The 57,671-nt window shown below is 47.8% G+C and carries 37 protein-coding genes and 1 pseudogene (1 of these 38 running past the window's edge); 10 read left to right on the forward strand and 28 right to left on the reverse strand.

All coding sequences use genetic code 11. The features are described 5' to 3' along the window. The 4 genes and pseudogenes from KWJ01_RS18050 to KWJ01_RS18065 form a co-directional block, all read right to left on the reverse strand. A pseudogene (locus tag KWJ01_RS18050) lies at positions 1–172 on the reverse strand (transketolase); the annotation flags it as partial. 313 nt (positions 173–485) lie between these two features. After that, positions 486–2,444 (reverse strand): RagB/SusD family nutrient uptake outer membrane protein, encoded by a 1,959-nt coding sequence (locus KWJ01_RS18055; protein ID WP_224998350.1) that lies wholly within the window; start codon positions 2,442–2,444, stop codon positions 486–488. Positions 2,445–2,456: 12 nt separating this feature from the next. Further along, positions 2,457–5,582: a TonB-dependent receptor gene (locus KWJ01_RS18060; protein ID WP_224998352.1), complete on the reverse strand. Its 3,126-nt coding sequence runs from the start codon at positions 5,580–5,582 to the stop codon at positions 2,457–2,459. 111 nt (positions 5,583–5,693) lie between these two features. Beyond that, a complete protein-coding gene (locus KWJ01_RS18065) occupies positions 5,694–7,877 on the reverse strand; it encodes a glycoside hydrolase family 3 N-terminal domain-containing protein (protein WP_224998354.1) in 2,184 nt (727 codons plus the stop codon). A 551-nt stretch (positions 7,878–8,428) separates the two neighbouring features. On the opposite strand from KWJ01_RS18065, the gene KWJ01_RS18070 reads away from it, so the two are divergent. From KWJ01_RS18070 to KWJ01_RS18085, 4 genes are all read left to right on the forward strand, one after another. Then, a complete protein-coding gene (locus KWJ01_RS18070) occupies positions 8,429–9,481 on the forward strand; it encodes a LacI family DNA-binding transcriptional regulator (RefSeq protein ID WP_224998356.1) in 1,053 nt (350 codons plus the stop codon). A gap of 129 nt (positions 9,482–9,610) precedes the next feature. Next, entirely contained in the window at positions 9,611–11,779 is a 2,169-nt protein-coding gene (locus KWJ01_RS18075; RefSeq protein WP_224998358.1) for an alpha-glucuronidase family glycosyl hydrolase, read from the forward strand. A 27-nt stretch (positions 11,780–11,806) separates the two neighbouring features. Then, positions 11,807–12,553 (forward strand): SDR family NAD(P)-dependent oxidoreductase, encoded by a 747-nt coding sequence (locus KWJ01_RS18080; protein WP_224998360.1) that lies wholly within the window; start codon positions 11,807–11,809, stop codon positions 12,551–12,553. Between the two features lie 14 nt (positions 12,554–12,567). Continuing rightward, complete coding sequence (locus tag KWJ01_RS18085; RefSeq protein ID WP_224998361.1) at positions 12,568–13,734, forward strand: endo-1,4-beta-xylanase; 1,167 nt, start codon at positions 12,568–12,570, stop codon at positions 13,732–13,734. Positions 13,735–13,835: 101 nt separating this feature from the next. Here the strand turns inward: KWJ01_RS18085 and uxuA are convergent, their stop codons facing one another. The 3 genes from uxuA to KWJ01_RS18100 form a co-directional block, all read right to left on the reverse strand. Then, positions 13,836–15,029, reverse strand: a complete 1,194-nt coding sequence (gene uxuA / locus KWJ01_RS18090; protein WP_224998363.1) for a mannonate dehydratase — start codon at positions 15,027–15,029, stop codon at positions 13,836–13,838. A gap of 290 nt (positions 15,030–15,319) precedes the next feature. Beyond that, the gene (locus KWJ01_RS18095; RefSeq protein WP_224998365.1) at positions 15,320–16,180 is read right to left on the reverse strand and encodes an AraC family transcriptional regulator; all 861 of its coding nucleotides are present in this window, start codon (positions 16,178–16,180) and stop codon (positions 15,320–15,322) included. A gap of 118 nt (positions 16,181–16,298) precedes the next feature. Beyond that, on the reverse strand, positions 16,299–16,673 hold the full coding sequence (locus tag KWJ01_RS18100; RefSeq protein ID WP_224998367.1) for a PH domain-containing protein: 375 nt from the start codon (positions 16,671–16,673) through the stop codon (positions 16,299–16,301). 259 nt (positions 16,674–16,932) lie between these two features. On the opposite strand from KWJ01_RS18100, the gene KWJ01_RS18105 reads away from it, so the two are divergent. Beyond that, positions 16,933–17,781: a hypothetical protein gene (locus KWJ01_RS18105; RefSeq protein ID WP_224998369.1), complete on the forward strand. Its 849-nt coding sequence runs from the start codon at positions 16,933–16,935 to the stop codon at positions 17,779–17,781. Here KWJ01_RS18105 and KWJ01_RS18110 read toward each other — a convergent pair. From KWJ01_RS18110 to KWJ01_RS18140, 7 genes are all read right to left on the reverse strand, one after another. Next, positions 17,778–19,058: a PAS domain-containing sensor histidine kinase gene (locus KWJ01_RS18110; protein WP_224998370.1), complete on the reverse strand. Its 1,281-nt coding sequence runs from the start codon at positions 19,056–19,058 to the stop codon at positions 17,778–17,780. The genes KWJ01_RS18105 and KWJ01_RS18110 overlap by 4 nt on opposite strands. Next, a complete protein-coding gene (locus KWJ01_RS18115) occupies positions 19,042–20,430 on the reverse strand; it encodes a sigma-54 dependent transcriptional regulator (protein WP_224998371.1) in 1,389 nt (462 codons plus the stop codon). The genes KWJ01_RS18110 and KWJ01_RS18115 overlap by 17 nt, the downstream gene beginning before the upstream one ends. Positions 20,431–20,701: 271 nt before the next feature. Beyond that, positions 20,702–21,874: an ABC transporter permease gene (locus tag KWJ01_RS18120; protein WP_224998372.1), complete on the reverse strand. Its 1,173-nt coding sequence runs from the start codon at positions 21,872–21,874 to the stop codon at positions 20,702–20,704. Between the two features lie 39 nt (positions 21,875–21,913). Then, complete coding sequence (locus KWJ01_RS18125; protein ID WP_224998373.1) at positions 21,914–23,149, reverse strand: ABC transporter permease; 1,236 nt, start codon at positions 23,147–23,149, stop codon at positions 21,914–21,916. After that, positions 23,130–23,822, reverse strand: a complete 693-nt coding sequence (locus KWJ01_RS18130; RefSeq protein ID WP_224998375.1) for an ABC transporter ATP-binding protein — start codon at positions 23,820–23,822, stop codon at positions 23,130–23,132. The genes KWJ01_RS18125 and KWJ01_RS18130 overlap by 20 nt, the downstream gene beginning before the upstream one ends. 55 nt (positions 23,823–23,877) lie before the next feature. Continuing rightward, on the reverse strand, positions 23,878–25,356 hold the full coding sequence (locus KWJ01_RS18135; protein WP_224998377.1) for a TolC family protein: 1,479 nt from the start codon (positions 25,354–25,356) through the stop codon (positions 23,878–23,880). A 4-nt stretch (positions 25,357–25,360) separates the two neighbouring features. After that, on the reverse strand, positions 25,361–26,608 hold the full coding sequence (locus KWJ01_RS18140; protein WP_224998379.1) for an efflux RND transporter periplasmic adaptor subunit: 1,248 nt from the start codon (positions 26,606–26,608) through the stop codon (positions 25,361–25,363). Between the two features lie 409 nt (positions 26,609–27,017). Here KWJ01_RS18140 and KWJ01_RS18145 point away from each other — a divergent pair, with 409 nt between their 5' ends. The 3 genes from KWJ01_RS18145 to KWJ01_RS18155 all read left to right on the forward strand — a co-directional run bounded on the left by KWJ01_RS18145 (position 27,018) and on the right by KWJ01_RS18155 (position 31,182). Then, entirely contained in the window at positions 27,018–27,749 is a 732-nt protein-coding gene (locus KWJ01_RS18145) for an SDR family oxidoreductase (RefSeq protein WP_224998380.1), read from the forward strand. 180 nt (positions 27,750–27,929) lie between these two features. Further along, entirely contained in the window at positions 27,930–30,443 is a 2,514-nt protein-coding gene (locus tag KWJ01_RS18150; protein ID WP_224998382.1) for an outer membrane beta-barrel family protein, read from the forward strand. Positions 30,444–30,609: 166 nt separating this feature from the next. Continuing rightward, entirely contained in the window at positions 30,610–31,182 is a 573-nt protein-coding gene (locus KWJ01_RS18155) for a TetR/AcrR family transcriptional regulator (protein ID WP_224998384.1), read from the forward strand. A 32-nt stretch (positions 31,183–31,214) separates the two neighbouring features. On the opposite strand, the gene KWJ01_RS18160 is transcribed toward KWJ01_RS18155, so the two are convergent. The 14 genes from KWJ01_RS18160 to KWJ01_RS18225 all read right to left on the reverse strand — a co-directional run bounded on the left by KWJ01_RS18160 (position 31,215) and on the right by KWJ01_RS18225 (position 55,248). After that, entirely contained in the window at positions 31,215–31,544 is a 330-nt protein-coding gene (locus tag KWJ01_RS18160) for a hypothetical protein (RefSeq protein ID WP_224998386.1), read from the reverse strand. Positions 31,545–31,586: 42 nt separating this feature from the next. After that, positions 31,587–31,808: a hypothetical protein gene (locus KWJ01_RS18165; protein WP_224998387.1), complete on the reverse strand. Its 222-nt coding sequence runs from the start codon at positions 31,806–31,808 to the stop codon at positions 31,587–31,589. Between the two features lie 70 nt (positions 31,809–31,878). After that, positions 31,879–36,462: a T9SS type A sorting domain-containing protein gene (locus tag KWJ01_RS18170; RefSeq protein WP_224998389.1), complete on the reverse strand. Its 4,584-nt coding sequence runs from the start codon at positions 36,460–36,462 to the stop codon at positions 31,879–31,881. Between the two features lie 413 nt (positions 36,463–36,875). Next, a complete protein-coding gene (locus KWJ01_RS18175) occupies positions 36,876–37,262 on the reverse strand; it encodes a hypothetical protein (RefSeq protein ID WP_224998391.1) in 387 nt (128 codons plus the stop codon). A 161-nt stretch (positions 37,263–37,423) separates the two neighbouring features. After that, the gene (locus tag KWJ01_RS18180) at positions 37,424–38,467 is read right to left on the reverse strand and encodes a trypsin-like peptidase domain-containing protein (protein ID WP_224998392.1); all 1,044 of its coding nucleotides are present in this window, start codon (positions 38,465–38,467) and stop codon (positions 37,424–37,426) included. Beyond that, positions 38,460–39,146 carry a hypothetical protein gene (locus tag KWJ01_RS18185; RefSeq protein WP_224998394.1) on the reverse strand — a complete coding sequence of 229 codons (687 nt, stop codon included), beginning with the start codon at positions 39,144–39,146 and terminating at the stop codon, positions 38,460–38,462. The genes KWJ01_RS18180 and KWJ01_RS18185 overlap by 8 nt, the downstream gene beginning before the upstream one ends. 24 nt (positions 39,147–39,170) lie before the next feature. Then, complete coding sequence (locus tag KWJ01_RS18190) at positions 39,171–40,805, reverse strand: hypothetical protein (protein ID WP_224998396.1); 1,635 nt, start codon at positions 40,803–40,805, stop codon at positions 39,171–39,173. A gap of 3 nt (positions 40,806–40,808) precedes the next feature. Further along, the gene (locus KWJ01_RS18195) at positions 40,809–42,062 is read right to left on the reverse strand and encodes a hypothetical protein (protein ID WP_224998397.1); all 1,254 of its coding nucleotides are present in this window, start codon (positions 42,060–42,062) and stop codon (positions 40,809–40,811) included. Further along, on the reverse strand, positions 42,052–45,486 hold the full coding sequence (locus KWJ01_RS18200; RefSeq protein ID WP_224998399.1) for a hypothetical protein: 3,435 nt from the start codon (positions 45,484–45,486) through the stop codon (positions 42,052–42,054). Before KWJ01_RS18200 ends, KWJ01_RS18195 begins: the two co-directional genes overlap by 11 nt. Before the next feature lie 14 nt (positions 45,487–45,500). Next, entirely contained in the window at positions 45,501–46,937 is a 1,437-nt protein-coding gene (locus KWJ01_RS18205; RefSeq protein ID WP_224998400.1) for a hypothetical protein, read from the reverse strand. A gap of 92 nt (positions 46,938–47,029) precedes the next feature. After that, a complete protein-coding gene (locus KWJ01_RS18210) occupies positions 47,030–47,428 on the reverse strand; it encodes a hypothetical protein (protein ID WP_224998402.1) in 399 nt (132 codons plus the stop codon). A 1-nt stretch (position 47,429) separates the two neighbouring features. Further along, entirely contained in the window at positions 47,430–48,701 is a 1,272-nt protein-coding gene (locus tag KWJ01_RS18215; RefSeq protein ID WP_224998403.1) for a hypothetical protein, read from the reverse strand. A gap of 438 nt (positions 48,702–49,139) precedes the next feature. Further along, the gene (locus KWJ01_RS18220; RefSeq protein WP_224998404.1) at positions 49,140–54,167 is read right to left on the reverse strand and encodes a C25 family cysteine peptidase; all 5,028 of its coding nucleotides are present in this window, start codon (positions 54,165–54,167) and stop codon (positions 49,140–49,142) included. After that, a complete protein-coding gene (locus KWJ01_RS18225) occupies positions 54,160–55,248 on the reverse strand; it encodes a PorV/PorQ family protein (protein ID WP_224998405.1) in 1,089 nt (362 codons plus the stop codon). Before KWJ01_RS18225 ends, KWJ01_RS18220 begins: the two co-directional genes overlap by 8 nt. Before the next feature lie 241 nt (positions 55,249–55,489). Here KWJ01_RS18225 and KWJ01_RS18230 point away from each other — a divergent pair, with 241 nt between their 5' ends. Then, positions 55,490–55,837: a PadR family transcriptional regulator gene (locus tag KWJ01_RS18230; protein ID WP_224998406.1), complete on the forward strand. Its 348-nt coding sequence runs from the start codon at positions 55,490–55,492 to the stop codon at positions 55,835–55,837. Next, positions 55,834–57,671, forward strand: partial view of a PspC domain-containing protein gene (locus KWJ01_RS18235; protein WP_224998407.1) — the 5' portion only. 625 nt of this gene lie beyond the right edge of the window; the window shows 1,838 of its 2,463 coding nt (coding positions 1–1,838); it begins with the start codon at positions 55,834–55,836; its stop codon lies beyond the right edge, outside the window. Before KWJ01_RS18230 ends, KWJ01_RS18235 begins: the two co-directional genes overlap by 4 nt.

The following is a 57,671-nucleotide window of genomic DNA, read 5'->3' on the forward strand; positions in this document are numbered from 1 at the left end:
CACCATCCATGCTGAACCGGGGGTTGTGGGTAAGCTCCCTAAAGTAAAGGGCTACTAAAAAATCTGTACAACCCAATGAGCCGCCAGGGTGCCCCGACTGCGCACTATGCACCATCCGCACAATATCACGGCGAACCTGCTTGCTGATGCCTTCTAGCTCTTCTATACTCATATTAAAGAATACTTTCAGGTTTAAAAATTCTTAAAATAGTTTTAGTGTTCAAGATAGTTCTTCAGCAGAAAGCTTTCCACTACTTTCTCACAAAAGATCTAAACTATTTTAATATCTCTATGGAGGCAGCTGCTCCGAACCTTCATCAGGATGCTGAACAGTTAAGAAATGGCTCCAAAAACAGAAGCCTGCTCTTTCGTTGCAGCTGTTTGTTTTATTTGGGCAATCAACAAAACAACTACAATTGTGAAAGAACAGGCTCTGTAAACCAACCAACAAAATCAAAAGAAGAAAATGACTTATATCAGACTAATCAATATCCCGGGTTTTGATAAGCCTGTTTTTCTGCAGGGGTCATCTCCATACGATCCAGCTGTCCCTGCGGAATAGGACGCAGGTAGTGATATGGCTGAATGTTACGCGTAATTGTCTGAGGCGTGTGGTCACCGTAGTTGCTTCCGGCAATTTCATAGGTAGAAGCAAATTCTTCCCATCTTTGGGTACGCACCAAGTCAAACCAGCGGTAACCTTCGCCATAGTATTCACGGGAACGTTCTGCCAGAATGTAATCAATGTCAATCACTTCGGGCGTAGCCGCGATCATTTCAGCACTATTGTCTTCAATTCTGGCGGTGTTGCCATTGTTATCCCAGCGCCACTTGCCGGCACGTGCACGAATCACATTGATCAATTCCCTGGCACTGTAACCAGCCTGTGTATTAGCACCCTTCACAGCTGCTTCGGCTGCTACAAAGTAGAGTTCAGAGAATTTTGCAATATTAAATGGACGGGTGCTGGCACCATTTGGCTGTCCTAAACTTGTATTGGGGTCATGATCGGTACGGTAAGTGCCAAGCTTCCACAGACCGGGGTATACAATCCTGCTGATGCCGCGTGGTGAGATCACAAAATCGGATCTGCCAGGTAACTCACCTGCGCCGATGTTGCTTTTACCTGCTCCGGCAGGATAATTGATTGGTGTTGCAGGCTCCTCATCCAGGAATGTTAGTATGGCACCACCTGGTTCTACCGGCAAACTGTTTGCGTTATACACAACGGGTTCATTAACTCCCGCTTTAGGCCAGTTACCACGGTAAACGGTGGTGAAGGTACCGTCGTAGCGGGAATCATTCGTTTTATCAGCAAAGGTGTTTTCGATTGCTCCTATGGTTGGAGCCATACGTGTCCAGGGACGTCCCAGGGCTTGTGCTGCTTCACGCTGAACTGAGCTTATGGTGTTATTCCAGTTAGGATCTGTAGCGCTTCTGATTACGGTGTAATTCCAGGTCATCATCCAGACAGCAAAGTTTTCAGGGGCTGCTCCGTTGCTCCAGCTAAGGCTGGATGCGTTATAGAACTCGCTTGTTTCCGTATGGTCAGCGTACAGCAGGATCTCATTATTGCGATCATTAGAACCTACGTTAACATCATAATATGTTTCCTGTAAACCAAAAGGTCCTGGGTTTTCAATGGCGCTGATAGCAACATCATACGCTTGTTGAAAATACCACTGGGCATCATGGCCGTCAGGGTCGGTTCTGGGAGTCTCCGGATACGTAGGAATATTCTCTGGATTTTCAAGCCACCATCCGTAGGTCAGGTAGGCTTTTGCCAGGTAGAGGCGAGCTAGTGTTTGCGTGGCACCACCGGTAACCCGTCCCATTGCCGGCAAGTTCTCAACTGCTATCCGCAGATCAGGAAATATCGCTCTGGTATACACCTCCGGCACCGTGTTGCGCACAGAGGTTCTTACAGGATTGGAATTGAATTGTAATTCTCCAGCGCCTAAATCCAGGGGCACCCCACCAAAGGTTTGGACCAGCTGAAAGTAATCGAAGGCGCGGAAGAACCTTGCTTCGGCAATCAGCGCGTCAGAAATACCTTCTACTTCTTCGGCATTTTCAATAATACCGCTGGCAGTGTTGATGTTGGAGAAAGCAGCTCCCCACAACACATCGGCACGGCTGTCCTGGGGTGTAATTTCTCCCTGGCCAGAAATGTCCATTACCTTGAAGTTCTGGTCTGCACTCTGTGCATAGGTGGCCTCATCGGTACCGGTAAGGGTGGTATTATAGTAATAGGCTTGTCCGTATATGTAGCGCAAGTGGGCATACATAGAGTTTACGCCACCCAGCACGCCTCTTTCGGTTTGGAAAAAGCCGGGCTCATAGATACTGCGCGGTTGTTCCTCCAGAATGTCCTCGCAGGACCCCAGGAACAGCGTTGTCATCAGGGCTGTTCCAACAAATGTTTTTATATTAAAACGTATCATTATTATCTGTTTTTAAAATGTCACATTGAAACCAACCAGATAATTACGCGTTGCAGGTGCGTTAGTACCCAGCGTCAGCAAACGCCTCTGGTAAGCAGTGGTCACTGCCGCATTTTCGTCGCCAAATGAGTTGGTTTCCGGGTCCATACCAGATTCTCTGTGGTAGGGCGAGAACATTACAAAAGGATTTTGTGCACTGATGTAAAGGCGCAGATTACCCACACCGGCTTTTTCCATCCAATTGCCTTTGTTAAAGTTATAGCCCAGGGAAATGGTACGTATCTTCAGGTAAGAGGCATCGAAATAACCCAGGGTGCTGCCATATTTAGGATTGTCGCTGCTGGCAATACCACCGGGGGCTGGATAGTTGGCATCTGTATTCTCTGGCGTCCAGTAGTCTACACGTACGTTATTCCTGCGTCCGCTCATCATGTTGAGGTAGCCAGAGGATGAATAAAGGGTGCTGATGAGAATACCCCCGCTTTTGAAGGCACCTACCGTACTCAGGTCGAATCCTTTATAGCCCAGGCGCATGTTAAAGCCACCCTGGAAATCAGGATCTACGTGCAGCACCTGACGATCTTCCGGACCAATTTGCCTCACAGGCCTTCCTTCATCATCGTACTCGCCGGTATATCTCACTTTGATCATACCAACATTTCCACCTGGCTCCAGGATATCCCTATACGGATCGTTCTCCTGCCAGAGCCCTATTTTCTCATAGTCGTAGATAACATTGATGGGCTCACCTACAAAAAACCAGTTACCTTCATCTCTTGGCTGGCCTGAAGCCAGCGCGACAAGCCTGTTGCGGTTGGCATAGAGGTTCAAACCGGCTTCCAGTGTCCAGCCGTTGAGGTCGTCCAAAATCAGGCCGTTCAATGAAAGTTCAACCCCTTTATTCTGGGTTTCTCCGATGTTTGACATTACATTTTCCGCACCCGATGTAGGTGGCAGATCAAGGCTTAGCAGAATATCTTCGGTATTGGTTACATAATACTCGATGGTACCAGAGAGGCGATTGTTAAGCATAGCGAAGTCCAGACCATAGTTCCAGGTTTTGGAGAATTCCCAACCTAAATTGGGGTTAGCAAGCTGGGAAACATAGAAACCTGTAACATAGTCATCAGGACCAAAATTGTAAGGCCTGGTGTTCAGGAGCCCAAGTGTCTGGTAAGGATCAACCGCCTGGTTAGAGGTTCTACCATAACCTACGCGTAATTTCATCATGTCTATCAGGCCTATGTTTTCCATGAAGGATTCTTCAGCGATATTCCATCCTGCTGAAATGGCTGGATAGGTATGCCATTTATAACCGGGGGCCAGCCTTGAAGAACCATCTGAGCGTACGGTAGCGCTTATCATATAACGATCGTCGAAGGAGTACATAACACGCCCCATCCATGACAGCAGGCCGCTCCTGTTGTACCATTGGTCGTCAGGGTCTACAGTAATTTCTTCTTCGGCTCTGCCCAGGTTATAGAACTGGAAATCGCTGGAGGGAATATCCCTTGCAGTCATGCGGGATCTGTTCATCTGGTTTTCTGAAGCAGAGTACAAGCCCACAAAATTCACCATATGTTTATCGGCAAACACACGGTCATAGGTCAGCAGGTTTTCAATCAGCCAGTCGGTTGTAAGCTGATTACTAACTGAGGCAGAGGAAGGATTCAGCTCGTTTACAGCGTTGATTCCCCTTCCGGTGAAGGCACCGCCGTTACTCTGGCGGTAGTTCAAACCAAGGTTGGCGCGATATTTTAAACCCTCAATGCCAGGTATTTTTACTTCCCCGTATATGGTGTTGTACGAACCAAATGCCCTGGTTTCGCTTAACCATTCATCGCTGATACGATCCAGGATATCTCTTGAATACACCCACTGATCATCAGAAGGCATCTGGATGATTCTTTTCCAGGTGCCATCCTCGTTATACGGGTTGGCAAGGGGCGACATGCTTAAAATATTATACAAGCCCACATTGGAGCCTTCCGAAATGTTGAAGTTGTTGTAGGTATTAAAACCAACGCGAACATTGTTACCGATGCCCTGGTCAAGAGAACCACGTATTGAATAACGGGTATATTGCTGGGTAGGAATAACACCTTCGTCCTCAAAATAGCCTATGTTAAAGTTGTATCGGCCATTCTCGGTACCTCCGGCAACGCCTACGTCGTGGCTGGTGATCATACCATTCTGGTACAACAGGTCTTGCCAGTCAGTATTCACATCTGCGGACTCATCCACCCCTAACTGATCTCTAAATTGAGTACCTGCCTGGCGGAGTGCAAAAAACTCAGGTCCGTTCATCATGGGGTATGGAGCAAACACTTTTTTCAGGCCATGGAAACCATTGTAGGTTACCTGTGGCTTCTGGCCACTTTGCCCGCTTTTAGTAGTTACCAGTATAACACCGTTAGCACCGCGAGATCCATAAATAGCAGTTGCAGAAGCATCCTTTAAAATATCTATACTCTTGATGTCGTTAGGGTTAATTTCGCCGATAGACCCGGGGAAAGGTATGCCATCCAGCACCACCAGCGGATCGTTGCTGGCATTCAGTGAGCGAGTACCACGAATCCGGATTTGTGTGGTAGCGCCTGGCTGAGAAGAGGTTTGGGAGAACTCAACGCCCGGTAAGCGTCCCTGCAGGGCCTGCGAAATGTTAGCCGCAGGCACCTCACGAATAGCATCTCCCTTGATCGAAACTACTGAACCTGTTACAGCTTCTTCACGCTGGGTGCCATAACCTACCACCACAACCTCGCTTAAGCTTTCTATATCTTCTGCAAGGCTAACATTGATGGTGGTTTGATTACCAACCGTTACTTCTTCATTGTTATACCCAATAAAGGAGAACACCAGTACACTGGAGGGGGTAAGGCCCTGCAGCCTGTAATTACCATCAAAATCGGTAACAGTTCCTGTTGTGGTATTTTTTACACGAACGTTTACACCCGGTAGTGGCTCACCATCGAGTGTAGAGGTTACTTTACCGCTCACGGTTAAATTACCGCCCTGCCCGAACACCTGACTACTCATCAGCAGAATCACCAGCATGGCCATCAGACCTCTCATGGCATCAGGTATGTATCTCCGATCGATCACTGATCTGGAGCCTTGTGTAGATTTACAATTCATAAATGTTTGTTTTTGAGAGTTTAAGACTTGTTGTGTGGTTGGTTTTCATAGGGTGCATTACATTCTGATTAACATGGTCTATGATTTGGTAATAGTATATTCCTACTTGCGTTAGCGGAGCTGAAAGACTCCTGTTGCCGGTTTTGACATACCCAGTTGTTCACTCCTGCTCCCCGGCGACGAACCTCCAATGTGCACCCTGAAGCTGCCACGCTCCAGCAGCTTTTCGCCCTTTTCGTTGTAGAGCGACATCATGTCGGGTGTGATGGTAAAGCTTACTTTCCCGGAGGCGCCGGGGGCAAGCTGCAAACGTTTGAAACCTACCAGCGAATAAAGCGGCGCCCTTACGCTAGACTCCTCATCGGTTAAATAGAGCTGTACCACCTCCTCTCCGGCCCTTTTGCCGGTATTGGTAATAGTGGCCTCTACTGTAACCGACTGGTTCTTCCTGATTTTTGCCGCCGATAGCTCCAGGTCTGAATAGGTAAAGCTGGCATAGCTTAGCCCGTAGCCAAAAGGATACATGGGTTCCTCCTTCATATAGCGGTAGGTTCGGCCCTCCATGCTGTAGTCTTCGTAGGGAGGCAGCTGAACCAGCGATTTAGGGAAGGTAATTGGCAGCTTGCCTGAAGGTGATGCTTTGCCGAACACAACATCTGCCACTGCATTTCCGCCCTCTTCTCCCGGGTACCAGGCCAACACCACAGCATCTGCTAGTTCGTGCACCTCTGCCAGGTTCATGGGACTGCCGCCGGTAATAATGGCAATCAGGGGCTTTTCATGGCCTTCTCTTAATTTCTTCAGAAATTCTATCTGGTTGGGAGGCAGGTTGTAATCCAGGCGGTCGCCATAATGGGCAGAGGCAATAGATTCTCCTTCTTCGCCCTCCAGCATGCCGGTAAGCCCCAGCACTACAATGGTGGCACTGGCATTTTTGGCATCGCCCGTGGTCCAGTCAATAGGATTTACATTTTCTACATTCAGGAGCACGCCGGGCTTGTACTGCAGCTGACTACCCTTTTCTATGCCTGCCGCCAGTCCTTCCAGAATGGTAACCATTTGTGGGTTTACACCATAGTAGTTGCCCAGCAGCGCATCTATGGATGCAGCATTGGGACCTGTTACAAAATAGAGCGGGAGGTCGTTCTCAAGTGGCAGAACACCATTATTTTTAAGGAGCACCATTGATTTGGTGGCTGCTTCACGCGCAAGGCTGCGGTGTTCAGCACTGTTGATTACATCGGCAGAAATGGTGTTGTAGGGGTTCATTGCTGCCGGATCGAACATGCCCAGCTTAAACTTGGTACGCAGCAGTACGGCCAGCCGGGCGTCTATTTCTGCTTCGGTAACCAGGCCCTGTTTTACAGCCTCTACCAGGTAAGGGTAAACGCTGCCGCAGTTTAGGTTTACACCGCTTTTCAGGGCCAGGGCTGCTGCCTCTACTTCGTTTGCCACCACTTTGTGGCCTTCATAAAAATCTACCAGCGCCCAGCAATCGGAAACCACATGGCCGGTAAAACCCCATTCCCGGCGCAACACCTGGTTCAGCAGAAAGTTGTTGGCACAGCATGGCTCACCATTGGTACTGTTGTAGGCACACATAACAGACTCTACATTGGCTTCCTGCACCAGCGCCTTAAATGCGGGCAGGTAAGTTTCGCGCATGTCTTTGAGGGAGGCCTGTGCATTGAACTCATGCCTGAGCCTTTCCGGTCCGCTGTGTACGGCAAAATGTTTGGCACAGGCTGCAACCTTCAGGTAGTCGGGATTATCGCCCTGCAGTCCTTTTACAAAAGCAACGCCCATCCTGGAGGTCAGGAAAGGATCTTCGCCATAGGTCTCCTGCCCCCTGCCCCAGCGCGGATCTCTGAAGATGTTGATGTTGGGGGTCCAGAAGGTTAAACCAGCATATTTCAGGTGATAATCTTTGGCTACGGATGCATTGTGCATGGCCCTGGCTTCATCTGAAATGGCAGCTGCAACTTGTTGCAATAAGTGATCATCAAAAGTGGCACCCAGGCCAATTGCCTGGGGAAAAACTGTTGCAACACCAGAACGGCCAACTCCGTGCAGGGCTTCATTCCACCAATTGTAGGCAGGAATGGACAGGCGCGGTATAGCAGGGCTGTTATACATCATCTGCTGAGCTTTTTCTTCCAGGCTAAGCGTAGCAATCAGGTCATTCACCCGCTGGTCCAGGGGTCTGGTTGCATCCAGGTAAACCGGGAGCTCCTGCGCCTGAACACTGCTAAGCGACACCAGAAAAAGACAGAGCAGAAAGTATATTATTCTCATATGCAAACGTTTGTTCCCGTCTATTTAAATTCTTCTCAGCAAATGTTTAAGTCACTCTATACTATATTTAGTATTTTTAACTGATCGGAATCAGGCTTAAAAGTTGGAGCAGGCATTTACGCCAGCCTGATATTGGTAAAAAGTACTCAGCAAAGGGTTCTGGCAATGGTGCCAGGTGGAAGCAGAATAAAAGATCAAAGCGCACCTGCGCCAAGGTCATTATGCTTAGCTGCCTCTATTGACTTTATAAACATCAAAATAAATTTCATGAATTGCAACCGATTGCAACAACATTTCATATAAATGGAAAGGTGTAAACTTTACAGTTAATTATAAAACCATTGGCGGTTGCGCCTGTCTATTGCAATATTTCTATCAAAGCAGATGATCTGCTGTTAATATTTATAATTATTTGAAATTTTCGCACGTTTAAAAATAATTTATGCCTTATGCCCACATTGGGTTAACAAGCTAAATTTATCATGCAAATACAAGGAACTGTTTTTTTTATTGAAACCGATTGCATTAATTTGTTGGAATAACGACCTGCTATGGATAAAGAAATCACTATTTATGATATAGCGAAAGGAGTTGGCCTATCGCCTGCAACCGTTAGCAGGGCTTTAAACGACCATCCTGCTGTAAATAAAAACACCAAGAAGAAAGTCTTCGAGGCTGCCACGCAGATGGGCTACCGCTTCAATATGTTTGCCAGCAACCTGCGCACACAGCGCACCAACACCATTGGCGTTATTGTGCCGCGGCTCAACAGTCCGTTTATGTCGTCGGTAATTGCAGGCATGGAAAAAATTGCAAACGAAGCAGGTTATAACTTAATCATAAGCCAGTCGCTTGAAACCGTGCAGAAGGAAATATCGAATGCAAAAGCAATGTTCAACAGCCGTGTTGACGGCCTGCTGGTGTCGCTGGCTTACGATACAGACAACATAGATCACTTTACTCCCTTTATAGATAAAGGAATTCCTGTGTTGTTTTTTGACCGTACTGCCGAGCATAAAAAGTGCATAGGCATTGTGATCGATAACATGCAGGCTGCACATAAGGCTACCACACACCTGATTGAGCAGGGCTGCACCAACATTGTGCACATTACCGGTAACCTTAAGAGAAATGTATATGCCGACAGGCTCAAAGGCTTCAAGTATGCCCTGATCGACAGCAACCTGCCTTATAAAGAAAGCTCTGTGATGACGTGCAGCCTTACTGAAGAAGCCGGCATAGAAGCTGCTAAAAAAATCCTGAAGATGGACCCCATGCCAGATGGCATTTTCGTGGCAAACGATACCTGTGCGGTAAGCATCACTAAAACACTTAAACAGGCCGGCGTTTCCATTCCTCATGATATTGCCGTTATTGGTTTTAATAATGATCCTATTTCAAGGGTGATCGAGCCCAATTTAACTACTATTCATTATCCGGGCTACGAGATGGGTGAAGTGGCCGTTAGAAACCTGATCAATTGCCTGGACGAGGTGTCTGACATTGTTTCTACAAACACCATTACCCTGCGGGCAGAGTTGATCATCCGGGAATCGTCTTTGAAAGGCGCTTCGAAAGCAGAACGGCTGCTTTCGGCCTCCTAACAGGGCAGGCTTTTGTCTCCTGGAGGGATTTAAAACTGCCCCCTGATCTGCTGGCATGGCTCTGGCATGGCAACAGGCAAAGTAGTAGTGCTGCGCCCACAGATACGGATCTGTATAAAAATGTAATTTATGATAAAGCTAAGCCGACTCTTTTTTGCACCCCTCCTACTGCTTTTACTGGCAACCGGCTTTCCTTGCCGGGCCGAAGACGGGTACAGACTCTGGCTGCGGTATGATCAGATTCAGGATGCAGGCAGCTTAAAAAACTACCGGCAATCCATCAAAGAAATTGTACTGCAGGCTAACTCTCCAGTTACAGAGGCTGCGGGACAGGAATTGAGCCGGGGACTAGGAGGCCTGTTAGGCACTGCCGTACCAATAACACAAAAGCTTAGCCAGCAAGGGGCAGTTGTTGCAGGTACTCCTGCTAACTCCCCTCTGATTGCCTCACTTAAACTAGGGGATAAATTAAGCAGCCTGGGAGATGAAGGTTACCTGCTCTTGAGCACCAGGCTGCAGGGCAAAAATGTTACTGTGATAGCTGCCAACACAGATACCGGGGTACTGTATGGTGCTTTTCATTTGCTGCGGCTCCTGCAAACCCAACAGGATATAAAGAACCTTTCACTTAGCAGCTCACCTAAGGTGCAGCATCGCATCCTTAACCACTGGGATAACCTGGATCGCACCGTAGAGCGTGGTTATGCAGGTTTTTCGCTCTGGGACTGGCACAAATTACCCGATTATAAAGATCCGCGTTATGTGGATTACGCACGTGCCAATGCATCAATAGGCATAAACGGAACCGTACTTACCAATGTAAATGCCAATGCACTGGTGCTTACCGAAGACTACCTCAAAAAAGTAGCTGCCCTGGCCGATGTTTTCAGGCCATGGGGTTTAAAAGTGTACCTAACCGCCCGTTTTAGCGCTCCTGTTGAAATTGGGGGCTTAGAAACCGCAGATCCCCTTGACCCTAAGGTACAGGCCTGGTGGACAGATAAGGTGAGCGAAATTTACCGTCATGTTCCTGATTTTGGAGGTTTTCTGGTGAAGGCTAATTCCGAAGGCCAGCCTGGCCCCCAAAACTATGGCAGAACCCATGCCGATGGTGCCAACATGATGGCCGATGCACTGGCCCCACATGGCGGCATTGTGATGTGGCGTGCATTTGTATATGATAACGAAGTGCCGGACGATCGCCACAAGCAGGCCTATAATGAATTTAAACCGCTGGATGGCACCTTCCGTAAAAATGTAATGGTGCAGGTAAAAAACGGTGCTATTGATTTTCAGCCACGGGAACCCTTCCATCCCCTTTTTGGCGCCATGCCGCAAACACCGCTGATGATGGAGTTTCAGATCACCCAGGAGTACCTGGGGCTGGCCACCAACCTGGCATACCTGGCGCCACTCTTCAAAGAAACGCTTGATTCAGATACATACGCCAAAGGCGAAGGATCTACCGTAGCCAAAGTAGTGGATGGCAGCCTGCACAACCACCAGCTAACAGGCATGGCAGGGGTTTCCAACATTGGAAACGACCGTAACTGGACGGGTCATCCCCTTGGACAGGCCAACTGGTACTCCTTTGGCCGCCTGGCCTGGGATCACAGCCTGTCTTCAGCAAAGATACTGGATGAATGGACACGCATGACCTTCTCTAACCAGCAACAGGTAATCGGGCCTGTAAAAGAGGTAATGCTGGATTCACGCGAGGCTGTGGTAAATTACATGACGCCCCTGGGGTTGCACCACATCATGGGCTGGAGCCACCACTGGGGCCCTGCGCCCTGGATCAAAGACAAACATAGGGCAGACTGGACCTCGGTTTACTACCACCGTGCCGATGAGCAGGGCATTGGCTTTGACCGCACCGCTACCGGCAGCAATGCTGTAGCGCAATACTTTCCTCCTGTGGCGGAAAAATTCGGCTCACTCGAGAAGTGTCCCGAAAAATTCCTGCTCTGGTTCCATCATGTGCCATGGAACTACCGCCTGCAGTCTGGCAGAATCCTTTGGGATGAACTTGCGTTGAAGTATCAGAGTGGTGTAGACAGTGTACGCCAGATGCAGAAAACCTGGAATACCCTGGAGGGAGAGATAGACCCGGAGCGATTTGCCCATGTAAAGGCATTTCTGGCTATACAGGAAAAAGAAGCCAGGTGGTGGCGCGATGCCTGCCTGCTGTACTTCCAGACTTTCTCAAAAAGGCCACTACCAGAAGGTGTGGAAAAACCCGAGCACACTCTGGAGTTTTACATGAAACAGGATGCGAAGTTTGTACCTGGCATCTGATAATTAAACAATCTAAAGCGTAAAGTCTTGAATTCCGATCAAAAAGTAGCCATAGTAACCGGAGGTGCCTCTGGATTGGGATATGCCATAGCGGAAAAATTTGTTAAGAATAACATCCGCACCATTATTGTGGGCCGCAACGAACAAAAACTGCAGGCTGCCAAAGAGCAGTTTGGCGAAAACTGTTCCTATGAAAGCTTTGACCTCACCAGCCTGGAGCAGATACCTGCCTTTGTGGAACGTATCCACGACCGCTATGGCAGGATTGATATCCTGGTGAACAATGCAGGCATAAACCAGAAGAAGCCATTCACAGAAGTTACCGATCAGGATTTTGAACGTATTATCCTTACCAATCTCACTGCGGTTTTCAGCCTAAGCCGAGAGGTAGCAAAAGTAATGCTGGCACAAAAAAGCGGTGCTATTGTAAACATCAGCTCCATGGCCTCACAATATGGCATCCCTAAAGTGGTGGCCTATACTGCTTCAAAATCTGCCATCGAGGGCATAACCCGCTCCATGGCTGTAGACCTGTCGCCCGGTGGCATCAGGGTTAACTGCGTGGCTCCCGGCTTCATTGCAACCGATATGTCGGCCAAGGCATTAGACAGTGACCCTGAACGTAAAAATAAAGTACTCTCCAGAACCCCAATGGGTAAACTGGGGGTACCCGCCGATGTGGCAGAAGCCGTTTACTACCTTGCCAGCGATGCTGCCAGTTATGTTACTGGCACCATTCTAAAAGTTGACGGCGGCAACGCAATTGGTTTTTAATCTACTGAAACAGCATGAATTTACTGTACAAAAAAAGCTTTTTACCAGCACTGGCCGTTGCCCTGCTGGCAGCCTCCTGTGCCGGTTCCGGTCCGGAAAAAACGCCTGAGCAGAACACTGCAGGCAACAGCCAGCCTACTACACTCAAAGAGGCTTTCAAGGATGATTTTTATATAGGTGCAGCCCTGAATGCCGGCCAGGTAATGGGTCGTGATGAAAAGGCGGCGGAGCTGGTAAAAGAACAGTTCAACACCATCAGCCCGGAAAATGTACTGAAGTGGGGACCCATCAATCCAAGGCCGGGTGTATACAACTTTGAACCTGCCGATGCCTATGTTGAATTTGGCGAAAAGAATAATATGTTCACGGTAGGACATACGCTGGTGTGGCATTCGCAGGCACCAGACTGGATTTTTGAAGGCGCAAACGGACAGCCCGCCAGCAGAGATACCCTGCTGCAGCGAATGGAAAACCATATCAAAACAATTGCGGGACGTTATGAAGGCCGGATTGATGGTTGGGATGTAGTAAATGAGGCCCTGGAAGATGATGGCAGTATGCGTAAGAGCAAGTGGCTTACCCTTGCAGGCGAAGACTTCATTGAAAAAGCTTTTCAGTATGCCAGAGTTGCCGATCCTGAAGCCGAGCTCTATTACAACGACTACAGCCTCTGGAAGCCTGAAAAGCGCGATGGGGCCGTTCGCCTGGTAAAAGGCCTGCTGGACAAAGGCATAAAGGTAGATGGTATTGGCATGCAGGGACACTATGGCATTGATTATCCCACTATTGACCAGATTGAAGCCAGCATAGAAGCCTTTGCTGCTTTAGGGGTAAAAGTAATGGTAACAGAGCTAGATATTGACCTGCTGCCGAACCCAACCGGCAGACAGGGCGCCGACATTGTACACACCGTTGAGGCGCGTGAAGGCTTTAACCCTTATGCAGAGGGCTTGCCTGATTCTGTACAGCAGAAATTAAGCAAGCGCTATGCCGATATATTCGCCCTCTTCCATAAGCACCGCGACAAGATTAGCCGCGTTACCTTCTGGGGCGTGGCAGATCATCATTCCTGGCTCAACAACTGGCCAATGCCCGGCCGTACCAGCTACCCCATGGTATTTGACCGCAACTATCAGCCTAAGCCTGCTTTCGAGGCAATTGTAGAAGCTGCCAGTAAATAGTTCATCTCTCCCCCGCATATAAATCAATAAAAGCGCCCCTGCAACAAGGGCGCTTTTTATTTTTGATTTCCTGCTTCTATAAAAAAGTATAAAGCAGCATTCTAGTCCAGCGAAAGAGCCTTGCGAATGCCTAATTCCAGCCCTCTCAACTCGGCAAGGCCGCGTAGCCTGCCAATGGCAGAATAGCCCGGAATGCTTTTTCTGCGCAGGTCGTGCAGCATCTGGTGGCCATGGTCGGGGCGCATGGGCATGCGCAGATCCTTCCTGCCAGCTTTTTTCCGCTTTTGCTGCTCTTCCAGCAGGGCTTTCATTACCGCATACATGTCTACATCGCCAGTCAGGTGTTCCGATTCCACAAAGCTGCCGTCTTCGTCGCGGCGGGTAGCCCTAAGGTGAATAAAGTTAATGCGGCCAGCCAGGCGCCGGGCCATTCCCGGCAGGTCGTTATCTGCACGCACACCAAATGAGCCGGTACAAAAGCAAAGTCCGTTGTTAGGGCTGTCTACTGCCTGTAAAATATACTCTGCATCTGCTTCGGTAGATACTACCCGGGGCAGACCCAGGATCGGGAACGGCGGATCATCGGGGTGTATAGCCATGAGAATACCTGCTTCTTCGGCAACAGGAATGATCTGCGACAGGAAGTATGCCAGGTTTTCTTTAAGGCCTGCAGCATCCAGCCCTTTGTAAGTATCCAGCACTGCCCGCAGCTGGTCCAAATTGGTATAATCTACCCCTACACCCGGAAAACCTGCTACAATGGTGGTTGTGAGCCGCTGGATCTGCTCTTTCGACAGCTTCTCAACAATCTGCTTTGCTTTTTGCTGCTGGGCGGGTGTATAGTTAGCTTCTGCTCCCTCCCTCTTCAGGATGTAGAGTTCAAAAGCGGCAAATTCATTGATATCGAAGCGTAGAGCCGTAGCCCTGTCGGGCATTACATAAGCATGATCAGTCCTGGTGGCATCCAGCCCCGGCATAAAGTTATAGCAAACGGTATCGATACCACATTGCCCCAGGTTACGCAGGCTTTGCTTGTAGTTCTCGATGTATTCCTGGTAGCGGCCTGTTCTGGTTTTGATATCCTCATGCACGGGCACACTTTCAGCCACCGACCAGCTCATGCCCACATGTTCAATCTCCTGCTTTCTGGCCAGGATTTCCTCTACCGTCCAAACTACACCGGGAGGCAGGTGGTGGAGGGCTGTAACTATTCCCGTAGCCCCGGCCTGTTTACAATCCCAAAGACTAACAGGATCGTGAGGGCCATACCAACGCCAGGTTTGCTCTAAACTCATAAGCTATGTTATTAAAAATGCTATTAAGAAAAATATATTCTGATTAGTGATAATCGGCCACGCCAGTTTAGTAAAACATATTACTGTACTGGTGGAAACAGCGAACAATATCAGGACTGCAGTTTGCTGTAGATCAGAGTGCTGCAACTGCTATACAAAAATATTAAACGTGCCTGTTTTTTCATGCATGTGCAGGCACTGATGCTGCAGTTTTTGACATGAAAATTCAGAACTGGCTTTACCTAAACCCACACCACTTATCCCCGCCAACAAAACACAGCCAGCAAGATTTATGACGCTACATTTCTGGCTGCGAAAATTTTCCGATAGGTAGAAGGTGTTGTTTGCTTTACCTTGCGAAACTGTTTGTTGAAGTTAGCAAGCGTATTATAACCGCTTTCGTAGCAGATGTTGATCACACTCATATCGGTATCGATCAAGAGTTTACAGGCATAGCCTACCCTTACCTCATTCAGAAAATCGATATAGGTTTTCTTGGTGCTCTTTTTAAAGTAACTGCAAAAGGCCTGCACACTCATGCCTGCAATGCCTGCCACCTCTGCAAGGGTAACCCGCTGCCGAAAAGACTCTATGGTATAGCGGAAAACATTATCAATGCGCTCCTTATCCTTTGGATTGGCCAGCTTAACCTCCTGGGTAGAAAGGGTAACGTACTCTTTCTTTTCATTGATCAGCTGCAGGCATTCAAACAACTTAATAAATCGCTTAAATCCCTTCAGGTGCTCCAGGTCCCTGATGCGCTGCTTCAGCAGGTATTTAGTTTCACCATACAGCTGCAGCCCCTGTAATGAAATCTCAAACAGCTCTTTAATTTCCCTGAACTCGGGAAGGCTAATAAACTCCTGCCCCCACAGATCTTCCCTGAACTGCACCACCACTGCACTGGTGATCATATTTTCACGCCTTTTCTGAAAGGTATGCGGTACATTTTTACCAATAAAAAAGATGTCATCTGGCTGAAATTCTCCGGCATAATTTCCAATAAAACTTAAGCCATCGCCGCGGGTAAACAGGATGAGCTCAAGCTCTACATGCTGATGCCAGGGCACCTCAAAATTCGGGGTTTGAAATGTTTTGGTGACAAAAGAAGTATCTTCAGTAAAGGGTAGTTTTTCTATCAGTGGTTTCATGCAGCAAAGGGCTAAACCCGTTCTATAAATTTGCTAAAAAATAGCTGCTTTTTCAAGTAAAAAAACAAATAGCTGCCGGTCTGAATAAAAGCTGCCCTGCTCCTGCTTTACTTCATCCCTACAGTACATGCCGGCTTAATACCTGGTAAACTTCCTTCAGGTCGTTGTCTTTCCTGAATTCCTTCACCAGTGGCTGATCCATGCCCCTGATCCAGATTTTCAGCTCGGAGTCTACCTCAAAAGTACCCGCAGTTTCAATTGAATAAAAAGCTATGCTGCGGTAGGGAATACAGAGGTACTCTGCCTTTCTGCCGGTAAACCCCTGCTGATCTACCACAATCAGTCTTTTATCGGTGAATACAAAGAAGTCCCGAACGCTTTGGTAAGCATACTGCAGGATTTCTCCCTCAATAAGCATATGCCCGAATTTGCGCATGATCTCATCGGGATTCATTTTACTGCTGGTTCCAAGAATTGCATTGAATAAGCCCATTGGTTCCTGATGTTTTGGTTTGTAACATCTAACGTAGCCCTGCCCCTACAGGGTTTTGTGTTATGTTGAATCTGCATAAACTTTACGTATCAGACAAGAGATAAAAAAACACCTATCAAGCCACAATATCAAGAACACAGCCGGCGGATAGCCACTGCTATAAACACGGCTAAAGCCCTGGTGTAAATAGCAGGCAGCTCCTGTTTGAATCCGGGCGAATGATGTTAGTTTTGTAGTTCACCCTAAAACTACACTGCCCATGCTTGATGATTTTCTGCACATCGACGACGGACATACCCTTATAACTGCTGCCACGGTTGGTGTTGGCCTGGAGGACTGGATTAGCCTGGAAACAGAAACAGCCAGCACAGAAGCAGGCCTGCAGCTGATGCGGCAGTACCAGCTGGATGTAGTGCCCATTGTAGCCCCCGATGGTAATGCTTACGAATACTACAGCACCCTACAGCCCCGACAATACACAGAAGCCCGGAAATTTCCGATCAGCTATAAGGACACCCTGCCCTCCAATACACATATCAAGGATGTGATCAGGTCTTTTATCCTCAACAAAAGAAGCTTTTACTTTTTACGAAACCGGGGCGAGATCTGCGGCATCATTACCCTGGCCGATCTCAACAACAGGCAGGTAAAAACCTACCTCTATGGTCTGCTGTGCGACCTGGAGACCGACATCAGCCTGTTTGTAAAAAAGAGTATACCGGAGCAGGATGTGGTAGATTACCTGGAGGAGGCCGCCTCAGCCGGCTCCGACCATAAACGCCGTAAAGGTGCTGAAGTGCTAAGCCGCTACTACCGCGATGCGGAAGATGATATGCGGATACATATTACAGAATACCTCTACCTCTCCCATTACTTTTACCTGATTGAAGACAAAGGGCTGTTCGACAGACCCCTGAAGTACAACCAGCAGCACTGGAAGGATATCTCCCGTGGTATTAACCAAATCAGGAACATAGTGGCTCATCCGGCACAGCCGCTTATTCAGCATCCGGGCGAACTGCAGCAGGTATGGGAGCAGCTGGAGTCTATCTATGATCTCGATTTTCGCCTGCGCCACTGGAGCAGCACCCAGCTAAAACAGGTTTAGCGCCAGCCTATCCAGAATTCGGTAAGGCCACTGGGAAGGGTTTGCAGGGAAAAGGGAAAGCCGTGGTTGCGCAATATTTCGCGCACCAGCATAAGGCCAATGCCCTGCCCCTGCGGCTTGGTGCTGTAAAAAGGTGTAAAGAGCTTTTTCTGCACCTCTGCCGGAATGCCGGGACCATCATTTAACACCCGCAGCCCTTCAGCCTCCAGCTTAAGCAGTACGCACCCTCCTTTACCGGCAGATTCCAGGGCATTCTTGATTACGTTTACCAGCACCTGCTCAAACTGCTCCCTGTCCATCAGCACGCGCACTGCCTGCTCCGGAACCTCCAGGGACAGCTCCACGCCCCACTTTTGCGCCTGCGATTCCATAAAGCGCTGCATATACTGCAACAGCTCCGCCACTGAAACAAGCTCTTTTTTAGGAGCCGGTATTTTTACCACATCGGCAAAATTGCCCATAAAACGCGACAGGCGGAGGTTGCGGTTCATGGCCACACTAATAGCTTCCTTATAGTCCTCGTCGATGGTATCGAGGCTGGCCATGCTCTGCAGGATGGAATTGACTGCCCCAATGGAATTGTTTACCTCATGCGACATCATCCTGATGACCTTATCGTAAGCGCCTTTTTCGGTGCGAAGGATTTCTTCGGTAAGCTCCTCCAGCATGATAAACTGCCGTTCAAAGCCCCGATCGATAAAGCGGGATTTAATGCAACGATAAAACCGGTTACCGCGTGCCTGGATTACCTGTGCCTGATCGGGTGGCAGGGCTGTAAGTTCCTTACCGAAGGGAGCATCCAGTTCGGCAAGCGTAAGGCCCTGTAGCTTATGGGGCGACTGACGCAGGATACGCTCTGCAGCAGCATTGAGGGAGTACACCCGGCCATCCAGATCAAGCAGCAAAATGCCTGCCGGCGAAGCATTGATGAGTTTTTGCAGGAGGTAGTGCTGTTCGGTGAGGTGCATTCGTTCCATCCGCAGTTGTTCAATCATCTGGTTATATACATCAATAAGGGCATCAAGCTCGCGCTGGCCCACCTTATTGAACTGAACTGAAAAATCTTTTTGCTTGAGGCTTTCGGCACCTGATGCCATGAGCTGTACCGGAACAATAAAAGCCCGGTACATGCGCCATGCAATATAGAGTGAGAAAAAAATAAGCAGTTCTGCTGCCAGAAACCAGAGTGGTTTATCCCGGAGCAGCAGTACACTAAGCACTATAAAAACGCAATGCAGGCCTCCTACATAGAGAAAATACTTAATGGGTAGCCTCATAGGGGATGTTATATTTCTCCAGCCGGCGATAGAGGGCGCCCCGACTCAGGCCCAGGGACTGTGCCACCTTACTCATATTTTCCTTGTGCAGTACCATGGCCCTCATAATCATGGCTTTTTCCATCTCCTCCAGGGGCATCAGGGGCAGCTCTTTTATTTGGGGCTGCTGTGCAGCAGGTGGCTGGGTGGCCGAGCGCATCAGGGCTTTGAAATCTTCCAACTGCAGCTCCTGGTGCGGGCTTAGCAGCACAGCTCGCTCCACTACATTTTTAAGTTCGCGAATGTTGCCCGGCAGCGGCTGATCACGCAGCCAGCGCAGTGCCTCACGTGATGCCTCCAACTCGGGCCGCTGGTAGATCTCACGCAGGTTGCGGATAAAGTAGTTTACCAGAAGGGGAATATCGCCAGGCCGCTCGCGCAGGGCTGGCAGCTTTACGGTAATAAGATTGATACGGTAGTAGAGATCTTCCCGGAACTGTCCTTTGGCTACCATCTCTTCCAGGTTGCGGTTGGTGGCACAGATTACGCGCACATCCACTGTACGGGTTTTGCTATCGCCTAGCACCTCGTAGGTACGATCCTGCAGCACACGCAGTAACTTCACCTGGCTGTTGGCATCCAGGTCGCCTATTTCATCCAGGAAAATGGTGCCGCCATTTGCCAGCTCAAAACGCCCTACCCTATCGTTTTTGGCATCGGTAAAGGCCCCACGCTTGTGGCCAAACATTTCGCTCTCGAAGAGCGAGGCAGAAATACCGCCCAGGTTTACTTTTACAAAAGCTTTGTTGTAGCGGTGGCTGTTGAGGTGAACCGCTTCGGCAATCATTTCCTTACCCGTACCGCTTTCGCCCATGATAAGGATGGATGCATCGGTAGCACTTACTTTGCCTACCGTTTCCAGTACATGCAGAAATCCCCTATCCTCCCCTACAATGGCATCAAAGTCATATTTTTTATTCAGCGCTGCACGGCTGAGGCCTGTTGGCTCATCTTCTTTTTTCTGGCGCGCAAGCGTAAGCACGGTTTTTACTGATTGCAGCAGGTGCTCGTTCTGCCAGGGCTTGTTTATAAAGTCGGCAGCCCCCAGCTTCATGCCTTCTACGGCAAGCGGCACAGAGCCCCAGGCTGTAATAAGAATGACGGGCAGCTGTGGGTAACGCTGCTTTACCTCCTTCAGAAATGCCAGCCCCTCTTCACCACTGGTTTCAATACTGAAGTTCATATCTGAGATCACCAGCTGAGGTTCTTTTTGTGCCAGCTTTGCCAGCGCCTCATCGGGATGAGCTGCTGTTTGCACAAAATATCCTCCCTGCTTGAGCAGCAGGCTTAAGGATGCCCTGATGGCCTCATCGTCGTCTACCAGAAGGATCATATAGGGTAAATATCAAAAATTTATAGAACAAAAAGCACAGTTGCCTGCAATTCATTTAGTGGTTTGGCGGCTAAAGCAGCCTAAGGTAGCCAGCACTACAGAAAGCCCCAGGCACAACATCAGGGTAAGAAAGAAGATCAATAGATTTTTCATGGCTTTGGTTGAGGTGATTCGGGAAGAAAGCTATACGATCATTTAGCTGTAACATCAGTACTTAATCACATTTTCAATGGCCCGGCACTTTTCCCGGACCATTGAAAATGGGCAGTCATCAATCATAATGCAGGGCAATGGCAGGCTCAATCTGCGCGGCCTGTTTGCTTGGGAACCACGCACAAAGTGCTACCAGCAGGTAAATCAGCAAAAGCGCAGCCGCATTGGCAATCAGGTAAATGTAGGTCTCTACATTCATAACGCCCAGGAGTGGAAACTGCAGTGCAAGCAAAACACCAAGGGAAACACCCAAGGTTGCCATTACCAGCACTTCGCCCAGCATTTGCCTGCGCACAGCAGTGGCCGTGGCTCCTAACGCCCTGCGTATACCAATTTCAGAATAGCGCTTGTTAATGTTGTAGTAGAGTACGCCAAACAAGCCAAGGGCTACGTTGAAAATCAAAAACCCACACACCACTGCCAGTGCAATGGCCGGTATTACTTTTATTTTCGCTTTTGATGCCCTGGCTTCTGTTAAGGGCACCAGGTCTATACTCCAGCTACCGCCTATTTCCTGAAGCTGGTCAATAAGATTCTGTTGCCAGGCCGGGTGTGCTCCTGCCTTAATTTCGAGCAGTATGTTACCCGCAATGTCGGCGGTATCTTTATCGTTGTACATTACAAAATAGCTGCTTTCCGGTGCAGTCAGGTTACCATCCTGCCTGAAATGCTTTACAACACCAGTTACCTGGTATTCTGTACCTCCATCGGATTTGATTCTCTTGCCTAAGGCACTTTCGCCCGGAAAAAGCTTATCCCGTAAATGTTCGTTGATCACCACAGGCTTAGGAATACGCACATCACCTTTCTGAAACCAGCTACCTTCTGCCATCTCAAGATCCAGGGTTTCCAGGTAAGCAGGCTCTACTCTGTAGTTGTACGACCTCACTTGCTGCTCTTCTGTTCCAATACTTCCATCCATGATATTGAATGAAAAAGGGGTGTTTACATCAGTAAAGCTATAATTGCTGATCTCAGGAAATCCTTTCAGCACCTGATCAATCTGCTGCATTTTGGGAAATGATTCAGGGTTGCCTTCTCCCTGGCGGTTTATCCGCACATCATAAACATCTGTATGATCGAAACCCTGCGGACTGAAGTAGTTGATTAAACCCTCGGTGATGAGGGTGCCGGTGGCAAACAGCACCAGGAAAGAAAAGAAGATTTCTGTAAGCAACAGAAAGTTACTTCCCTTACGGCGCCACATTATTTTAAAGAGTTGGGTAAGCATAATTTATGTATTGAAAAATTTAGGGATGAGAACAGGCCATTATTTTGTTTTCAGAGCCTCTGCCGGGTGCAGCCTTGACATACGCCATGCCGGATAAACCCCGGACAACAAACCAAATAAAATGGTAAAAATCAGTCCGGCCCACAACACTTCCATATTGATGCTAAGCTCCATATGGTCAATGATGCTGGCACTGTTGATAGCCTGCAGGGCCACCCAGGCAACAACAAAGGCCAGTACACCACTTAAGAGAGTTAGTACCAGGTTTTCCACAATAAACTGAATGATCAGCGCAAAGGAGGAAGCCCCAAATGCTTTGCGTACACCAATTTCAGAAGCCCGCTCCATAATGCGGCTTATGTTAATATTCATCAGGTTAACCGTAGGCAGCAGCATAAAAAGAAAGGCAAGTACAAATAAAACAGTATACAGGGTATTGATTCCTGAATCATCAGCATCGCCCAGAATCATGCGGCTAAAGGCAGCCAGGTATGGATCGGCATTGGTAGAGAAAGATTCGTACTGGCTGGGATCCGGATTTTCTATCTGGCTCACCAGTGCCTTGTACTCCTGCTGCATGGCCTGCACGCTGGCTTTATCTTTAGCAACGAGCGTAGCCATGTATTCGCCGGTAAAACTCTTGTCTATGCCGTACTTTTTATCCAGTGTGATAGGCACATAAAGGGTTCCATAAGAGTGAATGCGTGTAACGGGTGTATCTTCTATCACGCCTATAACCTTAAAGCGATCCTCTCCCACCTTTAGCTCTTTACCCACTGCAGAGGCTTGCCCAAACAGATCTTCTTTTAAGGAGCGGGCAATTACAACCACTGGCTGGCGCTGCGCCACCTCTTCTGCGGTATAAGACCGGCCTTCCGTAAACTTATGCTGCATTACCTGCCAGAAGTTAGCATCGGTAAATTTGCGGTCCATGCTTACTTTTTGACCGTCGATGAAAGTGCTGACTGCAAAGGCTATGGAATAAAACGACATGTTTTCAGGTGTCTGCAGTTTGCTCACGTACTCCTCCAGGTAGTGGATGCTATTGGTAGAGCTGATGGTAAAACCAGCTTTCCCCTTCATCCGCATATTTACAATGAGCAGGCTACGCTCCTGGTTTACCTCAGGCCCCTGCACCCCTACCAGATGCTCCCAGAAGGAGGCAACAATCATAAGAATGGCCAGGGTAAGTGTAATGCCAAACATACTGATGAAGGTGTAAAACCTGCGGCGGTTCAGTACCTTCAGGGCCATTTTAAGATAATTGCGTAGCATAGCTTTCAGTGTTTACAGGTTGACCATCGAAGAAACGGAGCAGGCGCTGGGTACGCAGGGCCTGGGCCTCATCGTGCGTTACCATTACAATGGTGGTACCATCCTGCTGGTTGAGTTGTAGAAGAATGTTCATCACCTCATCACCCATTACTGAATCGAGGTTACCGGTGGGCTCGTCGGCCAGTATTACCTCCGGCCTGCCTACAATGGCCCTGGCAATGGCTACCCGCTGGCGCTGACCGCCCGAGAGCTGGTTGGGGTAGTGTTTGGTGCGGGCACTTAAGCCTACTTTCTCCAGTGCTTCCATGGCTCTTTTTTTGCGCTCCGAAGCAGAAACATTGCGGTAGATCAGGGGCAGCTCTACATTATCGATCACGTTGAGGTCGGTAATCAGGTGATAGCTCTGGAAGATGAACCCAAGCTTTTCGTTGCGGATCTTTGCCAGTTTCTGATCTGGCAGGTTACTCACGGTCTGGCCATCCAGTTTAATGGTACCACCGGAGGGTGCATCCAGAAGGCCCATAATGTTGAGCAGGGTACTTTTACCGCAGCCAGAAGGACCCATGATGGATAGGAACTCACCTTTGGCTACTGCCAGGTTAACATTGCGCAGCGCCAGCGTTTGAATGCTGCTGGTGCGGTACACTTTTTCGATGTTGCTAAGTAGTATCATATCTTTGGTATTTGGAATTCAGTATTGGGTACCAGGTATTTTATTTGAAAATCTGTTAATCAAAACTATCAGTTTCACTTGCAGTAATAGGCTCCTGTCGTTCAAAATCGTAGAGGGTGAGCAGGCGCAGGCGGTAGTAGGTTTCCCAGTAGCCGCGGAGGGCCTGCAGGTAGTTGCGGCGGGCGCTGTCTTTTTCGGTTTGGGCAATGTTTAGCTCTGTAATGCTGATGCGGCCCATGGCAAAGCTCTCGCCTGCAATTCCGTATCTTTCACTGGCCAGTTCGGCGGCTTCTTTCGAAACCTCCACCTGGGTCCTTAGAGATTCTATCAGGGCTACCTGGGTGCGGATCTGCTGCTCAAAAACCTGCTGATCTTGTTTAACGGTGTACTCAGTGAGTTTCTGGTTGGCTTCTGCCGTCATTACCCTGGCTTTGTTACGGCCCCAGTCTACTACGGGAATGGTAAAGCCTACAGTGATCATCTGCTGGTCTACCGGGTTGTGGTACACCTCATTCCAGTGATCGGCGCGGTTTACCAGGCCTACGGAGGCAAACAAGTCTGCATTAAGGCCTCCTTCGCTTTTGGCTTTGTTCATGTCCCGGCGTGCCTCCAGCAGGCGAACCTGAAAATTAAGCCAGGTTTCCTTATTCTTCTGCGCTTCCTTCAGGGCTATTTCTTCCTCTACAAACAGCTGGGGCACATGCTGTGGCTCCTGTACCCTAAGGCTGCTGCCCTCCACCCCTGCAAAAGTTTTTAGCTGCAGAAAGGAGGTTTGCATATCCTGGCGGGCATCGGCAAGGGCACGGCGGGCATTCAGCAAAATGTACTTCATTTGCAGCAGATCGTTTTGGGAGATCTTCCCCATATCAAAGCGCAACTGGGCTATCTCCAGGGCCTTTACACCGTTTGCTACATTCTGCTGGGCCATTTCATAGTCTATTTGCGCCAGCAACAGTTGAAAATAGGCTGCCGTTGCCTGCAGTGATACTGCTTCCAGATCCGACAGAAATTTTCTGCGGGAAGCTTCGTAACGCAGGGGCTCAATTTGCCTGGCCCAGCGGTAGGGGTTAAAGGAGAAAAGCGACTGCTTATAGCCCACACCCACAGGACTGCCATTGTAGCGGGTAAAATCACGTTCCAGGTCATCGAAGCGCTGCAGCTGGCTGTTGATGAAAAACTGGCCACCCGTTAAGCCCACGTTTTGGGTAAGCTGCAGGTTTAATGCACTATTGTTGTTAACGATGGGTTGAAACTGTATGGTACCATCGGGCTGCGTTATAGGGCTGAAGGTACGGCTAAAGTCCGGCAGCGTACCCTGCAGCGCAAGCTGCGGATGCAGATCGGCTTTGTAGCTGCGGTATTGCCAGTGCCCGGTTTCCCTGGCTGTTTGTGCAATGAGTGCATCTACTGAACTCTGGCGGGCAAGTGCTACCAGTTCTTCGAGGCTAAGTGTTTTTTGCGCTTCTTCCTGCGCCCACAAGACTATGGGCAGGCTTAGGAGTACTGTAATAATGATGATGATCCAGGTTCTCATGGCCTTAGCGGTTTTCCAGTTCTAGTTCTTCTGCCTGGGCATATTCGCTCATATCGTTGAGGATCAGCTCATCACCTTCCTGCAGGCCACTGATCTCTACCATATCTACATTGGTAAGGCCAATGTCTACGCTACGGGCCTCTGCTTTATCGCCCCGCACCACAAACACTTTCTGATCCTGCTTGCCCTTGTAGAAGGCCCCGTTGCGCACCACCAGTACATTTTCTTTGTAGGCTGTTACCACATACACATCTACCTGCAGGTTGGGGCGCAGCACAGGGGCATTGCCTTCTTCCAACCCTACCTCAAAGGTTACCAGTCCGCCTTTAACTTCCGGCTTTATGCTGGTGATCATGCCGTACAGATCCTGGTTAGCAGCACGTACCAGTACTTTGCCTCCACTTTTAAGCTCTGAGGCATAAGCCTCCGACATGCTGGCGCTCACCTTAAAGCGGCTCAGGTCAGCCAGGCGCACCAGCTCTTCGCCGGCTCCTACAGTAGTGCCAAGTTTATCCTTTACATACACAATCACCCCATCGCGTTCAGCACGAATCTCGGCCTGCTGCATGCGGCGCTTAAGCTCATTTACACTTTTTTGATCTATGCTGATCTCGAACTGAAGGGTAGTGAGATCTGCCTTATTGGTTTGCTGCTGATTGCTGATCTGCTCCTGTAGTTGCTGAAGTTCTCGTCGGGCAATCTGCAGGCTTAGCTCTGCCTGGCGTACACTTTCACCGGTGCCTCCGCCTATCTGCTGCAGCTTGCGCTCGCTCTCCAGCTCGCTTTCCAGGCTGCTGATGCGCAGCTTCTTGATGTCGTACTGCGCCTGCAGGTCTGCCAGGTTTTTTTCCATGCGCAGGCGAATCAGGTTCGCTTCGTTTCTGCGCTTTTGCAGACCATCCTCCAGCTTCTCGAGCTCTACCTGGCTGTAGCTAAGGTCCAGCTTTAAAATTGGAGTGCCTGCTTTTACCAGGGTACCTGCAGGGTGGTAAACAGAATCGATACGTGCCTGCAGCGGACTGCTGATGCTTTGCTCGTACTCCGGTACTACAGTACCAGTAGCAGTAAGGCTAGCCTGAATTGGCCCTGTTGCCACCTGTGCAGTTTTAAGCGTGCGGTAGTCAACACTGGGTTTTATAAAAATCCTGAACCCAAAAAAGAGGAGCACTACCAGCAGTACCAGGGCAGCAATTTTAATGTTGCGGCTGCGGCTTTGCTTTTGTAGTTCTTCCTGTGGTATTTCGATATCCATGGCGGAGAGATTTTATTGCTACCACCATTATTTCAAAGCCTGTGCCAAATATATAATATACTCATATTCAGTATTTTACACTATTTTACCCAAAATAAAAGTGTCCAGGAATGGACACTTTGTTCAGTTTTGTGTGGCTGGTTTTATAAAAATGAACAGTAGTAGCCTCCAGCCCCAGCGAAAAACCTGTCTCAGGGGGTTCTGCACTTATGGAAGTGGGGCACATTCCACACACCTTACTTACTTCAGCAGCTGTTCCTGAAAACTCTGTTTTTATGATGTAAAAAAATTCTTTTAAGTCTGGCCTTGAGCAGGCAAAAACAGGCGCTGCTTAAAAAATTCATTTGGAGAAGACTAAAACCTTTACCCGCAGCCAGACCTTATTTAAGATATAAATCAGGATAAGACTATGAATTTACAGGAAGCAAAAATAATCATCACAGGGGGCAGCTCAGGCATAGGAAAAGAAACAGCCAGGCTGCTCAAGGCAAAAGGAGCCCAGGTTACCATAGCAGCCCGCCACGCCGGCAGGTTGCAGCAAACAGCCGAACAACTGGGGGTACACTGGGTACAGGCAGATGTTGGCAACGAAGACGATGTAGTAAGGCTGATGCAGGAAGCAAGCAAAAAAATGGGCGGCCTAAATGTGCTGATCAACAATGCCGGCTGGGGCTATGCTGCATCGCTCACCCAGCTTAATGCCGAACGTTTTATGGAAGTTTATCGCACCAATGTGCTTGGTGCTGCACTTTGTGCCAGGGAAGCGGCACGTATTTTCACCAGGCAGAAAGAAGGAAACATCATCAACATTGGTTCAACTGCCGCCCTAAAAGGAAGTGCCAATTCCTCTCCCTATACCGCCACTAAGTTTGCTCTCCGTGGTATGACGGAGTGCTGGCGTGCAGAACTGCGTGAGCATAACATTAGGGTGATGCTGGTGAATCCAAGCGAAGTGATGACTGAATTTGCCAGCAACAAGCAGGAAGTAGGTGGCCAGAAAGAGAAAAAATACACACCCCAGGAAGAACAAACCAAGCTAAGAGCCCAGGAAATAGCGCATACCATTGTGGCCATGCTGGAGATGGATAGCAGAGGATTTATTACAGAAAGTACTGTTTTTGCCACCAATCCCCAGGTTTAACAAAGTAATAAGAAAAACCGCATTAGCTTAAACAACAAGCACTTACCCAACAAATATTCTCCGTTTGCTTACTTCCTTCCGGAAAATATCCGTAAAAAAAGAGGAACAGAGGTTAAACCTTAAGGTGTAGAAAGCATCTACACCAAGACAACCTATGCAAACTGTTCGAACCAAATCAGCATGAAGACTTATTTACTTTTTATTATTTTACTGGGCATCAGTAGCTTTTCATTAGCGCAGAACGGAACTATCTCCGGCCGTGTGTTAGATGCACAAAGTAAAGAACCCCTACCCTTTGCAACCGTAGCTGCCTTTCAGGGCGATAAATTGATTAATGGTGCCACCACCGGCGATAACGGCCGTTTTGAGCTTGAGTTGCCTTATGGTACCTACAGGTTAATGGTGCAGTTTCTTTCTTACGGAAATAAGCAGTTTGATGCAATAAACCTTGATGCAGCTAATGCTACCCGTAACCTGGGCGATGTGCTGCTTAGCGCAGATGAAGAAACCCTTGAGGCAGTTGAAGTAGAAGCTCAGGCCATGGAAATGCAGCTTTCGCTGGATAAAAAAGTCTTCAATGTATCTGATAACCTGGTAACCAAAGGGGGTACAGCAACCGATATTCTCGAAAACATTCCCTCAGTAGCGGTAGACGTGGAAGGTAACGTTAGCCTCAGGGGGAGTGATAATGTTAGGGTGCTGATTGACGGAAAGCCCAGTGGTCTGACCGGTGCCAGTGCCCTGCGCCAGCTTCCGGCAGATATGATTGAGCGGGTTGAAATAGTAACCAACCCAAGTGCCCGCTACGAAGCGCAGGGCATGGCAGGTATTATCAATATCATACTTAAAAAGAATCAGCAAAACGGCCTCAATGGTTCGTTTGATGTAACCACAGGCTGGCCTCATAACCACGGCCTTGCGGCCAATATTAATGTACGCCGCAAAGCCGCTAACTTTTTTGTTAACCTGGGCACACGCTATCGTGTAAACCCGGGTGGCGGTTTTAACAATGTGACCTTTGGCGAAGAACAAACAGATGAACTGGAGAGCGGTACAGCCTACACGTACAAGTACCGGAATTCTACTTCAGACCGTGAAAGAGCCGGCTGGTCGCACAACATACGTTTGGGTTCAGATTTCTTTCTTACTGAAAAGAATGTGTTAACAGCAGCATTTTTATATAACCGCGGCAATGGCGATAACCAGGCGGTGCTGAACTATGACTTTTTAACAGCTGAAGGTAACAGAAGCCTAAGCAGCATACGCACCGATGATGAGGAAGAGCTGGACCAGAACCTGGAGTGGTCGCTTGATTACCGCCGCACCTATGATGAAAAAAACAAGAGTTTATCTGCCCTGGTGCAGTACCGGAATAACACAGACGAAGAAAGTTCTGCTTATCTCGAGAACTTTTTCCTGCCCTCTGGTGAATTGGCTTTAACCAACAGGCAGCGCTCCTCAAACCAGGAGGAAAACCGTGAGTTGCTGATGCAGTTCGATTTTGTAGATCCACTGCCAAATGACAAAGGCCAGTGGGAAGCAGGGGCTCGTTCCAGCTTCAGACGTATTGGCAACGACTATGGCGTTGATCTGTATAATGCCGGTGAGTTTATCTCCCTCCCCTTGTTTACGAATGATTTTCTTTACGAGGAGGAAGTACATGCTGCTTATGCACAGGGTGGTTTGAAAATGGACCGGATGAGCTACCAGGCCGGCTTGCGCCTTGAATATACAGGCATCACCACACAGATTGATGACAATGTGAATAGCAGGGATTTTCTTAACCTATTTCCTTCAATCTTTGCAAATTACAAGCTTACGGACCAGGCTTCGGTGCAGGCTAGTTACAGCCGTCGTATTCGCAGGCCTGACTTCAGGCAGCTAAACCCCTTCTGGACTTTCAGCGATATCAGAAGCTGGCGCATAGGCAACCCTAATGTTAATCCTGAATTTACAGATTCTTACGAGCTGAGCTATTTGCACAACTGGGAGCGTTCATCACTTACCTCAAGCTTATTCTACAGAAAAACCACCGATGGCATAGAGTTTCTGAGCAGCCGCCTGGATCCTGAAGAAGTATTCAGTGACCCACAGATTCTGCAGTTTTTCACAGGTGGTGCTGTTACACAGGCACAGCCTTACAACATCAGCAACCGAAATGATTATGGCCTTGAAGTAGTGCTTTCCTCTGACCTTACCAACTGGTGGACGGTGAACGGCAGTGCAAACGCCTACTGGCAGGTAACAGATGCCTACACACTTACCAATGAGAATGGCTCTACCGAAGACAGACAGGGTGTGGAGGCCTTTGGACTCATGGGACGCCTTAGTAGCCGTATGCGTCTGAAAGGCGGTATTAACCTGCAGCAAATGCTTTTCTACAGAGCTCCACAAAACAACCTGCAGGGCCGCAGCCTTAGCATGACCTTTGTAACCCTGGGTGCCAGCAAAGAAATTCTTAACCGGAAAGGCACCATCAGCCTGAATGTTGATGATGTGTTTAATACACGCAAATGGAGATCTGAACTGAACTTTGATGATGTTGTGACCAGCTCTGAATTCCAGTGGCGCAGAAGAAGCGTTACGCTTAGCTTCAACTACCGCCTGAACCAGGATAGCCGCAACAACCGCAGGGACAACCGCGACCAGCAACGCCAGGATGGTGGCGGCGGTGAAGAAGGCATGGAATTCTAATGATGATCAGCGCATAGGAAATTTCTTCATAAATCAATAAATAAGTAAAACTGCCCGGATCATACCGGGCAGTTTTCTTTTACAGCAATTTCTGATTTGACTGCCCGGGAACCGCTGATTATCACTATTAATTTTACCTTTGCAGCGCAGTACAAGAACCTAACGAATGGCAGTAGAAGATAAACGCGGAGCAGTTTTGCAGGCAATGATGGAGCTGATAACCGAGCATGGCTTTCATGGCACAGCCATGTCGATGGTGGCCAAAAGAGCGGGCGTTGCCGCAGGCACCATATACCATTATTTTGAGAGCAAGGAAGAAGTGATTAACCAGCTGTATGGAGAGGTAATGCAGCGTGTAGGGTTAGCACTGGTTCAGGAAGATAGTAACAAAGGCAGCATAAAAGATCGCTTTTTTCGCTATTATACAAATATCTACCATTACTACATCCAGCATCCGGATGAGTTCCGCTTTCTGGAGCAGTATACCAACTCGCCTTATACCAGCCAGCTGGCCAGGGAGGAGAATGGAAAAGCATTTGAGCCTGTACTGCTTTTCCTGCAGCAGGGTATTGAGCTTGGGGTGCTCCGTCCGCTAGAGTTACGCATGATGATGGCACTGGTACATGGCCACGTTATTTCACTGGCAAAGCTCCACCTGTCTGATAACAATTTACCCGTTACACAAGAGCAGCTGGAGCAGGCGGCCCAGAGCTGCTGGGATGGCGTACGCATCAACTAGTGTTTGCAAATAGCAGGCATTCAGATCTAAGATCAGTTTTCTGATGCAGCCCCGGAGCGGCTGGCATACCAGCGGCGGGTCTCTACTTTCATGAGCTCGCGCTTCAGCATTAGATCAGCTATTTGTCCGGCAGGATCATCAGATACCAGGCATTCCTTGAACCGCTTTTCAGGCACATCTATGCGATAGACCGATTGCAAAAGCCGCTCAAAATCGCGCTCCAGCAAATAGAGCACCTGCCTTGCCAGCAGTTGCCGAAGTTCAGCTTCAGTAAGTGCAGGCGCCTTCTGCAGTGCTTCCTGATCGAACACTCCATGTTGAAGAAGCAGCTGCGCAGCTTCGTCGATTTCTGTTTTTTGCATGTTTATAGTGGATGTTAACTTACACCAGAGCAGGCCAAAGTCTTATATGATATCACCAAAATCATTGATTTCATCCAGGTCATAATCCTTACCGGTCCCCCATTGTACCAGTTCATACAGTTCGTACTTCTCCAGGGTTATCTTATCTTTCAGGAGGTAGTTTTTATCAGATAGCCGTCTAACCACTTCAAATTCACGGGTTTCTCCGTAGTTTTTCATTCTATAAGTTCGCCCTACCCGCAGGGCATCAAATGCCATTGCCATTAGCTTTTCTTTTCGTAACGCAAAAAAAGGGCTTTTGTGAAAGAAAAGCCCTTTTTTAAAGTAGTATAAGTTACTTTTTTATCACCTTAAACTGCTTGATCAGTTCTGCAGAGCTTACTTCCAGTATGTACATTCCGGCCTGCAGATGATCGCCCCTTAACACAGGCATGATATTTTCGCCATCCAGAATTGTGACTTCCTGCGTCAGCAGCTGCTTGCCTTCCATGTTAAGCAGACGGAGCGCCAGGCGTTGTTCCTTTGCTCCTGCTATGTTCACAACAAGATCGCCCTGGAAAGGATTGGGATACACCCCTTTGATGGCAAATGCTTCATCTGGCAGCACCACAACCACTACATTACTGTAATCTGTTGCGCCATCCACATCTACCTGCTCCAGTCGGTAGTACACTGCTCCCGCCAGATCATCAGCTACTTTATCATCGGTATACTGATACTGAACCAGCCCTGTGCTGTTACCTGCAGATGTTACCCTGCCGATGGTGTTGAAGATTCTACCATCTTTTGAGCGCTGCACGTTAAAGTGACTGCTGTTCTTTTCAGAACTTGTTTCCCAATCCAGCACTACATCATGATGTTCCAAGCTGGCAGTAAAGCGGGTAAATTCTACCGGCAGAGGCACATCGGGATTAGGACTGCCAAAGGTAAATACACCCCAGCCGCTTACCCGGGGGCTGGAAAGTAACCGACCCAGTTCGGGTGCCGGTGCCTCCTCTGTGCCACTGTTTCCTTCATCTACCCAGGCAGGCTGGCTGGCATTCCAGCGAACTACTCCAAGATCCTCTGCCTTGTTTTCTATTGCTTCAATACCAGATGCCTCATCCCAGTAGAGCACAACCTGTGCAGCGGGATTTCCTTCCACCGGTTCAATAGTCCAGTGTTCGGTAGGCGATACCTGTTCAATGCCATCTGCAAAGAATTCCTCATTATCCTGGGTTCGAACAAGCGGATAAGGGGCTGCCCCAAAATGGTAGTTCACTACAAAAGCAGAGGGAGCAGAAGATACAGGCGCTACTGCTGCCAGTCCTAAGCGTTCTTCATCTCCTACCGGATAAACAAAACTTTCAGCACTGTTAAAGCGCTTAACCATTGGCCCTGCCACATAGGCATTATTTGCAGGTGATCCTTCCTCGCCCAGTGTGGCATCAGCACCCATAGTTAGCATGGCGTCAGGAGTACTTAGCACCACACCTTCCACCAGATCAAGAGCACCTTCTACAAGCACAGGGGTTTGCAGGTTTTTAGGGCCACCTCCTTCTATCAGCAATCGCCATAGTTCCAGTGCTTCGGTGCTATTAATAAATTGCTCTGTTTCTCCATTCAAAGACAAGACTCCCCTACCGGCATCAAACACTCCTTCGTTGTTGAGCACACCTCTAAGGCTGATTTTTCCAGGGCCTGTATATTTTATGGTTCCCCTGTTGGTAATACCCTCAATGAGGGGATTACGCTCACCGCACTGCCTTAACTCCGCCCTTGCCTCTGCCATAGTAACCGATGCTCCTTCCAGGATCACCAAATTCCGGTAATTGGCAGGCCCTGGCTCTTTCCTGATCACTGGCTGGTATTTTACCTCCTGGTCAAAGATCCTGGTTTTATTGGGAAGAATAGTGGCCAGGTTATATGCCTGGGGCTGGTTGTTGTTGGGGCAATCTGGCACCCTGTTGGCAGACCAGTTGGCGGGGTTAAACCAGTCATCGCTCACCACGCCTATCCAGGCATTGTAACCCTCACTGGCACCAATATCCGGATCAATCCTTAGCACCAGGTCTATATCAGTTTCAATTTCTTCTATACTATAACCGGCATCTACCACCACACTGGGCCGAACTGTTTGCACAATCCGCAGGTTGCCATTGGCAGGATCTAAAAAGTCACTCTCTATATTCTCTGAACAAACAGAGTTTTGCTCGGGTGTACTGGCTGTCCAGGCACTGCAATCATCCAGAAGCAGATCTCCGTATCTGCCAAAATCGTTCAGAGAAGCAGTGCCCGATGAGCGATACAGCAGGTTGTTGCTGGAAGTCCATCCAGCTGTAGCTTCGGTACCAATCACAAAATTTGCATTCCTGCTGGTAGTACGGGTGTTGAGAAAGATGTTGTTTCTGACTGTTGTAGGGCTGATGCCCGAGCGATAAAAAACATAATTTCTGCCAATGGCTGCGTTTTCTCCCCCGTAAATGTATACGGAGTTATAGAAGACTTTAGTGGCGCCACTGCTGTTAGAAGGCACAAAGATGCCATAGTAAACAGTTGTGCTGCCGGGATAAACATCTTCAAACGTGATCATGTTATTGGCCACCCTTGTTTCTCCGGAGATATTTTCAGCAACGATACCGGCTACATTTCCTTCGCCCAGGCTGCTGGGGCATACTACTGATAATGCAGATGAGTTATTGTAGAAATCATAAATAACATTCCGGAAGATATCTGTTGGCCCGTTGCCCAGAGCATGAATACCCACCATGGAAACACTAAGCCTGCCACTTACATCTGATCTTATGTTGGCAATTGTATTCTGGCTTATTTCTATGTTGGAGGCACTTTCATTATTGTAAACGCCTATAAACTTCAGATCTGAATAGCCAGCCCCGCTCACAGCTCCCTCCAGCCGGACAGAACCAATGTAATTACCACGAACCACTCCACTGCTTGTTCTTCCGCTTTGGCCCCGGTAATAAACGGGCGCTAGCAGGTAAGATCCTGCATTTATATCACCTGAGTTAACATTCCGAACTGTAATGGAGGTACCGCCTGCAGGATCTCCAAAGGTATTGTCAATAAAATCTACTTCGCCTGCCAGCACCACCGAACCAAAGGCCAGGTCGTCGCAGCCGAATGGCATGCCTGTTATTGCTATGTTGGTGACAGTGTTGCCTGTGATTTCTACCTTACCATTCTGGGTATCGATGCTGAAAGGCACAATACTGGGATAGGGCGGAATTCCTGTTTCATCATCATCTACAGTTACACGTAAAGGATTGCCTGCAGCAAAAGCTGCACTACCACCAATAAAATTACCTTCTACCAGGTGATCGGTGCCAGATCTGATGCATACACCCTTCAGCTCAAAAAGTCCCTCGCTTACCACAGGCGCAGATTCTCTTTCCTGATAAAGATGGTTACCCAGAATATTCCAGGAGCTGTTTCCAGGTCCTGCCATGATGGTGCAGGGGTTGCCTGCTATATTCAAGCTGGCCGTGGCTGCAAAACCGTAGAACTGGTTACCCTCCACCCACAGATCATCTGTTGTATTTCCTGCCGCAGCATTCCAGGAAGCCAAAGTATTTACAGGCCTCTGGTTGCCATAGCCACCAATCTGGTTGTAGAGAATAGCATTGGCATCATTTCCACTCCTGGTTCCGTTACCAAGAAAAACGACCGCCTGTTCCTCTGATGTACTGGCACCCTGTATTGTGGCATAAGCTATTGTATTATTTGTGGCATCATTTTCTAAATGAAAGGTGGGTGCAGCACCAGTGTTGCGAAAAAGCAGATGTCCACCTATTCCCATCCCTTCTCTGCTGTCACTGGGTGTGCGGCCATCAAACCGCACCCAGTCTGCCCCATTTAACCTGATAAGGGCTCCCCTGGCAAAATTATTTGACCCTGTAACGGAGTAAGTTTCTGCATTTTGTGGGCGGAACTGAATAGTATTCACATCAGAAGTACCTCCTATATGATTGAGGGCAACCTCTCCTGTTTCTCCTGGTAAATCGCTGATGATGATAAAATTCATAGGGCCACTGATAGTACTCAGTTCGTTTAAAGCATTAAATACCCCACCCGGACGCGTAAGGCTGTTAAAATCACCACCACTCCCTACTGTATAAGTACCTCCTGCCGGATCAAGTGCTACCGGAGGTACATAGGCTGGCACTTTCTCAATTAGGAGATTATCAAAAAAAGCAGTGCTTCGCATATCATTACCACGCGTGACAAACTTAACCTGCCTGATGGGTGCAGTACCCTGTGCGGTTACATCATTTGCCACCCGGATATTATCCACCCAAATATCTATGCTGTTGTTGGCCAATGTTTCTTCTGTACCCAGTGGCGATACATAGCTAAACCCGTTGCCAGACCTGTTCATATAGATGGCAATAGTACTCTGGCTATTCATAACATGGGTAGCATTTGCCTGGTCAAGGGCGATCATGTTTCTAACCGAAAACCTGTTATTCCCATTCCAGTTAATATCGATGGTAGCAAAGCGGTCTACATTATCAGGATAGGTTGCATTATATGCCATATTATGCCCCACATAAAAACTCCCGATAGGATTAGTCACACTTCCGTTTACAACATCCAGATCAAACTGCAGCTTGAGTACCTCCGGCGATGGCGCACCTACCTCCTTCAACCACCATACACGTGTATTATCACCTTTAACCAGGCGCATCACTGTTTGTCCACTACCCTCCGGCTGGTGAAGTGAAAAGGTAGTTCGGCCACTAGAAGAAGTAGTTAACAGTTCATTCACCTGTCCTCTTCCGGGATTTGAGGATCTGAATTCAGAAAGTGCGTTTAGCCCCTCAAAATCCTGTACAAGAATCTGACCATTGGTCCAAAAGGGAATACTTATAAAAGCAACAAACCAGACTGTTCTAGCATAATGGAGTAAAGTTTTTTTCATAGTAGGCTGGTTAAAAAGTAATTTATCAGCAACAATATTACATTACCATATAAATACTACTCCTTTAGGCAGCCTTTGGTTTTTTCGATAGTCATTATCGGCAGAACATAACGTAAATTATTGCTTATTACTATTTTATATAGCTATTACAGCTTAATGCTAATTTTCCGGAATAAGCATACACAAAGAGCATGCAAGTTAATCAAGAGAATCTCCCTAGATATATTCAATAATTACCTATTGTTTTTATGTAAATATTACATGTATCATTGTCTTTGCTGTGCCAGCAGAATAGCGATCCCCTTCAGACAAATGAAGCCTGTTAGCCCTTACCTGCACTGATACTCACCTTCCGGAGCACAAAAAAAGCCGGTGCTGCTGCACCGGCCTCTGCTTATAACAAGTGGAAGTTTCTATACCTTTTCAACCTCCGGATGTAAATACCGCTCGTAGTTTTCTTCATTCGACCAGAATTCACGGCATTCTTCTCTGCACTTCTCAATAAATGAAGGATCTCTTTTCAGGTCCTTCCAGTTTCCCAGTCCCAGCTTTTCACACATTTTAAAGAAGTTATCTCCCTGCCCCTTGGGCTTGATCTTCACTAAAGCACTTAGCAGAGGCCTACCCTGGGCATGTTCTGCCATGCTTATTTCGTTTAGTATTTCTCCGAGCATGTTTTTCTCATGATTGCTTTCCAGGTTCAGCCCCAGGCTCATCTGGTAAACCAGACTAGGATACGATATGGGAGAATCATCTACTCGGGCAATCTGAATTAGTTTTTTTCTTATGCGGTCGTTCATAGGCAAAAAAGTAAAATAGCACCAAAACCTTTACGGACACTCGTCGTTTAATAGGCCTGTTTATATAATAACCGCATTTTTGGCCTAATGTTTCATCATTGATGCATATAAAAAAACCGGCTTTGCAGCCGGTTCTATATCAGTTAAATGAATGTTATGTACTAGAAACCAAGTACCTGTACATTCATTGCAAAGTTACAGCTTTCACAATCACGGGCTTTGTAGGTAGCAATGCCTACCACCTCACCATCCATGGTCATTACCGGGCTGCCGCTGCTACCCGGAGAAATGGCTGCATCTATCTGCAGCACGGCTTCTTTCTTACCCTGGTCCCTGATAGCAGACACCACACCACGGGTAATCGTACTTTCCAGGCCGCGGGGGTTGCCCAGCACAAATATATCGGTGCCCTTACGCGGCGTTTTACGGGCGGGCTTCAGGAAGGGATATTCCTCACCCTCTGCCAGATCTACCCTGAATACGATATAGTCGAAATTCTTATCCTTGGAGATGATGTCGGTTACTTTATAACGACTGCCGTTTGCTGTACGAATCATCCACTCGGTACCACCATCAAACACATGGTAGTTACTCACACACAGGCCATTCTCCATCAGGAAGAATCCTGTGCCCTGGCTTACGGTTTTTCCTTTTTCATCGCGGCCGAGTACCAGAAAAACACACTGTTCGGCATACTCCACCAGATCTGCAAAACTGTTGAACTCTGTACGTGCCTTTGTAGCATTGGCAGCAATGGCTCCAATGCCATTCTTTTTAATAGGGCCAACTTCAGGCAGTACTTCTGCCGGCTGGTGCGTGGTTAAAGTTGTATAAGAAGAAAATGCCCTTAGACTATCCGTTAACCAGGTATCGTTTAGTGCTGCCAGCCCCTGCTGCAGGATCTGGGCGTTCAGGTGCTGCCCTCCTTCGGTTACAGCATATCCCCACACCTCATCTACCAGCTCGGCATCGGGATAGTTACTGCGGTCAAACACAACACGGACTTTCCTGTTCAGGGCCTTGTCTTCCAGAAACTCCTGGCTTGCCTGCGTAGGCTCTACGCCAATCAGGTGCACCTTTTTACCATTCTTTAGTGTAAGGGTGTTGCCATCCTCCACTTTAGTAACAGTATGTGCCAGGTCCTCAAAATCTGTACTACATGCTACAGCAAGTAATGCCAATAGCCCCAAAAACAATCTATTCATCCAGTTCTTCATGCTCCCGCTTCTGTATTTGCCCTGTTTTAGGTATAATCTGTATAAGAAATCGTCTGTTCTTTCCTTCTTCTCCTCTGCCATTGTAACGGCCAGCTCCATAAATCCCACTTCCTGCTATTATTAACTCAAAATTATCTTTATCAAAGGTAATGCCATTCCGCTTCCAGAGACTTGCCAGCGCCAGTGCCCGTTGATAACTTAATAAATAAGTTTGCTGTATAAAGGTACGGTCTCTATTGATTTGTGGGTCCCGGGGATCACGGGCTGCCATTCCTTCCACTATTACAAGGTACTTCACATCCAGCTCATTCGCAATAGAAGCACGGTCTGCCTCCTCTATGAGTGCTTGTAATTGTTGGCCGGCTTCTATCAGGTTTTTGGTATATTTTTGGGGAATCTCGTATTCCCACTGTGCAAACTGAACGGGCACCATTAGCTCATAGCGCTGATTTTGGGGCTGAAACTCGAAATAGGGACTCTCATCTAACCTATGTAAGGCTTGTTCTAATTCTTTAATTTTTTTATAGTTTGTGGCAAACAATTCGAGCTGCTCCTCCCGCTCACGGAAAAGCCTGAAACTCAAAACAAATAACACCATCATTACCACAAAGAGCGCAGTTAGCAGATCGGCATAACTGGGCCAGAAGAAAGAGGAGGGCGCACGCATAGGCATGTTAGTTTTTTCCTAAACTTAGCGACCGCCCAACATACGTTGAAACCAGCTTTTACGCTCGTTCAGCTGCTGCATATGGTTGTTTAGTAATTCCATTTCTTTTAGTACTCTTCCCTGGGTCTGCCCATCCTGGTTGATTTTCCGGATCAGGTACTGCTGGGTTTCCAGCAAATGTTTTAATGTATCGGCAAACAGCTCACGCATGCTCTGCACATCGTCTTCCATATGGCGAATGGGCTGCAGCTGTTCGCTTATTTTCTGATACACATTATCCTGCTTTAGGCGTTCAAAATGCTGGCGTAACTCCTCTCCTGCATCCTGCTCTTCCTTTTGCATTATTTGAAGCCTGCGCCTTACCATTTCGCCAATTTCGTCTCCTGCTTCAATAAAATGCTGCTGTATGCCATGCGTTAGCTGCTCCATTTTATCCTGGTGCGCAGAGAGATACCCCAGCTGCTTGCGAATAAGCTCCTCGTTTTGTTTCAGGTATCCCTGCACATCATCGAGCTGCCGCAGGTGATCCACAATTTCACGGATATCGGCAGCTGCTTCACGGCCGGTATCCATACTTTCGTTAAGCCGCTGCAAGTATTGGCCAAAACGTTCAAAGAGCGTTTCGTTTTTCTGAATCTGTTCAAAGAACCGCAGGTTGGCTTCTGTAAGCTGACTGTAGTCTGATTGCTGAAGCGCAATTAGAAAACGCTCCTGCAGGCCAACATATTGGTTCAGGTTGGCAAAAACTGATTTAAAATCGCTGATACGCTGAAAAAAGTCTTTATTGAACTCATCCAGTACCAACTTAAGGTTGCCCAGACTGCGGGAAAGATCGGATTGCAACTGGGGCAACAGCTGTATCTGTAAAAAGTTGAGCCAATCGTTCTGGCGTGCAGTTGCGGTGGCAGATGCCAGCCTGTATTCCCTGTTTCCGAGCAGCGTAAAAAGCAGCCCAAAAAAACTGCCTCCCATGGCTACCACCACGCCAAGCAAAAAGCGGCCTATAGCTTCTTCTGTTACACCATCAGTCACTACAGCACCCAAACCCAGAATTACGCCCAGGAAAGTGCCTAGCAGGCCAATGTACAGCGGTGAAGCTACTGTTGCCTGCAAGCTGCCTGTTTCGGCCTCAAACCTGCGCTGGCTCATGTCTTTAATGGCATCAAGGCCTGTAACGGCACCCTGGTTGCGCAACAGGTAAGCCTGCACCTCCTGCAGTACTGCTGCAAAACCTTCTGAAGGCTGGTGTGCAGCCGGTACCTCCGCAAGTTGACTGGAAGCATCCTGCTGCAGCGCTGGCCTGATGGAGAATCCCGAGCTGGAGGCAAGCGCCTCCAGCTCTTTCTGCGAAAGCAGAAAGCTAGAGGCGCTGTTTTTATCCCTGTCTGTTTCTTCCACTACATAAAACTCGCCCTCTCTTCCTTTTATCCTGAAGATGTGGTCTGGCTCTGCAGCAAGCACATAAGGAGTGCCGGACTGTATGGCCTGAAGAGGATTGATGGTAGGCGATGCAAATGCTTTTTCTGCAGGCTGCATAAAGAGCTGGCCTTGTTCAGGAAAAAAATTGCGCAGAACAGCTGCTTGTTGCCTGTTTTGCAGAAACACGCGCAGCTGCAGTGCCACCACGGCAATAATCACAATTATTTCCAGAACTATCATAGCTTACTCAAAGCGAACTTTAGCTTTCTGCTGAATTTTCCAAACACTGCCTTCCTTCCGCAACCTGCCTTTTTCTTCGTTTACAACACGGCCGGGGTTTTCTTCCACCTCAGCAAAGTCACAACCTTCCTCAAAGAAACTAAGGCCGTTTTGCATGGCATAACGCTGTACTTCAGAATCTTCTGTTATCCAATACTCTGCATCGGCTGGCTGGTCGGGCAGTATGCGTATGGTGTAGATACTATCGCGCTGCCGCTCCCGGCTCATTTCATTTTGATGAAAGCCTCCGCGGAAGGGCATTTTATCATAATAAAGCCCTGCATCTGTTTCTTTTTTAGGTCTGGCAGGCTCTGTTATGGCAACCGGAGCAGAAGGCGGCTCTGGTGCCTGTGCCGCAGCAGGTGGTTCTGGCTGCGGCTGCTGTGGTGCAGAGGGCCTGGCAGGCGGAGCGGGTTTTGCTGCTTCCTCCAGCTGCATGAGCTCATCCAACACCAGTTTTCTCACATCGTTTTCGGTTAAGCCAGCATTCTGTTCGGGCAACGGGCTTGGTGTTACGGTGGCTATTACAAATTCGTTAACCTGTTTTTCCAGCGTACGAAACTCTCTTTTTAGCCGCGAATAGCGGTCCTCAAGATCTCGCAGCCGCCAGAAAAGCAAACCACCCAGGGCGGCGATTAAAAGCCATTGCAATATCTCGTTCCAGGACAGGTCTAAGCCTGAATCACTGGCAGCAACATCTGTAGCCGGTGCTGGCTGCTCTTCCTGAGCAAGGGCTCCGGCAGGCATATCATTACCAGTAGTAGCCAACTCCTCGCTCTGGGCCCCTACCTGGCGTGCTATCAGCATAAGCTGCTGCTGCAGGCTATCCACACTATTGAGCCTGGCCTGGTTGGAACGGCGAACAGAAGATTGTTTAAGCCTGGTACTAATCTCACTCACAAGCTTTTGGAGCTTAGCCTCAGTAGAAGAAAAACCCTGGTAAACAGCCGGTTTATCTATGCTACTCATCAGCCTCATTACGCCTAAATTAGCATCGGTTGCAGTCATACTCTTTTGCAGTGCATCCCACGACTGGCAGTTCACACTGGGCAACAGGCTGTCGGCACCATTATCTTCATAAACAAACCGGGTGGTTTCGCACCAGATACGCAAACGGGCATGGTGAAAAGCCAGGCTATCGCTCTGTGCCGCCCGAACTGCAACCGGCGCCAGCAGGCAGCCCGTTAGCAGTAGCAGCATAATAGATTTAACGGTCATAATGAGCTTTGTAAATTTCTTTTGACAACTCGTAAAGCGTTTGATAAAGCGGGTAGAAGAAAAGTGTTTCCGGCAGGGGCTTTTCTGCCATATTGCGGTGCTCCAGCAAACGGTTCATGCCCAGGTGCAGGCTATCGGAAAGCTTAGACTTAATCTTCTCTCTTAGCCAGGGCAGGTCTGCTTCGATGGCAAAATCATCAAAGAAGCGTGTGAGCTTATCATTACCCAATACCAGCTCAAAGAAAGCTTCAGCATTTTGCAGCACCTCCTGCTGTACCTGGGTATCTGCATCATGGTAGCGCAGCGGGGTATCGAACAGGTTTTGCCCCTGGCCGGTGCCAAGCATTTTTACAGGCTTGGCGCCATCATAATCGTGCACAGCCGGGTTAAAGAACACGCCGCCATTAGCAGTTGCTTCTTTAGGCTTTCTGGCCTGAATAATTCTGAAATTATCGGGCACCGGCGTCTGGCAAACCTCCTCCAGCAGCGCACGCGTGAGCCGCTCCAGACTGCTGGTATTGCCACCACCGCTTAAAAAGTTGAGGTAAAGGCTACCCTTGCCGCTAAAGGTTATATAACGTGGTATTTTAAGGCCCAGGTGATTGATAATCTGGCCGCAATGGAACAGAATAGCAGTGTAGTGCAGGTAAAAAATTACCCGCAGATAACGCGCCCTGATGAACACATTGTTGAACATGGCCGGATCAACATTATTGAAGATGTCGTTGATTACATCTGCTGAGGTCTGGCTGATTGACTTTGGCTTGAAAGGCTTATCGGCCAGCTTCTGGTAAGCAAGCAAAAAGCCATTGTCTATGGTAGAAATTTTATTGAAACCATCGCCCCAGAGTGCATTGCCGGCAAAGCGGAAAGAAGAGCCCCAGGCTGGTTGCTGGTTTATAAAGAATAAAATATCTGTAGAACCACCGCCTATGTCAATATTCAGCAAGTGATCATCGCGGGTTGGCACCACCTCACCTGCAGAAGACAGGTAGTAGTAAGGCGCGGCAGACTCTGTAAGGTGCAGCGGCTTCCGTTCTGTACGGAATATCTGCTGATAGTTGCGCGTCCATTTTTCTTCGAACAGGTTAAAGGCAAAGGCATCGAGACTAAGTGGCGAGAACCACACCAGGCGGGTTTGCTCCAGGATGCCATCGTTCAGGGCCACTTTATGCTTGATGAGGCGCAGCAGCTCACTAAAGAACACATCAATGCGGTCGTTGCCTTTGCGGTCCAGCTCGGTGCTCCATTTCAGGTCTGTTTTATAGGCAGTATGGCCCGGCACATCCAGTTCTTTGTTGATACCAAAGCCTATGTTGATATTACCAAGCATATCGGTAGGCCTAGCAATAAAATCACTTACCTCGCAGGTTGCAGTGCGGATTGGAAAAGCCACTTCGGCTCCGCTCGCCTGCCCGCCAATGAGGTATGGCACAAACTCACGGCTTACCACTGTATCGATCTCCATGGCCCTGTGCAACGAGGCCTGCTTGTACCGCTGTATGGGCAGCAGTCCGGCCTCATCAGAAGGTTTGTTGAGCATAACCACCTGCGGGTCGCTCTCTTCGATAGAGAAAGGCTGTGGGGCTACGTTAGTGCCTGTGGTGTAGGCAATGTGTGTGTTGGTTGTTCCGAAATCTATGGCAAAAGTAAATCGTTTGGTGCCCGGCCCTGCTTCATTCCATTTCGGAATTAACAAGCCTCTCACCGGCTCCTGCCCTCTTTCGCTTAAAGGGTGTATGATTTCGGCATAATCGAAATGGGTGTTGAACACCTCGTAATAGGTGGAGCCATAGGCACCCTCCTGTTTACTGATCCGGCGTGTTTTTTTAATGCCTCTTCCTTCCGGTGCTTCGCGCAGGGGCTGGGTTTCCAGGTAAAACTGCATGCTAAACTCACCAAATGCAGCCTGCCCGTTTACCTCCAGATCTACCAGCATTACCTTGTAAAAATCATTGTAGGCCGGGTCTGGTAACTTCAGGAAAGGGAATACCCCCAGACCCAAACGTGTAGAGACGATCTTTCCTTTTTTAGGAATTTCCTGTCCGTTTTCGTCCCTTGGGTTCTGCGGGTTTTCGTAATAGATCTTTTCAAAAAGGATATGTCCTCTTTTTACCGGAACAGACAGCTGCACCTTGATATAAGCAGGGTCTACAATAAAGGTCAGGTATTTATCCAGATCCCTGAAGCTGAAATAGCTAAAGTACTCCCTGCGGATGGGCAGCAGGTAATTAAAGCGGAAGGTACGCTCACGCTCTGCCCCGTTCTGATACTGAACTTTGCCATGGTTAAAACGGTCGGTATTCAGCTCATAGGGAAGCTCCAGCAGGTGATCTTCCAGAAAATCGCCGGTGGTGAGGTAAGGATATTTATCTGATAAACCAGGCAGAATACGGCTTTCTGGCGGTGCTGTATTTTTAATGGGCACCTCTGTTTCCTGCTGCCACTGCCCGGAAACATAATTCCAGCCGGGATAATGGCCTTCGCGCAGTACCAGGGGCAGGCGATCGCCTTCTGGTGTGCGTGATGGCTGCAGCACAAAGTCGCTTACTGCCGCTATATTAATGTTTTCTGCAGGCGCAGAGGCAAGGCGAACACTCCCAACCGATACCTGGCTGTTGGTGTCGTCATGCAGCGGCGCATACTCATTCAGGAAATTATCGGGTCCGTAGCCGGCCTCGAACTGTAGCTGGTTAAGCCGTTGCTGCAGTTGTGGTTCGGCCTGCTTTTGTGCCAGCGTTAAGTACTCATACATCGACTGGCATCGGCCTTTCAGTACCGGGTATGCCTGAAAAAGCTTGTTTAGGTAGAGCTGAAAATCATCGGGGCGCTGGTACAGGGGCACCGGCTCATCGAACAGGCGGTAACCTTTGCTGCTGTTTAAATCAAGCGCACCCAGGTCTGGCAGGGTAAAAACCAGGGTAAAGGGTGAGGTACCTGCAATAATACGATAGTTGTAGTATATGAGGTAGATATCTGAAAAGCCGTTGAAGGGGCTTTGCGGATTGTTGTAGTTTAAGAACAGCTGCAGGGTATTGGCCAGGAGCTGATGTTGCGGAATGGCCTCCAGCTGCTGCAGTTTTTCGTTTATGTTCCAGCGCCGAATCAGCAGGCGTTTTTCGGCCTGCTGGTATTTCTGAAAGTTGTACAACAGCTCTATAACATCCAGGCACTGCGACACCATGCGATGGTATATGGTATTATCGCTTAAGTCGCGCCTGGGTGAGTTCACCACAAATTCAAAGGCTGTACGGAACAGGTACATCCTGGCTAGTGGCGAGGGTATGGAAGTAGATACCTTGCGGGCCCTGCCACCACTCGGGTCAGAAATGTGCTGGATTAGGCTGCTGTCAATCTGCACGCTCTGCTTCCAACCTTCCAGTTCGGTAGAGGCATTTGTATGTAGTCGGAGTACTTTCGCCATAAAAATAATTGCAATCAGATGGTAGGCATCTTATTGTTGTAAAAGTCTTCAGTAACGTGGTTGAACATCTTTATGAACTTGCGGTTGGGATTTGCCTCAGAGGAAAGTTGCTTTTCCTCCTTGTTGAGCCTGACCACAAAGCCATCGTGCGTAATACCTTTATTAAAGAAACTACGGCTTACTGGTTTGCCCTGTACCAGCAGGTTAAGATCACTGGTACTTAAGTTAAAGGGCACAAAACTGCGTTTGTTTCGGGATAGCTCATCCAGCCAGGCAAAGAAGCCCCACTGCCTGTTTTCCAGAAAATGTCTTAACTCTTTATGGAAGCTGTCGTTGGCAAAGGCCGAATCAAGGTTGAGTGCTTTATAGTAGTTCTTGCCGGCATCCTCCTTGATGAAATCTTTATAGTACTTGGCAAAGAGCATAAACTTAACCAGTTGCTGCCCAATGCGGTGGGTGGTTTCTTCGTACAAATGCTCAAAAGTGATATTGGGGCTATCCTGCCTCAGCCCATACTCGTGGTACAGGGTGTTGCCGGAGAGATCAGCCTCCTCATACTCCATAAAGTCTACGATTGAAAGGGCTGCCAGCAACTCTACCAGGTGGGCATCGTTGCGCTGGCTGGCACCGCCGGGCCTGTTTTCATATGGTGTATCAGGATTATCGGCTATATAATAGAGGGCATTTATACCATCCAGGTTATTCTTATAATATGCCAGTGCATCACGTGTTTTGGTGATAAAAGCATTTGAATCAATAACACTTTCATTTTCTGTTTGCAGGCCAAAGTATGGCTTAACGGTAATGGCACCGATAAGAGCCGTAGAGATATCGCCGGCATTTTGCAGCCCCGAGTTCGGATTACGCAGGTTTTTAAGCAGCAGCGGAAAGCCCGCAGCACCAGTACCCCCAAATATAGAGCTGATGATAAAAATACGATCGCCCCGGCGGAAGTTATCGGCAAAGAAGCGTAACTCCGGCGAATTGATCAGTTTGTTGAGCACCACACTGCCTACATTGGGGCTTCCTTTAAAACCAATGGTGAGCGGACTGTTGAGGTTATCCTGGGTGTAAAGCAGTTGTACCAGCGCCTGTGTATCAGGGTCCATTTCATTAAAATGGATAAACTCTTTAAAGCTCTGGTTAATGCCGCCAAAATCAAAGGTAAAGGCATCTTTTACCCGGCCATCTCCCCTGCTGTCCATATCTGCCAGCTTGCTGATATCAGTTTTGAAGAAGCCGCTTTCCTCTCCAGCCACGGCATGCAGGCGCTTATAGCTTTTGAGCATTTCAACAGTACGGTTGAGGTCGGCATTTTGCGTATCCGGATCTACAATAATGGGAATAACACGATCTGCCCGAATTCCCACCCCGGCGGCCATAAGCATTCCGAACGAACGCAGCACCCTGGCGCCCGTACCTCCTATGCCAAATATGAAAAGTTTAGACATGATAATAATTTGTTGAGTAAGGAATAAGGAACCGGGTTTCAGGAAAAGCTAACCTTAGCTTATGGCTGATCCCTGGCACCTCAGTCAGTAAATTAGAATGGCGTTCTGGCTGCATTATTCGATCTCCACTTGAAAAGGAGAGAAAACAGCAGAAAGAATACCGCACTGTAAAAAGCATTTGCAAAGGCAAACCAATAGACGTAAGAATCTGGTGTTACCTCGTTGAGGCGGCAATAATACACTGCATACCCAAAAGCGATTGCAGCGTTTACCAGCAGTACTCCTAACCAATGATACCAGTGACTAAAGCGCGCCGTCTGGATCAGATGATTCAGCACATAATAGTAAATAAGTACCATGAGTGCCGTAATGAGCAACAAGGTAATACCTCCCACATCGGGGAAGATTTCGCTACGATACAAAGGGGTTTCCATTGGTGGCTCTGGCCTGCCAATGATCAGTTCATATAAAAAGCGAAATATGTTTTTCATGCTAGTTAGCTTTTCTGATGCTTAGGTCTAAGGTAAATACGGCCTCCCGTTCATTCGGGTAAAGAGCGCGCAATCCTTCTAAAATCTCATTCAGGGCAAAAGTGCGGGCGCCGGTTTCATTAATATCCCTGTCGTCGTCTGTAGTCCAGGCATCGGTCCAGTCGGGGTTTTGCGCCGGCAGCGACATATTCAAGGCTATAGGACTGTTACGGTCGCCCATGCCGGTAACTTGTATTTTAACCAGGTGAGTGTAGCATTCCAGCAACTGGCGGTCTTTTGCATTCAGTCTTTCTCCTTCTGAAAAAGCCTGGGCACTCATTACATCCTGTACCTGTGCCCTGCCGTTACGGCCCTCTACCTCCAGGTGTTCGCTCAGGTATTCTTTAGTTGCGTATTGGGTGGGCAGGGCCTCCAGGTTAAGGCCCACTGTAAAACTAACCTCTCCCTGCCTTAGCTCCTGGGTATTATCTACAAAAATGGTTTTGCCTTCGGCATCTGCCAGATACCAGCTGCCACTGCGGCCAGATCCGGGAATAACGCCATAAGAAGGCTCGGAGCGATCAAACCCTGCCTGCATGGCTACCGGGGCATTTCCCGGAATCAGGATATTAGAGGCAAGCCTAACTGAAGGCTCGGCCCCTATGATCCAGACATAGTATGGCACCTCAGTCTCGCAGCAGTTGGTAACCGGTGCTGCATCGTCACCACTTTTGGAACCTGCCGGATAAAACGTACCCTGAAATTCAGATGTAAAGCCATATACAGCCACAGCTAGCCCTTTTGCCTGCAGGGGAGCCAGCGCCCTCCTGATGTCGTTAGAGATGTAATCCCTGTCACGCTCGTTGGGCGGGGAATAGATAAAATCAGAAATAAACACACTTACCTGGCCTGTGCCAGAGTAGGAAGAGGCGATCTGTGACAGCAAATCAGGAATTGGCGTACTGTTACCAGCCTTTGCCAGCCCCTGGCGCAACATACTTTGAAAGTGGTCGTAGCCTATTGGCCTGATGTTATTCTGGGCGGTAAAAAGCCTTAGTCGCCGGATATTGTCTTTATCTCCTTCGGCATTGGCTAATAGATCATCTACCTGTTGCTGAAAAGCCGTTTGCCTGTTTTGTGTAGGCATGAAGCCTTTCATGCTACCGCTAGTTTCAATGATGATGTTCACCGTATCCAACTGCTCTGCCAGTGGTGGTGGAGTCTGGTTGCCGCAAGCTGTTGATTCTGATCCTGAGCTTGTATCATCTCCATTGCTACAGGCAGATAAGCACATTGTCCCTAATAGGAAAGGGATAAATAGGTTTTTGAAAATCATAGTAAAAAATACGCGCATTTACCCCCGTTTAGTATGTCTTCAAGGTTTACGGAGCTTATTTATAATATAGAGTACAATTAAAACAATTACGACTACAAGTATAATACCTACCCAGAAACCAGCCTTGAAAATATCGGCAATAACATCGCAGCTGCTTAGGCTAATTAGCAAAAAAAGTAATGAAAAAATGGTAGAATGTCTCATAGTCGATACAGTTAAAAAGTTTGTTTAACTATATCAAACCCATAGCTAAACCAAATGTTCTGACAATTAGTAATGCCTCCTCCCCTGTGACAATCTCTTAGCCTGTTTGGTCGAGGACTTTACCACAACTAGAGTGTAGATAGAAACTGGGATAATAAAAAAAGGATCTGCATGCTACAGATCCTTTTTTTATTATCTCAAAATATAAAGTTTTCCAAATTCCTGCTTAAAGGCCTTATCTCCCTTCGTGGCCCTGTGCTTCCATTCTGCTGCGTTACTGCCACCCAGCACCACACGATAGAGGTAGACCCCGTTTGCCAGTCTGTCGCCCCATTCGTCGGTACCATCCCAGGCATACTGCGACTGGTTATGGCCTATTCTTAGCGGACCTAACTCTTCCTTCATAATTTCACGCACCACCTTACCACTTACCGTCATGATCTGAATTTTAAGATCGTCCGGCACCTCGTTTCCTGTAAGTGTGAACACAAAGCGGGTGGAGGTTGAGAAGGGGTTCGGGTAAGGATAGAAATGAGTAAGACTGGATTCACTGATCACCTCAAAGCTAATGGCATAGGGTCTAGTGCCGGCTTTATTACCGCTGGCATCCTCTGCCTGTACCTGCAGGGTATACATACCATCTTCCAAGGGTCCAGGGGTAAATTCAACCTTACAATCTTCCTGAGAGGAGGCAGGATAAAACCTGACAGATGGGTTGTTTAAACTAATGCGCTCAAAGGTACAGTTTTCACACTGCCTTTTCAGGTACAGGTGAATTCCAGTAGTATCCTGTTTGAGCATGAGTTTATTCTCATCACGCATGATCACCGATATAAGCGGATCCGGCCTTACTATTTCACCATTGGAGATGTATGAACCATCGAAAGCAACATCTATAAAGGGATGTAAAGAATCTGACCTGACCGTTAGAAAGCTTTTTGCATCCAGCACATTGTTCTGCAGCGTAAGTTCTGTAAGGGGAACGGGATTAACTTTCACAGAAAGATCATTAACGCCTGTGTTGCTATTTGTATTCAGGGGCAGGGCAAAATGAATAGTATCGCCAGGTGCCGGGGACTTGATCTTTAAATCCAGCGGCTGAACTTTACGGCTGTTTACATTGAGCATACTGGCCTTTACCTCCAGAGAATCTGCAGCATAGCTCTTTTCAGAGATATTCACAAATTTAAAACCTGGCCGCAGCGGCTGTCCTTCGTTCAAAGTATTATGTTGCTGTACAGTATCGTGCACCACCAGCACTCCCTCAGGTAGCGACTCATAGCCCACCCGCCAGAACTTTAACTGTGGCGGCGTTACTTTTACCGCATCCGTTACCTCCAGCCTAAGGCGCAGGTAAGGGTACTCAGTAGCACTCATAGTTAGTGGTGTTGTACCTGACTGGTTAATTTCTGCAACAGTAGTTTCCGTGCTATTTGCATTTACTCCTACAATTTTAAGATTCCAGTGATCTGCCTCATCAGGTTCTGCTACTTTGATTGCAACATCTTTCCAACTGGTGGCAGGACCTATCAAAGATGTTTCTATATATCCAACCCCAGCAGCACCTGTAACCGTAGAGTTCAACTGAACTACCTGCTCATCGACAGGCAAACTGCCTGCTGTTTTATCAGCCATGGCCAACACAGCAGTACCTGGAGCGCCGCCTTTTTTACCCAGAATTGCAATTGGCTCTCCATTTGTTAGCTGGTTCAACACATCTTCATCTACACCTAGCGAAGCTACCTGCTGCTTAACTGAAGCAGGCCACTGGGTATAATTAACCAAACCAATAGAAAATAAAACTATCCAGTCACCTTCAGGCACTTCTTTTAAGAAGCGCTCCAGGTTGTAAGAGTCATTGTCTCCACTGTTGATATTGGCTGCAGAAAAGTTATTAATTACCTGCGGCATACGCCCGCAGGATTCTGATCTTAATATATCAAGTAGTTTTGCACCAGGAATTCCAAGAGTATTTTTGTCCAGCTGCACTGCATTCATGGTGTTACTAGAACAAAACTTCCACTGCTGGTTCAGTATCAGCTGTACACCGTCAATGGCAAGTTCTACCTCCTTATAATCAAACCCACTGGCTTTTGGACCAAACGTTGTTACTCGTATTGATTTCTGAATGGGGGTATAGCTCCAGTTTCGGCCTTGCTCAACCTTAAGACTTGTTAACTTATTTTCTGAAAACTGACCTTCATGAGCCTGTGCCCAGCCATCAGGAGCCTCCTTGATATAGGTAAAGGAGCTTTTAGCAGGAACAGCATCTTCTGTTGGAGATGGAGTGGTTAACTGACTCTTCCAGTAATAGACAATAGTATCAGCAGGGGCAGCGGAAATTTCTGGTAATGTAACATTCCAGGAAGCCAAAAAACGTGACTGAACTTCGCCCTGCTGCAGAGATGCACTGTTATAGCTATAAGCTGTATCGAGCTGATAACTGAATCCTCTTGAGGATCGGAGTGGATCTACACCCTGTGAAATTAGTTTGAGCTGATTTTTATGCACAACCTCATAATTCTGCGGAAGCAAGTTGAGTGTACCTCCAGCTGGTACTACAACTTGTATTGTTCCTACATTATTAGTGAAGTCCTTCTCTGGGATTTCTGACGCAGGATTGAGTGTTATACGGAAGTTACTACGTCCTGGCCCCTCGAGCTGATTAGTACCTATACGTATAGTAACTGTATCCTGTCTGTATATTGCTGGCACCTCTACTAACTCTAGCACCTGCTGGGCACCATCCTCAAGCCAATATTCAAGCTGTACCTGCAATGAATCAGTAACAGCCTTACCAAAATTCCTAATTACTACGTCTATCGCAATTGAATCTGCACTCATATTGAGTGGCTCATTATTCAGAGGACGTACAGACAAATGATTATCATTTGTTTCAAAATCTGCTTTTTCAATTGGAAATAATACCAATGCCGGATCTCCCTGCAAAATCATCTGTTGTGCCTGGGTAATTTGAAGAGGACTAATAAAGCCTCCACTCAAAAACCTGCGAATGGCTTCCTGTTGTATTTTACCTATTGAGGCTCCCAGGAAATTTACATCCGTTACAGCTACCCTGTAGAAGTTGGAAGAGTACTGATACAACAGATTAGTATATCCATTATAACTATGTGCGATAAAATTCAAAGCGCCCTTATCTGGTGTGTATAGCCAGTCCTCACCAAAGGTTTTATTAGTACTGAAAATATTTCCTGCCTCACATCCATTAACTAATATTCTGGTGTACATCCCCTTGTTGTTGTAACCATACCTGGGTACGGATGCAAAACCAATTTCCAAATCAGCAAGATCAGTTCCCGAGTGGCCAAAGAAGGTCATCAGCCGGGTGCCTCTGTTCACATCTTTAGATACATCGATCTCCTGCACTACCAGGTCTTCAGTTTTAGACAGAGTGGTAACTTCAGCACCTAAAAAAGGGCCCTCAGCTATATTTTCCCACACTCTTAGGTATGACTTCAACTGTAGGGCCTGGGAAACAGAGTTTCCCCCGCCTAAATGCAAAATTCGTTTTAGCCACAGGTCATTTGGTGCAACACTCTCATCCTCAATCACCTTTTTTAAATAAGCAGCCACTTCCTCCGGAGTTCGTACACTTAACCTGCCTACTGGAAAGGCAGGACCATAACCGGAACCATTCAATTGAGCAACAAAAGGTATATCACCACCTGGGTTGCCATAGGTGGGGACAAGGTCACGGTTGATATTCGTCCAGTTGGAGTTCCTAAAATACCTGATTGTAAAATTCAGCGATTTACCAATAAGGAACAGATATTGGGGAAGTTTTTCCTGTGATGAGTACAGCACGAATTTTCTTATTGCCAGGGGCGTTATTTCTCCATAACTAAACTGATCGTAGAGCTCCTGCATTTCAACAGTTAATGTATTGTAACCACCACCTTCTGCTGAAGCCCTATAGGCACTGTAAGCTTCTACAGGATTATCATATCCCCCGCCAGGCTGCATGAGAAGCTGATTTGAAACTATAAGATATTCAGCGCCACTGCTGGGAAACTTACGAAAAGACACAGGTTTTGACTTTGTAACCGGACCCTGAACTCCGGTTAAAAGCAACACCTGCTCTTTAGTACCACTGGCAGGAATCATTGCCCTTATAGTGCTTCCCTCCCGCTGATAAGCAATTCTTACTACATTATAAGAGTCTGAAATATCATATAGCACCAAATCATTTGGCACATCCGCAATTTCAATAAAGCGGGTACTATTGCTTGACTCCAGGCGAAATATTCGTTCAGTGGTGTTACCCATTTTCCAGAGACGGGGGTAACGAATGTTAATATATGATACAGATCCTCTTCCCTGAAAACTTGTTCTTATAACCGCCTGGTTGTTAATAATCACATTCCAGGGTAAATTTTCCTGTATTGTAGCAATACTGTAGCCCGAAAAAGTTGTTGTTTTGATGGTTGAAAATGTTCCGGTGCTTGTGGCTCCGGCATCTAAAGTTACAGTACGCTCCAGACTATTACGCCCCATGTACTGTATACCAATGGTAGGCAGAGGGCCAGCTGTATATGCATCTGTTAAACCTGTAAAAACAAAATCCCTTTTGTTGTTTGCTATTACGCCACTGCTCCATCCTTCTCCAGTATCACCATAGGTTAGGTAAGTATCTAAATTACCTGCTGCACCATACACTTCGCCTGCTGAATAATTTTCGGATAGAACATTGAGCTTTTCTTCCCAATAGTAAGATTCCGGATTAATATTTGCTGTGTTACTACCGTTAAAAACATTCATCCGCTTGCCTCCACTACCTCCAAGTTTATAGGTCAGAAAATAGGCCGACGAGTCGGAGTATAAATTATAGTAACTATGAGGCTGCAGATCCGGGCTCAGGTACAACTCCTTATCAAGCGTACCATCGTTTTTACGGCCGTAAAACAGGATGTAGTCTTCAGCATTTAAGACCTCATCTCCTTCTCCTTCCACATGTATGGCCTGCTCCTGCCCCCTGTGAAAGATCTGTAATGATTTTGGATTGATTTGCCCTACCGGGAAGCCTGCCCTTTCCATTTCCTGGGGGGTGAGTTTGTAAATACCATCAGCACCTACCTTTAAGCGCAGGTATTGCTGATCGTAATTGATCCATTCGTTTCCGTAGGTTTGGGCAAAAAGCAAAACAGGGCAGCCAAACAGCAACCCCAGCAATAACCACACAAGCCTTATAAAACTAGTCATTCTTTTTGTTGAAATTTAGCGTTAGACTAAACACATGTGAATAGGGAGCATCTGATGCATCACCCACATCTGTTAAGGCATAATCTATTTTAAAATTACCCAGCCTTACGCCTATGCCGGCAGTTGGCTGCATGGTGGTGATTTTACTTCTCTCTGCATTGAGCTCCGTTACCTGCTGAAACTGACCAAGGCCGCCACGCAGCCACACAACTCTTTTGTAACCTAACTCCAGCCCCAGATGTGGGTCTACGGATACCGGATCTGCTTTCAGCAACACATTCCGGGTACCATCAAAGGTAGTCACCAGGTCCGCAGCAGCCAGTATGCTAAAGCTTTCTTTGATGCTGAAGGTATGAGCAATACCCAGAATAGCTTTGGGCAGGGTTATCTCCAGAGAACTTTCAGGCACCTCGTTACCTGTTTGGGCATATACATCTTCCAGGAGTTCTGTATTGATAGACCAGGCATTGAAGGTGGTGGTAATATCCCGCAGCATCAGGCCCAGCTGCCAACCTTTTCTTTGCCACTGCAGGCCGGCATCCAGGCCAAACCCCCAGGCATTGGCAAACTTACCAACATTGCGGTGCACAATTTTAGCACTGGCTCCTGCCTGTAATCCGGGTATTTGTTTTATTTCACGGGCATATGACAGCAACAATGCATAATCGGCAGCAGAAAAAAAGCGGATGTTGTCATAGTTCAGCGTACCATTTGCATCGTATAAAAAACGTGTATCGGGTATGTTATCAATACCAAAGCGTATCAGACTAATGCCCAGGCTGCTTGAGCTGTCAATCGCAGTATTATAGGCCGCGTAATCGTATTTAGCAATGCCTGCAAAGTACTCTGCGTGCATCAGGGCAATGCTGTGATCTGCCTCCACCTTTAGTAAACCGGCCGGATTCCAGTAGCCTGCATTTACGCCTGCCACATGGGCAGTCTGGGCGCCACTCATCCCAAGTGCTCTTGCCCCAACACCTATCGACAAAAATTCATTGCTGTATTTAGGCGTAAGATCCTGTGCTACTGCAAATAGCGGCAGAAGCACCAGCAAACACAAAAGAGAGTAGCGTAAGTACATAAGAGGAGCCCTGTGCAGCGTAGGGTTAGTTTATGAACAGTATATACAAAAATAATCTATTTCTTGCTTCTATCCATACAAATGTAAGAGAAGTAGCAACAGCTACCATTTATCATGATTTTTCACCTGTAATTTGAGTTTTGGGCCCCTACTCATATTTCAGGAAACATTTTCACCAAGTACCTTGTATAACAGAGTACCTTCTTATACCTTTGACTTAACAACAGCGAACAACGGACCCATGAATATCGAAAATGCACAAATACAGATGAGAAAAGGTATCCTGGAGTTCTGCATCCTGCACATAATATCGCGAGGCGAAGTTTACGCCACCGATATGCTGGAAGAACTTACTGCCGCCCGCATGATGGTAGTAGAAGGCACCCTTTACCCGATCTTAACACGTCTTAAAAATGCTGGCTTAGTTGAATATAAATGGGTGGAAAGCCCCTCGGGCCCTCCCAGAAAATACTACAGCCTTACCACTACAGGAATTGCTTCTCTGGAAAAGTTACGCGAGACCTGGCATGAACTAGCAACCTCCACTAATCAAATCATTAACCACAATCAACTTTCCGGTCTGTCATGAAAAAGAGTATCAGCGTTAACATCAGCGGCTTACTCTTCAACATTGAAGAGGATGCCTACGAGCAGCTTAAGCATTATCTTGATGAGATAAAGCTTTATTTTTCCGGCTATGAGGCTTCCGGCGAAATTGTAGCCGACATTGAAAATCGTATTGCCGAAATCTTTAGCACCAAGGTTGGTCCGCAAAAGCAGGTTTTAACAGAATCTGATGTGCAGGCCCTCATTGCTCAAATGGGTAACATACGTGATTTTGCCGCCATCGAAGAGCCATACGAGGAGCCAAAAAGCACTAACGGACATACCCATGCCAACAGCGAAACCTGGACCGACACCACCAGACCACGCCGTTTGTACCGCAGCGTTAACCGCAAAATTATTGGGGGCGTTGCTGCCGGCATTGCAGACTACCTGCGTATCGATCCGCTGTGGGTTCGCCTGGTAATGGCCATTATCATGTTCGATATCTTTCTTAGCTTTTCATTTAGCGGTGCCCTGCTGATTGGCTATATCATTCTCTGGATTGCCCTGCCTACCAGCACCGATGAGCCCCTAAAGGAAGAAAAAAAGACAAAAACGAAGAAAATGTTCCGGCACCCCGACGACCGTGTTATAGCCGGTGTTTGCGGAGGTTTGGGCGCCTACTTCGGGGTGGATGCCGTATTGATCCGGGTGCTTCTGGCTGTACTGTTTGTATTTGCCGGTTCCGGCCTGTTCCTCTACATCTTGCTTTGGGTGATTATGCCCAAAGCAAGAACACTTACGGAACGTATGCAAATGCAGGGCGAACCTGTTACCCTTGCTAACATAGAGCACCAGGTAAAAAAAAACTTAAATCTTGAAGAGGGAGCGGAAGAAGGTCTCCTTGCACGCATCCTGCTCTTTCCCTTTCGCTTAATTTCCTCTGTGTTTTCTGGCGAAAGCCCTAACGGCAGAGCCATTGTAACCTTCGTAGCAGACGCCATCCGGGTAGTTTTAGGACTAATTCTTTCTTTCGGTGGCTTTATGGCCTTACTCGCCCTGCTTGTATCGGCAACAGTAGTCATTGGCTTTTATCCGGAAACTTACTTAAGTGTTTTTGACCTGGAGATTCCCCATGCAATGATCAGGAATACCATTCCCGATGCATTGCTGGTTGCCGCACTGCTCCTCGCTGCTGTTCCAGCCCTTTATGTAATGCTGCTGGGTATTGCCATGGTAGCCGGGCGCTGGGTGGTACATCGCTCTGTAGGCTGGGGTCTGGCCGGGGTGTGGATTATTGCACTTATTTGTGTAGCTATAATGGCTCCCAGAATAATTGCAAATTACAGCCAGGACAATTACTACCAGACAGAAGCTGTTTTCAATACAGACAGTACCAAAACCCTGCAGCTGAAAATTGAAAAAGGCAACTGGCAGGAATTCCGGAATGTAACGCTTACCGTAAAAGGATCTCCCGATAAAGCAGTTAGACTGGAGCAACGCATCTGGGGACGCGGTGCTACCACCGAGCAAGCACGCGAACATGCACAACTAGCCAGCTACCCGGTAAGACAGCAGGGCAATACATTGTTTTTTAAAGATCAGTTGGAGCTGCCTGAAGACAAGCCCTTCTATGGCCAGACCGCCAAGGCTACTTTGTATATTCCCTATGGCCAGCGGTTTGTGATGCAGAACAGAATGGACAATATTCTTACCGCCACCATGTCTCCCTGGGGTTTTCGCAACAGCGATATGCACAACAACACCTTTATGTTTAACAGGCAGGGCGAACTGGAGTGTCTTACCTGCCCAGCAGAGCGCCAGCAAGAAGCCCGCAACAAAAAAGAAGTTGTTTTCACAGGAGGTGACCGGGTACT

It is taken from the genome of Cesiribacter sp. SM1, assembly GCF_020178975.1.
Lineage (GTDB): Bacteria > Bacteroidota > Bacteroidia > Cytophagales > Cyclobacteriaceae > Cesiribacter.

Bases quoted from the DNA above. Each gene is read 5' to 3' on its own strand.
- KWJ01_RS18055 (WP_224998350.1), bottom strand. From the start codon at position 2,444: ATGATACGTTTTAATATAAAAACATTTGTTGGAACAGCCCTGATGACA.
- KWJ01_RS18060 (WP_224998352.1), bottom strand. From the start codon at position 5,582: ATGAATTGTAAATCTACACAAGGCTCCAGATCAGTGATCGATCGGAGA.
- KWJ01_RS18065 (WP_224998354.1), bottom strand. From the start codon at position 7,877: ATGAGAATAATATACTTTCTGCTCTGTCTTTTTCTGGTGTCGCTTAGC.
- KWJ01_RS18070 (WP_224998356.1), top strand. From the start codon at position 8,429: ATGGATAAAGAAATCACTATTTATGATATAGCGAAAGGAGTTGGCCTA.
- KWJ01_RS18075 (WP_224998358.1), top strand. From the start codon at position 9,611: ATGATAAAGCTAAGCCGACTCTTTTTTGCACCCCTCCTACTGCTTTTA.
- KWJ01_RS18085 (WP_224998361.1), top strand. From the start codon at position 12,568: ATGAATTTACTGTACAAAAAAAGCTTTTTACCAGCACTGGCCGTTGCC.
- uxuA (WP_224998363.1), bottom strand. From the start codon at position 15,029: ATGAGTTTAGAGCAAACCTGGCGTTGGTATGGCCCTCACGATCCTGTT.
- KWJ01_RS18095 (WP_224998365.1), bottom strand. From the start codon at position 16,180: ATGAAACCACTGATAGAAAAACTACCCTTTACTGAAGATACTTCTTTT.
- KWJ01_RS18100 (WP_224998367.1), bottom strand. From the start codon at position 16,673: ATGGGCTTATTCAATGCAATTCTTGGAACCAGCAGTAAAATGAATCCC.
- KWJ01_RS18105 (WP_224998369.1), top strand. From the start codon at position 16,933: ATGCTTGATGATTTTCTGCACATCGACGACGGACATACCCTTATAACT.
- KWJ01_RS18110 (WP_224998370.1), bottom strand. From the start codon at position 19,058: ATGAGGCTACCCATTAAGTATTTTCTCTATGTAGGAGGCCTGCATTGC.
- KWJ01_RS18115 (WP_224998371.1), bottom strand. From the start codon at position 20,430: ATGATCCTTCTGGTAGACGACGATGAGGCCATCAGGGCATCCTTAAGC.
- KWJ01_RS18120 (WP_224998372.1), bottom strand. From the start codon at position 21,874: ATGCTTACCCAACTCTTTAAAATAATGTGGCGCCGTAAGGGAAGTAAC.
- KWJ01_RS18125 (WP_224998373.1), bottom strand. From the start codon at position 23,149: ATGCTACGCAATTATCTTAAAATGGCCCTGAAGGTACTGAACCGCCGC.
- KWJ01_RS18130 (WP_224998375.1), bottom strand. From the start codon at position 23,822: ATGATACTACTTAGCAACATCGAAAAAGTGTACCGCACCAGCAGCATT.
- KWJ01_RS18135 (WP_224998377.1), bottom strand. From the start codon at position 25,356: ATGAGAACCTGGATCATCATCATTATTACAGTACTCCTAAGCCTGCCC.
- KWJ01_RS18140 (WP_224998379.1), bottom strand. From the start codon at position 26,608: ATGGATATCGAAATACCACAGGAAGAACTACAAAAGCAAAGCCGCAGC.
- KWJ01_RS18145 (WP_224998380.1), top strand. From the start codon at position 27,018: ATGAATTTACAGGAAGCAAAAATAATCATCACAGGGGGCAGCTCAGGC.
- KWJ01_RS18150 (WP_224998382.1), top strand. From the start codon at position 27,930: ATGAAGACTTATTTACTTTTTATTATTTTACTGGGCATCAGTAGCTTT.
- KWJ01_RS18155 (WP_224998384.1), top strand. From the start codon at position 30,610: ATGGCAGTAGAAGATAAACGCGGAGCAGTTTTGCAGGCAATGATGGAG.
- KWJ01_RS18160 (WP_224998386.1), bottom strand. From the start codon at position 31,544: ATGCAAAAAACAGAAATCGACGAAGCTGCGCAGCTGCTTCTTCAACAT.
- KWJ01_RS18165 (WP_224998387.1), bottom strand. From the start codon at position 31,808: ATGGCAATGGCATTTGATGCCCTGCGGGTAGGGCGAACTTATAGAATG.
- KWJ01_RS18170 (WP_224998389.1), bottom strand. From the start codon at position 36,462: ATGAAAAAAACTTTACTCCATTATGCTAGAACAGTCTGGTTTGTTGCT.
- KWJ01_RS18175 (WP_224998391.1), bottom strand. From the start codon at position 37,262: ATGAACGACCGCATAAGAAAAAAACTAATTCAGATTGCCCGAGTAGAT.
- KWJ01_RS18180 (WP_224998392.1), bottom strand. From the start codon at position 38,467: ATGAATAGATTGTTTTTGGGGCTATTGGCATTACTTGCTGTAGCATGT.
- KWJ01_RS18185 (WP_224998394.1), bottom strand. From the start codon at position 39,146: ATGCGTGCGCCCTCCTCTTTCTTCTGGCCCAGTTATGCCGATCTGCTA.
- KWJ01_RS18190 (WP_224998396.1), bottom strand. From the start codon at position 40,805: ATGATAGTTCTGGAAATAATTGTGATTATTGCCGTGGTGGCACTGCAG.
- KWJ01_RS18195 (WP_224998397.1), bottom strand. From the start codon at position 42,062: ATGACCGTTAAATCTATTATGCTGCTACTGCTAACGGGCTGCCTGCTG.
- KWJ01_RS18200 (WP_224998399.1), bottom strand. From the start codon at position 45,486: ATGGCGAAAGTACTCCGACTACATACAAATGCCTCTACCGAACTGGAA.
- KWJ01_RS18205 (WP_224998400.1), bottom strand. From the start codon at position 46,937: ATGTCTAAACTTTTCATATTTGGCATAGGAGGTACGGGCGCCAGGGTG.
- KWJ01_RS18210 (WP_224998402.1), bottom strand. From the start codon at position 47,428: ATGAAAAACATATTTCGCTTTTTATATGAACTGATCATTGGCAGGCCA.
- KWJ01_RS18215 (WP_224998403.1), bottom strand. From the start codon at position 48,701: ATGTGCTTATCTGCCTGTAGCAATGGAGATGATACAAGCTCAGGATCA.
- KWJ01_RS18220 (WP_224998404.1), bottom strand. From the start codon at position 54,167: ATGACTAGTTTTATAAGGCTTGTGTGGTTATTGCTGGGGTTGCTGTTT.
- KWJ01_RS18225 (WP_224998405.1), bottom strand. From the start codon at position 55,248: ATGTACTTACGCTACTCTCTTTTGTGTTTGCTGGTGCTTCTGCCGCTA.
- KWJ01_RS18230 (WP_224998406.1), top strand. From the start codon at position 55,490: ATGAATATCGAAAATGCACAAATACAGATGAGAAAAGGTATCCTGGAG.